This window comes from Planosporangium thailandense, from assembly GCF_011947195.1.
Lineage (GTDB): Bacteria > Actinomycetota > Actinomycetes > Mycobacteriales > Micromonosporaceae > Planosporangium > Planosporangium thailandense.
On sequence record NZ_JAATVY010000016.1, the window covers coordinates 113,737 to 156,370 of the forward strand.

Genomic DNA, 42,634 nt, shown 5'->3' on the forward strand with positions numbered 1-42,634 from the left:
CGCACTCCGGAGTCGCGTACTCCGGGTGCGAGCCGACATCAAGGTAAAGCCGCGCGCCGTTGCGCAGGAACACGTTGCTCGAACGGCCCCACGACACGACCCGGCGGAATAGGTAACGCGCCACCTCATCCGGGGACAGCCGCCGCTGCCCGCGGTAGGTACAGGTGACCCCGTACTCGGTCTCCAGTCCGAAGATGCGCCGGTCCATGGAAAGACATTAGCCGCCGAGGACGCATTCCTGCCCTACCGATCCGGGGTGGATCGGTCTGTTTTCTCGCGCGTACGGTCATCACCCGGAAACGGACGGCTGACGGCCGCCGGTGCCCGCTGCTCAGCGCCCGGCGGTGATCTCCGGCTCGGACAGCCCAAAGGCCGCGCGGACCAGCCCCAACGCCTGCTCCGGGTCGAGCCCCAGCCGACGCGTCTCCTCGGCGTAGCGGGCCGCCAGCCGCTCGGCCTCGGCGGGCACCCCGCTGGCGCGGTGGGTGACGAAGGTCCCGTGGCGGCCTCGCGTCTCGACCAGGCCGGCTGCCTCGAGCTCGCGGTACGTACGCGCGACCGTGTTGACCGCCAGGCCCAGGTCGCCGGCGAGCTGCCGGACGGTGGGCAGCCGGGTGCCCGCAGCCAGGCGGCCCTCACGGGCCAACGCCGCGATCTGCGAGCGGACCTGCTCGTACGGTGGCACCGGCGACGCCGGGTCAATCTGGATCTTCATGGCGCCCCCGCTTCCCGACCAGCGCTCCGGCAGCGGCGCAGGATCAGGCCTCGCCGCCGGCGGTCGGGTCGACCCCGCCCGGCGACTTGTCGGCCGGCGACGAGCCCGGTCCGGCGACCTCCGGCGCGCCGGCGGCCTCCCCCGTGGCCGGCTCCTCCGCGGCCGCCTCGCCCTCGCCCTCGCCCTCCTGGGCGGTGAGCAGCCCGGTGAGCGCCGCGCCCGTGATGCGCCGGAAGGTACGCCCGGTGCGCCGACGGTCGAGCACCGCCACCTCGAGCTGGCCGGCCTCCAACCGGCGCGGCTGGCCACCCTCCCCACCGACGCTGCCCAGCGACCGGACGGCCAGGCGCAGCGCGTCCTGCAGCGACATGTCGGGCCGGTGGCTACCCCGCAGAACCTCGGAGATGGCCTCCGCCTGGCCGCCCATCGCGATCGTGCCCGTGTCCGACTCGTCGTACACCGAGCCGTCGTAGGTCAGCCGGTACAGCTCGTCTCGCTCCGGCCGGGCGCCGACCTCGGCGACGCAGATCTCGACCTCGAACGGCTTGGACTGCTCGGTGAAGATCGCGCCGAGCGTCTGGGCGTACGCGTTGGCCAGCGCCCGGGCGGTCACGTCCCGGCGGTCGTACGAGTATCCGCGCAGGTCCGCGTGGCGGATGCCGGCGGCGCGCAGGTTTTCGAACTCGTTGAACCGGCCGACGGCGGCGAACCCGATCCGGTCGTAGATCTCACTCACCTTGTGCAGCGCCGTCGACAGGTTCTCGGCGACGAAGAGCACCCCGCCCTCGTAGGTGAGTACGACGACGCTGCGACCGCGGGCGATGCCCTTACGGGCGTACTCCGAGCGGTCCCGCATGATCTGCTCGGGCGAGGCGTAGAACTGCATGGCCACGGCGGCTTGCGTCTCCTTTACGGCGTCGTCGACTTACGCAGACTGGGTGGGTGGCGTCAGCCGCCCGGGTTCTCCATCCGGCCGCGCACCACTTCCTCGGCCACGGCGGCGGCCTCGTCATCGGTCAGCCGCCGCGAGCCCTCGGCGGTGGCGGTCATCACGACCGGGAAGATCCGGCGGGTCAGGTCCGGACCACCGGTCGCGGTGTCCTCGTCGGCGGCGTCGTAGAGCGCCTCCATCGCCAACCGGACCCCCTCGTCAAGGCTGACGCCGTCGCGGTACCGCTTCTTGAGCGCCGACTTGGCGAACAGCGAGCCCGAGCCGATGGCGTCGAAGCCCTTCTCCTCGTAGACCCCGCCGGCGATGTCGAAACTGAAGATACGCCCGGCGTGCGCCGGGTCCTCGGCGTCCACGTCGAAGCCGGCGAACAGCGGGATCACGGCGAGCCCCTGGAGCGCGGCGCCCAGGTTGTTGCGGATCATGGTCGCCAACCGGTTGGCCTTGCCGTGCAGCGAGAGCATCGCGCCCTCGATCTTCTCGTAGTGCTCCAGCTCCACCTGGAACAGTCGCATGAGCTCGATGCCGACGCCGGCGGTGCCCGCGATGCCGACCAGCGAGTACGCGTCGGCGGCGAAGACCTTCTCGATGTCGCGGCTGGCGATCAGATTGCCCATCGTGGCCCGGCGGTCGCCGGCCATCACCACCCCGTCGGCGGTCGTCAGCGCGACGATCGTCGTGGCGTGCGGCGACACGTCGGCGGACGCGCCGACCGGCAACGGGCGCCGTCCGGGCAGCAGGTCAGGTGCGGCGAGGCTCAGGAACTCGGTGAAGGACGAGGTGCCCGGCGTGGTGAACACAGCCGGTAGCCGCCCGGATGGATCAAAACCCGCTGCCACGTGGTTCCTTTCAGGTATCTGATCGCCTCGCTCAGCCGCTGGACGTCGTCCTCGAACTGACCCAGGCCGCCGTTGCAGTTGGAACAGAGAATGCCACGTACGTTACCGAACACATGATCGTGGTCAACATGCTTGGGGTCGGGGCTGCCGCAGATTGCGCAGACGCCGCCCTGCTCGGCCAGAAGGCGCTCAAACTCCTTCTGGCCGATGCGGTAGCGACGCCTCAGGTGGTACTCGCAGGTGCTGCCGTACAGGCGTTCCGACAGCGACGGCGAAGCGATCCGTCCCTGTCGTCAAGGGGCATAGGCATATCCGGTTTTACCGGTTAGCCTCATTCGCCCCCTTTCTGCACGTAGCCTCGGACAAATTCTTCTGCGTTCTCTTCGAGCACGGAGTCGATCTCGTCGAGCAGATCGTCCACGTCCTCGGTCAGCTGCTCGTTGCGCTCGGTCACTTCGGCACTGGCCTCAGGGGCCGGCGCCTCGTCGATCTCTTCGTCGCGGCGGGAACGGCTCGACTGCGACCGTCCGCCGGGTTCACGAGTTGCCATGGGGGCCTCCTCTGGGACACTGCCGGTGCGTGCTGTGCGTGTCAACGTACCGCGATCCTCCGACGTTACCCGGAGGTGATCGCCTCAAGCAGATCCTTCGCGCTTGCGCAGCGGTCGAACAGTGCGCCCACGTGCTTTCTGGTTCCGCGCTCCGGCTCCATCATCGGAACCCGCACCAGGGACTCCCGGCCCACGTCGAAGATCACCGAGTCCCAGCTCGCGGCGACGACCTCGGAGGCGTACTGCGCCAGACAGCGGCCGCGGAAGTAGGCGCGGGTATCGTCCGGTGGCTCGACCATCGCGCGGCGCACCTCGTCGTCGGCGAACAGCGTCTTCATCGCGCCCCGGGCGACCAGGCGGTGGTAGAGACCCTTCTCCGGCCGCACGTCCGAGTACTGCAGGTCGACCAGTTGCAGCTTGTGCGACGCCCACCCGAGGGACTCGCGTTCGCGGTAGCCCTCCAGCAGCCGCAGCTTCGCCACCCAGTCCAGCTCGTCGGCGCACAGGCCGGGATCGCGACCGAGACGGTCGAGGACGCTCTCCCAGCGGTTCAGCACGTCGAAGGTGATCTCCTCGGCGCTGTCGTCGCCCCGGCGCGCCTCCGCGAACGCGCGGGCCCGCTCGTAGAACGCCCACTGGATGTCCAGCGCGGACAACCGCCGCCCGTCGCGCATGCGGATGAGGTGCTTGAGCGACGGGTCGTGGCTGACGGCCTTGAGCTCGGTCACGGGATCGGCGATGCCGAGGTCGCCGGGGAGAGCCTTCTCCTCGATCATGGCCAGCACCAGGGACGTGGTGCCGACCTTCAGGTAGGTGGAGATCTCCGAGACGTTGGCGTCGCCGATGATGACGTGCAGCCGCCGGTACTTGTCGGCATCCGAGTGCGGCTCGTCCCGGGTGTTGATGATCGGTCGCTTGAGCGTCGTCTCGAGCCCCACCTCGACTTCGAAGAAGTCCGCGCGCTGAGAGATCTGGAAGCCGGGGGTGGAGCCGTCCTGGCCGATGCCGACCCGACCCGCACCGCAGACAATTTGGCGGGTGACGAAAAACGGCGTCAAATGAACGACGATGTCGGCGAACGGCGTCGAACGGCGCATCAGGTAGTTCTCGTGGGCACCGTAGCTGGCGCCCTTGTTGTCGGTGTTGTTCTTGTACAGGTGGATGGGGTGCGATCCCGGGATCGTCGCCGCCCGCCGGGACGCCTCGGCCATCACCCGCTCCCCCGCCTTGTCCCACAGCACCAGGTCGCGGGGGTTGGTCACCTCGGGCGTCGAGTACTCCGGGTGGGCGTGGTCGACGTAGAGCCGTGCGCCGTTGGTCAGTATCACGTTGGCCAGGCCCAGGTCCTCGTCGGCGAGCGCCTCGGCGGGGTCGTAGAGGGCGCCGGAGTAGCTGAAGCCGCGGGCGTCCCGCAGCGGCGACTCCTCCTCGTAGTCCCACCGGGCGCGCCCGCCCCGGGTCAACTCGGGCCGGGCGCCGTAGGCGTTGACGACCTGTGACGAGGTGACCATCGGGTTGGCACCGGGCTGCCCCGGCACCGACACGCCGTACTCGACCTCGGTGCCTATTACCCGCCGGACGCTCATGCCACCGCCTCGCTACGCCCGCTGATTCGCTCGCTACGCCCGCTCATGCCGCCGCCTCGCTCCGCTCAGCGGCGCCATGAGGCTCATCCGCCCTGCGCCCGCTGATTCGCTCGCTACGCCCGCTCATGCCCGCTCCCTCGCATCACCCGGGCGCAAGCGTGCGCACCCGGGTCGCCGCCCTTGAGCCCCTGCAACGAGCCTACGGCGCGGCGCTGTGAATCGGTGACCGGACGTGGCGGGCGTTACCGCGGCCGCGCGCGGCCACCTCCCCGCCGGAAACCATGATCGCCTGACGACTTCGGGGCGCCCGCCGGTCGCGGGCGCCCCGAAGTTTCGACCCCTACAGGTACTGGCCGGTGTTGCTGGCGGTCTCGATCGACCGGCCGGACTCGGCGCCCTTTCCGCCGGAGACGAGCGTGCGGATGTAGACGATCCGCTCGCCCTTCTTGCCGGAGATGCGGGCCCAGTCGTCGGGGTTGGTCGTGTTGGGCAGATCCTCGTTCTCCCGGAACTCGTCGACGCAGGCGTCCAGCAGGTGCTGCAGGCGCAGCCCCTTCTGCCCGTTGGCCAGGAAGTCCTTGATGGCCATCTTCTTGCCGCGGTCGACGATGTTCTGGATCATCGCGCCCGAGTTGAAGTCCTTGAAGTACAGGACCTCCTTGTCACCGTTGGCGTAGGTGACCTCGAGGAACCGGTTCTCCTCGCTCTCGGCGTACATCCGCATGACCGTGGCGTCGATCATCGCCGCCACCGTCGCCTCGCTGGAGTGCCCGTGCTCGCCCAGGTCGTCCTCGTGCAGCGGCAGGTCGGTCAGGATGTACTTGCTGAAGATGTCCTTGGCCGCCTCAGCGTCCGGACGCTCAATCTTGATCTTCACGTCGAGCCGTCCGGGGCGCAGGATCGCCGGGTCGATCATGTCTTCCCGGTTGGAGGCGCCGATGACGATGACGTTCTCCAGGCCCTCGACCCCGTCGATCTCGCTGAGCAGCTGCGGGACGATCGTGTTTTCCACGTCCGAGGAGACGCCGGAGCCGCGGGTGCGGAACACCGAGTCCATCTCGTCGAAGAACACGATGACCGGCGTGCCCTCGCTGGCCTTCTCCCGGGCCCGCTGGAAGATCAGCCGGATGTGCCGCTCGGTCTCACCCACGTACTTGTTGAGCAGCTCCGGACCCTTGATGTTGAGGAAGTAGCTGGCGCGCTTCTCCTCACCGCGCTTCTCGGCGATCTGCTTGGCCAGCGAGTTGGCCACCGCCTTGGCGATCAGGGTCTTGCCACAGCCGGGCGGGCCGTAGAGCAGGACACCCTTCGGCGGGCGCAGCTGGTGCTCACGGAACAGGTCGGAGTGCAGGAACGGCAGCTCCACGGCGTCGCGGATCTGCTCGATCTGCCGACCGAGGCCACCGATGTCGGCGTAGTCGACGTCGGGCACCTCCTCCAGCACCAGCTCCTCGACCTCGCTCTTGGGGATCCGCTCGTACGCGTACGCCGAACGCGGTTCGATCATGAGCGAGTCGCCCGCGCGGAGCGGGGCGTCGAGCAGCGTCTCGGCGAGGAACACGATGCGCTCCTCGTCGGCGTGAGAGATCACGAGGGCGCGGTCGCCACCCTCGAGAACCTCCTTGAGCATGACGACCTCGCCGCTGCGCTCGAAGCCGAACGCGTCGACGATGTTGAGGGCATCGTTGAGCAGCACCTCCTGGCCCCGTCGAAGGTCATCGACGTCGAGCGCGGGAGATACGGCGACACGCAGCTTCCGCCCGCCGGTGAAGACATCCACGGTGCCGTCGTCGTGCTTGCCGAGGAAGATGCCGTACCCGCTCGGCGGCTGCGCCAGGCGGTCGACCTCCTCCTTGAGCGTGATGATCTGCGCACGCGCTTCCTTGAGCGTCGCGACCAGGCGCTCGTTGTTCTCCGTGATACGGGCGATCTGAGCCTGAGCCGCCGCCAGCCGCTCTTCGAGCTGACGCACGTGTCGCGGACTCTCGGTCAGCTTGCGCCGCAGCAGTGCGATCTCTTCCTGCAGGAACGCGACCTGGTTGGAGAGATCGCGGGCGTCCTTCTCCCACCGTGCGGCGCGCGTCTCCGCGTCGTCGCTGCGTGCCACGTCCCACCTCCCCGGGGCTTTGAACGTCGTGCTCTAACACTAACTGCTGATCGCCCAAGAAGCCCCGTACCAAACGCCACGACGTGATCTGTTACCGATCCGGGGGGCGCGCGCTGCATGGTCGATGTCCCGTCGGGTACCGTCGCCGATGAGGCGCGTCCGGGAGGAACCACATGGCTGTCGACACTGATGAATTGCTGGTCTGGGTCGACCAGAAGCTCTGCACCGGCGACGGGCTGTGCGTCCAGTACGCCCCCGAGGTCTTCGAGTTCGACGTCGACGGCCTGGCCTATGTCAAAGACGACTCCGGCGAGCTGCAGCTCGCGGAGGGCGCCCGGGTCGACGTGCCCGCGCACCTGCGCCTGGACGTCATCGACGCCGCCAAGGAGTGCCCGGGCGAGTGCATTCACGTGCAGCGGGCCAGCGACGGCGCGCCGGTCGCCGGCCCGGACGCCGAGGACTGACCGACGGGCGGCCGCTCAGTGCATCGGTCGGCCGCTCAGAGCATCGGCCGGCCGACCAGCGAGGCCACCAGGCGGGCGAACTCCTCCAACCGCGCAATCTGACCCGCGCCGCCGTCGTCGAGGGTCTTGCCGAACCGCAGCGCGTCGTGGCGCATCGTCAACGCCGGGTCGTCCGCGGCCGCCGCGCCGCTCCCTTCGTCCAGTGATGTAAGCAACAGGTACACGTCGATACTGTCCACTCGGACGACCCCGGCCGGCGTACGGGTCAGTCGTCGCCGGCAGCCCACCTCGGTGACCGCGGACAGCGCGACGACACGCACCGACGAGGTCATGGAGCCGGGCGGGCCGTCGCCGGGCGGCACGTCCTCGCCGTGCCAGAGCACCAGCCGGGTGCCGTCGCAGACGACGACCTCCTGCCACACCCCGTTGACGTCGTTGACGAACCGCTCCAGCGTGAACCCCAGCACGCTGGAGCCGCGCAGCACGCCCGACAGCGAGTCGAGGGCGATCTCGGGATCGCGCAGGTAGGCCCGCGCCGCCGAGTCCAGATCCTGGTATGGCGACCAGTCCGGAAAGACCGCAGGAATCTCGCTGCCGAAGCCGGGCAGCGTCATGTCACCTCCAGGCCGTCGGGGTCCGGGGCGGGACCGCCGGCCGTAGCTCCGTCCGCATCGCCCGTGCCGAGGCCGGAGTTGACCGCGCCGCGGCGCAGCGCGTACGCCTCGGCGCCCTTGCTGGGCTTACGGCGCCGGGGCGGGGCGACCACACCGGGGGCCAGGCGACGGCTGCTCACCAGAAACGCCGTGTGGGCGATCATACGGTGGTCCGGGCGCACGGCAAGACCCTCGACGTGCCAGTCGCGCACCAGGCTCTCCCACGCCCTCGGCTCGGTGAACCCGCCCCGCTCGCGCAGCGCCTCGACCAGTTCCGACAACTGGGGGGTGGTCGCCACGTACCCGATGAACACCCCGCCCGGCACGAGCGCGCGGTCGACCACGTCGAGCACCTCCCACGGGGTCAGCATGTCGAGGATTATCCGGTCGAACCCGGTCTCGTCACAGCCCGCCACGTCACCGACCCGCAGCGTCCAGTTGGGCGGCACCGCTCCGAAGAACGCGTCGACGTTGCGCCGCGCGACGTCGGCGAACTCCGGGCGGAGCTCGTACGAGGTGACCTGCCCGGTCGGCCCGACCGCGCGGAGCAGGGAGCAGGTCAGCGAACCGGAGCCGGCGCCGGCCTCGAGCACCCTGGCGCCCGGGAAAATGTCACCCATCGCGACGATCTGCGCCGCATCCTTGGGGTAGATGACCTGCGCGCCGCGCGGCATCGACAGCACGTAGTCGGCCAGCAGGGGCCGCAGCGCCAGGTACGCGGTGCCGCCGCTGGAGGTCACCACGCTGCCCTCCGGACGCCCGATCAGGTCGTCGTGCTCGAGCCCGCCGCGGTGGGTGTGGAACGTCTTGCCGGGCTGCAGCACGAGGGTGTGCATGCGGCCCTTGGGATCGGTGAGCTGCACCCGGTCGCCGGGTTGGAAGGGACCCCGCCGCACCCGGGGCAGTTCACCCCTGCCGTCGCCGCCGACGCTCGCGGAGTCGGGCGTGGTCGGGGTGTTGGGCTGCGGAACGGTCACCGTACGGTCTCCTTGGCGATGAGCGGATCCGCGGCGTCGCCGCCACGGAGAATTCCCACCACATCCTCGCCCGAGGCCGCTCCAGCCTCGCGGTGAGGGTGGCCGGCGGCCGGGCCCACCGGCCACCCGGCTGACGGCACACACGCCCCACGGCACTTCCGGGCGGTTTCGTCACACGGCTCGCCTAACCTGTCCCGCATGACGGTCGAAATGGTCAGGGATCCCGCAGAGCCGACAGGACCCGAGGTGGTGAGCCCGCCGGCGGGCGACGCGCCACGGCCGCCGTCGCTGTCGCCCTCGCGCGCGGCCGACTTCAAGACCTGCCCGCTGCTGTTCCGCTTCCGCACCATCGACCGACTCCCCGAGCAGCCGACCCCGGACCAGGTGCGGGGCACGCTGGTGCACGCGGTCCTGGAGCACCTGTTCGACCTGCCGGCCGCCGACCGCACCCCGGAACGCGCCGCCGAACTGGTCTCGCCACAGTGGGAGCGGCTGCTGGCCGAGCAGGCGGATCTGGCCGACCTGTTCGCACCGGACGCGGACCTCACCCCCGCGGAGTTCCTCGCCTCGGCGACCGACCTGCTGAGCGGATACTTCGCGATGGAGGATCCACGGCGGCTGGAGCCCGCCCAGCGCGAGACGCTCATCGAGTCGGTGATCGGCGACGGGCTGCTCATCCGGGGCTACGTCGACCGGCTGGACGTCTCCCCGGCCGGAGACATGCGGGTGGTCGACTACAAGACCGGCGGCGCGCCGCGTGAGGCGTTCGAGGCGCGCGCGCTGTTCCAGTTGAAGTTCTACGCGCTCGTGCTGTGGCGCATCCACGGCGTCGTGCCGCGCGTGCTGCGCCTGCTCTACCTGCGCGACACCGAGGTGTGCGACTACAGCCCGGACGCCGACGAACTGTTGCGCTTCGAGCGCAACCTGCTGGCGCTGTGGCAGGCGATCGAGCGCGCCACCCAGACCGGCGACTTCCGCCCCAAGCCCAGCCGGCTGTGCGGCTGGTGCGCCCACCAGGCGCACTGCCCGGAGTACGGCGGCACTCCCCCGCCGTACCCGGGGACGGCCGACCGGCCGGGCGCGCTCCTGCCGGCCGGCGAGGAGGTCCCCGGCGCGGAGTGATGCCGTTCGCGTCGCCGGAGCCGTCGCAGCCCCGCCCGGCCACGTGGCCAAGGCACCGCTCCACGGCCGCAGCCTCCGCCTGTCCGCCATCGACACCCGTGTCGCCGTCCCCGGGCCGAAAAGGCCTCGCGTACGGCTGCGACGGCGGCTACCGTAATCCCCGTACACCGTACGTCGTACGCGGGTGACGGGTATCCGCCGCAAGCGGGGCCCCGTTCGCCTACTCCCTCTACCGTCGTTGCCGAATCAACGGGGACCTTCGAAAGGACTTGATGTGACCACGGCACTCCCGACAGCGGTCGACGTCGCCGCCCGCGCGGTGGATGTGTGGAAGGTATACGGCAGTGGCGAGGCCCAGGTCGTCGCGCTGCACGGGGTCAGTGTGGAGCTCGAACGCGGTCGATTCACCGCGATCATGGGACCGTCGGGGTCGGGCAAGTCGACCCTGATGCACTGCCTCGCGGGGTTGGACACGGTGACGCGGGGCGAGGTCTTCGTGGGCGACACCCGGGTGTCCGGGCTGGGTGACCGGGCGCTCACCGACCTGCGCCGGGACAAGGTCGGCTTCATCTTCCAGCAGTTCAACCTGCTGCCCACGCTCACCGCGGAGGAGAACATCCTGCTGCCGCTGTCGATCGCCGGACGCAAGCCCGACCGGCAGTGGTTCGACACCGTGGTCGACACGGTCGGCCTGCGCGACCGGCTGCGTCACCGCCCGACCCAACTGTCCGGCGGACAGCAGCAGCGCGTCGCCTGCGCCCGGGCGCTGGTGGCCCGGCCGGAGGTCATCTTCGCCGACGAACCCACCGGCAACCTCGACTCCCGTTCGGGCGCCGAGGTGCTGAGCTTCCTGCGCAGCTCGGTGCGCGAGTACGGGCAGACCATCGTCATGGTCACCCACGACGCGGGCGCCGCCTCGTACGCCGACCGCGTCATCTTCCTGGCCGACGGCCGGATCGTCGACGAGCTGCGCGAACCGACCTCCGAGGCGGTGCTCGAACGGCTCAAGCGCCTCGACGTCACCTCGGCCGAGGCGGCCGCGGCCGGCTCCGGGGCCGTGTGATGCTGCGCGCCACACTCAAGAGTCTGCTGTCGCGCAAGCTGCGCCTGCTGTTGAGCGGCCTGGCGGTGGTGTTGGCGGTGATGTTCGTGTCCGGCGCGTTCGTGCTGTCGGACACGCTCGGCCGCACCTTCGACTCGCTGTTCACCAACGTGTACTCGTACACCGACATCCAGGTCACGGCCAAGCCGAAGGTCACCGGCCCCGGCCAGGACGGCGCGCCGGCCAACATCCCGGCCGACATGGTGTCCAGGGTCGCCGCGGATCCCGGGGTGGCGAAGGCCACCGGCGCCGTGCTCGCCGAAGGCGCCCGGGCGGTCGGGCACAACGGCAAGAAGCTCGGCGGCGCCCCCGGCGCGCCCCGGTACGGCGCCAGCTGGCACGGCGAAGATCAGCTCATCTCATTGCGGGAGGGCCGCGGGCCGCGTGCCGACGACGAGGTCGCCATCGACGCGGGCGTCGCGACGCTCGGCAACTTCCGGGTCGGCGATCAGATCGGCGTGCTCACCCTCGAACCCAAGAAGACGTTCACGGTGGTGGGCGTCTTCGGGTACGCCGGAGGCCGGGACTCCATCGGCGGCGAGCAGACGGTCGCGTTCACCGAGCCGGTCGCCCAGCGCCTCATGCTCGGCGCGCCGAACGTGTACAACGTCATCGACGTCACGGTCACCGACAAGAAGGACCTGACGAAGGTACGCGACGCGCTGCGCGCCGACCTGGGCCCGGCCTACCAGGTGGACACCGGTGCCGACCTGGCCAAGAAGCAGGCCGACCAGGTCAAGAAGGCGCTGTCGTTCGTCACGTACGTCCTGCTGGGCTTCGCGGCCGTGGCGCTGCTGGTCGGGGTGTTCCTGATCCTCAACACCTTCTCGATCATCGTCGCCCAGCGGACCCAGGAGCTGGCGCTGCTGCGCGCGATGGGCGCCAGCCGGGGCCAGGTGATCCGCTCGGTCCTGCTCGAGGCCTCGCTGATCGGGGTGGTCTCCTGGCTGGTCGGGCTCGCGCTGGGCGTCGGCATCGGCGCCGCCGGGGCGTTCGCGTTGGCGAAGCTCAGCGGCGGACTGACGGCCGCCGGGGTCGGCGTTCCGCCGGCCGCCTGGATCGTGTCGTTCGTCGTCGGTATCGGTGTGACGATCGCCGCCGCGCTGATGCCGGCGGTTCAGGCCGCACGCGTGCCACCCATCGCGGCGATGCGTCAGGCCAGCGCCAGCGACCGGCCGCTGACCCGGTTGACGGTGGCCGGCGGGGTCCTGCTGGCCGGCGGCGGTTCGGCGCTGGTCTTCGGCCTGTCCGGCAAGGCGCACGGAAACACGATCGGGTGGGTGGTCGGCGGGGTCTTCGCCACCTTCATCGCGGTCGCCCTGCTGACGCCGCTGCTCGGCCGGCCGGTGGTGTCGCTGCTGGGCCGCCTGTTCGCCTGGTCGGTGCCGGGCCAGCTGGGGCGGCGCAACTCGGCGCGCAACCCGCGGCGGACGGCCATCACCGCCGCCGCCATGATGATCAGCATCGCGCTGGTCACCGGCATCAGCACCATCTTCGCGTCGGTGAGTGACAGCATCACCAAGCTCGTCAACGAGCAGATCCAGGCCGACCTGATAATCGCCGGGCAGCAGACAGGGCCGATCCCGCCGGCGATCGACCCGGCCGCGCTGCGGCAGGTGCGTGGGCTGCCCACTGTGGACTCGGTGGCCGCCGAGGCCTACGACATGGGGATGGCCGACGGCCGGCAGTTGTTCGTCGGCGCCTTCGACGACCAGGCGGCCGCCGCGCGCATCCTCAAGCTCAAGGCCAAGGACGGCCGGCTCGACCGGCTCGGCGCCGGTGAGATCCTCGTCGACGACGCAACGGCGAGCAAGCGGCACTGGACGGTCGGCGCCAGCGTCTCCGTCCAACTGTCGCGCGGCGACGCCCGCACGTTCCGGGTAGTTGGCATCTTCACCGGCAACGCCAACCCGGGCGGCGGCGGCATCCTGGTCCCCTGGCGGGACGCCGCCTCGGGCTTCCGGGCGGCGACCCCCACGCAGGCGTTCATCAAGCTGCGGTCGGGTGCGAACGTCACGGCGACCAAGGGGCAGATCGACCGGATCCTGCGGGACAGCCCGGAGGTCAACGTCGTCACCCGCAGTGAGTGGATCGGTGACGCGACGAAGGTCTTCGACATCGTCCTGACGATCGTGCAGGTGCTGCTCGGGGTGGCCATGGTGATCGCGGTGCTGGGCATCGTCAACACGCTGGTGCTGTCGGTGCTGGAGCGCACCCGCGAGCTGGGCATGCTGCGGGCGATCGGGCTGCGTCGCGGCCAGACGATGCGGATGATCACTGTCGAGTCGGTGGTGATCTCGCTGTTCGGTTCGCTGCTCGGGATCGTGGTGGGTGCCGCCCTGGGCGCGGCGGTCGTCCACGCGCTCAAGGACAAGGGGATCACCGAGCTGTCGTTGCCGTGGGGCCTGATGGTGGCCTACCTCGTGGCCGGCGCCCTGGTCGGCGTGGCCGCCGCCGTCATCCCGGCCATCCGGGCGGCCCGGCTCAACGTGCTCGCCGCGATCGGGTACGAGTAGACCACCGTCCGGTGGGCAGGGGTCGTTCCACCCCGAGCGGGTGCGACGCCCCCTGCCCGCCGACCCCGAGCGTCCATGCCCTGGTGAACGCCGGCGGGCTCAGGGATGTCCCGGACAGACCCTGCCGGTTTTCCCTGAGCCGGAAACCGGTGACGAACTCCGTCGCGGGGTGGACGTGTCCAGCCGTCGATGCGCCGATCATCGTCATCAGGACCACGACGGAGACCGGACGGAGGAACGGTGACACTCATGAACGGCGTGCACACCGAGAACGCGGTGCGGAAGGACGAGACGGCGGTCCGCGCCGTCGACGTGTGGAAGGTGTACGGCGACGGCGAGGTCCGGGTGGCGGCACTGCGCGGCGTCAACCTGGAGCTGACCCGCGGAGCGCTCACCGTCATCATGGGGCCGGCGGGCTCGGGTAAGTCGACCCTGCTGCACTGCCTGGCCGGTCTGGATCCGGTCACCGGCGGCGACGTGTACATCGACGACACACCGGTCACCGCGCTGTGCGACCGAAGCCGGGTCCGACTGCGGCGCGACCGGGTCGGCTTCGTGTTCCAGCAGTCCAACCTGCTGACCGCGCTGACCGTGGAGGAGAACATCCTCCTGCCGCTGTCCATCATCGGTCGCGCGCCCGACCGGCGGTGGTTCGACGCCGTCGTCGACACCGCCGGCGTGCGCGACCTGCTGCGTCACCGCCCGGGGCAGCTGTCGGGCGGACAGCAGCAGCGGGTGGCCTGTGCCCGGGCCCTCCTACCCCGGCCACGGGTGATCTTCGCCGACGAGCCCACCGGCGATCTGGACGCCCGGTCCGGCGCGGAGGTTCTGGGCTTCCTGCGCAACGCGGCGCGGGACTTCGGGCAGACGGTGGTGATCGTGAGCCGGCACGCCGACGTCGCCCGCTACGCCGACCGGGTCCTCTTCCTCTCCGACGGGCAACTGGTCAGCGAGCTCGCGGCGCCCACCACCGCCGCCGTCCTCGGCACGATGAGGGTCTGCGAACCGGCGGGAGCGGTCGGCTGACCCGCTTGGGACGGAGACCGACCTATCGTGCGCGCGTACCTGACCGTGCGGGGCCGCGAGCTGCGCGAGCCCGTCGAGCGACACTGGACCGACGCCGAGGAACGGCTGGCCGCCGTACCGTGCCAGGTGCGAGTACGGCGGCTCAGGCGACGGCGCGCCGCGCGACCAGGCTCCGCAGGGTCACCGCATCGGTCGCCGTGAGGCTGTCGATCGTGACGACGCCGTCCATCGGGATGAGCGCCACCTCGCACGGCACCGCGACCACGAGACAGCCGGCCGCCTTGGCGCTCGCCACACCGGTCGGTGAGTCCTCGATCGCGACGCACCGCGCCGCCTGCGCTCCGAGCTTGGCGGCGGCCGTCAGGTACGGCTCGGGGTGCGGTTTGGCGTTGCCCACCTCGTCGCCGCAGACCACGACATCGAAGTTGTGCGCGCCGATGGTCTCCAGCGCGACGTCCACCAGCCGTCGGCGCGTCGCGGTGACCAGGGCGGTGGGTATTCCCGCCGCCCTGACGTCGGCGAGCAGTTCACGGGCGCCGGGCCGCCAGATCAGCCCCTCGGCGAACAGTTTGCACACCCGGTCCTCCAGCCAGGTGACGCTCGCCTCGACGTCCCGCCATGGCTGCGCGATGTCGATGTGGAGGATGTCCATCGACTCCGACATGCTGGTGCCGACCATCCGGGTACGGGCCGCGACGGACAGCTCTCCCCCGTACCTGTGGGCAAGCTCCCGTAGACCGACGTCCCATACCTTCTCGCTGTCGACGAGGGTGCCGTCCATGTCGAACAGCACCGCCTCTAGTTGCGACACACCCACTCCACGCTCTCGGTGACGCATCAAACCTACGGTCGTGAGCGCGGTCACAGCTGGGTGCGGTTCACTCCTGGTCCCGTACATCGATGCACGTCGTCTCGGTTGTTATTCTCGGCGCGTGCCGAGTGACCCCGTCCGCTACCGCTCGGAAGACGAAGACAGCGCCCGTTGGCTGGGCTTCCCGTTCCGCCCGGGCGACATCGTGATCAGTACGCGGTCCAAGAGTGGCACCACGTGGATGCAGATGATCTGTGCGCTGCTGGTCTTCGGCAGCCCGGACCTGCCGGCGCCGCTGGCGGAGCTGTCACCGTGGCTCGACTGGCTCATCACGCCGCGCGACGAGGTGTTCGCCCGGCTCACCGCCCAGCAGCATCGACGATTCATCAAGACCCATACCCCACTCGACGGCATACCGCTCGACGCGCGGGCCACGTACATCGTGGTCGCCAGGCACCCGCTCGACATGGCCGTGTCGCTGTACCACCAGGGCGACAACCTCGACCACGAGCGGATCCGCCAGCTCACCGGTCAGCCCGAGCCGGCCGCGCCCACTCGCCCGCGCCAGCCCCTGCACGAGTGGCTGGCGTCGTGGATCGACCGGGACGTGGATCCTCGACAGGAGCTGGACTCCCTGCCGGGGGTCATGTGGCACCTGTCCGACGCCTGGGCTCGCCGCGGCGCGGAGAACGTCGTACTCGTGCACTATGACGACCTGTCCGCCGACCTCGAGGGCGAGATGCGGCGGCTCGCGGCACGACTGGGGATCACCGTGCCCGCGACGGCTTGGCCGGACCTGGTCCGGGCCGCGTCGTTCGAGCAGATGCGGGCCCGCGCCGACCAACTGGCGCCCGATCCGTCCGGGGTGATGAGAAGCACCCGGGCCTTCTTCCGCCAGGGCAGATCCGGCTCGGGCCGCGCGCTGTTGACCGCGGCGGAGCTCGCCAGGTACCGCACACGCGCGGCCCGGCTGGCCGCCCCCGAGATGCTCGCCTGGCTGCACCGCGACGACCAGCCGACAGACACGAACTAAAGCCGCAGGTGCTGGCCGCCGATCGGTCGGCTGGATCCGCCGGTCGGCGTCAACTCCCCGACCAGCGGGTCTATCCAACCGGCGGCCGGTCAACCTGCTCGGGTGAGGTCTCCGGCACGCGACTGTGAAAGCATGTGCTGCCTGGGACAAGAAAGGTCGGCCTGTTGCAGCTCGCCCACGCCGTTGAGCGCCACGAAGATGAGGTAACCGTCGTCTTCGCTGGCGAGGCCGTCCTCGGCACCGCCCGGGAATTTCGAGACGCGCTCTTCGACGCCGTGGCGGAGCGCCCGGTACGGGTCGTCGTTGACCTGCGCGGCCTGATCTTCATCGATTCGACCTGTGTGGGTGCTCTCGTCGCCGCCCGCCAGGCCGCGATCAACCAGGGCCGGCGGCTGGTCGTGACGCATCCGCGCGGTCAGGTACTCAAGGTCCTGCGCACCGCCGGCGTCCTGGGATCGCTAACCGGCGACCGGCCGGCGGACGGCGGTCCGGCCGCCGACTGGCTCACCGCCTAGCAGCGCCGCAGCGGACCGTCCGCCGGGCGGCGGATGGACGGTCCCGGTCACAGAGCGAGGCGGCTCGACGGGTTGCGGCTGCCGGTACTGATCCGCGCTGTCACACGAGGACCCGATCGCCGTCGTCGACCACCATCTCGGCCTGCTAGGGCCCGGCAGCCCGCCCGTGTGATCGGTGTTCCGTCGGAACCTCGGCGCGCGGTCGACGCCGCCCGATCACGCGGGATCGTGTCGCGCCATCTGGGCGTCGCGTAGCTCGGCGTGCATCTCCCAGGGCGCCTGCGGCAGGACGTGTCCGGTCTCCAGCAGCGACTTGAGGTTGGCCATCACGGCGGGCCACCCGGCCGAAACCGCGTGCAGCGCATCGCCGTCGGCCAGGTTCTCGTGGGTGACGGTCAGCCGGACGATGGCTCGGTACGGTTCGATGTGGAAGGTCACCCTCGTCGGGCCGCCGGCCGGCTCGGCGCCCGGCTCGTCGAACGTGATGACCAGCCGCGTCGGGGGCGTCGACTCGAGCACCGTGCCGATGACGTCGGCGATGCCGGAGCCGTCGACGCGCCGGTGTTCCCACCGGGACCCGACCTGCCAGTCGGAGACGTTGCTGTGGCCCCAGTACTCGGCGGTGAGGTCGGCATCGGTCAACGCGTGCCAGACCCGCTCGGGGGTGCTCTGGATGTAGGTGACGTAGACGAACGAGGGCTTGTCTGCGGCCATGTCCGATTCCTCTGCGTGTCGCTTGACGGCGTCGAGTGTGCGTAGACGGTGCTGTTCGAACGGTGCGATCCAGCGTTGCTGGATGTCGTGGATCGGCACCGGGTTGAGGTAATGCAGCTTCTCCCGGCCGCGCCGCACCGTGCTGATGAGGTTGGCCTCCTCCAGCACGGCGAGATGCTGAGTGACCGACTGACGCGCCATGTCCAGCTGCCCGCACAGCCGCCCCAGGGTCTGGCCGTTCTCGTGGCGGAGACTGTCGAGCAGGCGGCGGCGGGTCGGATCAGCGAGCGCCTTGAACACCTTGTCCACCTCGCCGGTCACGGGCTCATTATGCAGGTAATTACCTGCATGATGTCAAGCAGGTGGACTGGCGGTCAGGCCGGCAGGCGGGCCGGCAGTTGGCAGCTGGCGAGCGTTCCGGCCACGCTTGGAGTTCGAGCGGCGCGCCGTCAGCCACGGACGCCGTACCGCGCCGGGGCTCGGCGCCCCTGCCCGAGAGGAGCGACACCGGACGTGGACCTGCCCGATGACCTGCTCGCCCTGCTGCACCAGCCCAGTACGTGTTTTCTCGCCACGGTGATGGCCGACGGCTCGCCCCACCTCACCCAGACCTGGGCGGACACCGACGGGCGGCACATTCTCATCAACAGCGTGCAGGGCTTTCAGAAGATCAAGAACATTGAGCGCGACCCCCGGGTGGCCCTGACCATCTCCGATCCCCGCAGCCCCGCGCGCTACTACGCCATCCGGGGCTGGGTCGTGAATGTCACCACCGACGGCGCGCGAGACCACATCGAGCAGCTCTCCCAGCGCTACCTCGGCGCACCGTACCCCTGGTTCGGCGGCCGCGACCAGACGCGCCTGCTCCTCACCATCGAAGCTCAGAAGATCACCTTTACCGGATAGCCGGGACACGCACCGCCGCCTCTCGTGCGCGCCTCCCGTCAGGAGAAGGGCCTCGGGTACGAATGACCCGCCGGTACCCTGCGGGCGGCTATGCTGCCGGACATGCCGATGATCCACGTCGAGATGTATCCCGGCCGCACGCCGGAGCAGAAGGCCGACCTGGTCCGCGAGGTGACCGATGCGTTCGTGCGTACCTGCGGCGGGAACCCCGACGGAGTCTGGGTGGTGATCCAGGAGGTACCCGGCGAGCACTGGGGCGTCGGCGGCCAGCTCGCCTCCGGCAGCGGTAGTACTCCGCGCCACGACTGACGAGACGACAGGGCGACGTCCGCTCGCGCCGCGCCGGCTACGCCAGGTCGGCGGGGTTGGTGTTGGCGCCGCACAGTACGACCACGACTCGTTCACCGGGCTGCGGCCGGTAGACGCCGGTGGTCAGCGCCGCGAGCGCCGCGGCGGTGCCGTGCTCCACGGCGATGCGGCGGTGCTCCCACAGCGCCTTGCGGGCAGCGATGATGTCCTCGTCGCGGACCAGGACGGAGTGCACGCCGGTGCGGACGGCGACGGCGTACGCGATGTCGCCGATGCGCCGCGCGCCGAGGGAGTCGGCGGCGATGCCGCTCACGGCCACGTCGACCGGGCCGCCGTGCGCGAGCGCGGCGTGCAGGGTGGGGATCGCCTCAGGCTCCACCGCGACGACCCGGGCGATCCCTTCGACCGCGGCCGCGACGCCGGCCATGAGCCCGCCGCCGCCGACGGCGAGCACGATGGTGTCCACGTTCTCCCCACCCAACTGGCTGAGGATCTCCAGGCCGAGGGTACCGGCGCCGGCGGCGATCTCGGGCTGGTCGTAGGCGTGGCAGTACACCGCACCGGTGTCGGCGGCGTGCTTGACGGCGGCCTCGTACGCTTCGGCGTACTCCTCGCCGTGCGACACCACGCGGGCACCGAGGGCGCGCAGCATGGCCACCTTCACCGGCGGCGCGTTGGTCGGCAGGTACACGGTCGCGGGTACGCCGAGTGTGGCGGCGGCGTAGGCGTTGGCCAGGCCGGCGTTGCCGCCGGAGGCGACCACGATCCCGACCGCGGGGTCGAGGTCCCCTAGTTCGCGGGCGGTGAGGATGCGGTTGAACGCACCGCGGGCCTTGAAGCTGCCGGTGTGCTGCATGAACTCGCACTTGAGCCAGACCTGGCCGGGGAACGAGCCGGCTTCGACCTCGGCGAGCGGGGTGCGGCGCACGTGGCCGGAGATTCGCGGTACGGCGGTGTCGACGTCGTCGCGTGTGATCATGTTCGGCGTCCTTCCGAGCGGTGGATCACGACCGGGACCAGACACCGCGCCGGGCGAATGGCACCGATCGCATTGTCCCGGGTGAGCACGGGCTGTCGCGGCACCGCCCCGGCGGCCGGCCCGTTCTCGACGCGACAACACAATCCCGGGCTGCGCGTGTTCGTTCAACCCGGCGCCCGAAACCCGCCAGGACGAGGCTGGCCGATCGGGCAGCGGTCGCCGCGTTCGAAGAGGCTTACGTGTACAGCGTGCCGTCGACGACGAAGCACAGCTCGTTGCCCCACGGATCGGTGACGTAGAAGGAGCGCTCCCCCCAGGGTCGTTCGATCATGTCTCCCGCCGGCTGTCCGTGCACATCGAACGGTGCCAGCGCATCGAGTTCCTTCGCGCGGGCGTGGACTCCGGCAAGGTCATCGACGGCGAAGTAGATCGATTTCGGTCCGGGGGTGGGCTTCATGCCTCCGCTGGTGACGTCGAGTATCTCGAGGATGACGCCACCGCAGTTGAAGTAGTGGCGCGAGCCCGGGTGTCGCTGCCCCGGTAGGCCGAGCAGCGTCGAGTAGAAGGCGGTCGCGTCTTCCAGGTTTGCGACCTCGGCGGTGATGCGGAAGATTCTGGGGCCCGTCGTGCTCACTTCGCTGGTCCGTCCCTTCGTCGTCGGTTGCCTGGCTCGCTCTCGGGTGACTCCGGGGACGCCTGCTCGGCCAGCGCTGTGGTCGACCTCGGTCCGGAAGGGCACCAGCGCTGTTCGGGGCCGACCGGTTCGAGGTACTGCAGCCAGCCGTTCACCACGCGCTTCAGGTGTGCCCGATTGAGGCGGTAGGTGCTGCTGCGACCCTGCCGTCGCACCTCTACGAGGCCGGCTTCCTCGAGCACTTTCAGGTGGCGGCTGGTCGTCGGCCAGCTGTGCTGGAAGCGGGCGGCGAGGTAACCAGAGGGCAGCTCGCCGCGCTGGGCGAGCAGAAGCAGCACGTGGCGTCGCGCCTCATGCGCCAGCGCCACGAACACGCGGTCAGCCTCCTCGACCGAGGGTGCCGGATGCTCGGTGTCCGCAGGACTCACCCGACGATTATTAGTGCACATGCTAATAGTTAGCAAGTAGGCTAATAGCCTGGTACTCGCCGCGCATGACATGGGCGGCGTGGCGGCGTCGCGCGAAAAATTTCCATCGAGAACCTGTCGAAATCGCGTGCCCCCGTTCGACGCATGGGTGACGGCTGGCCAACGCGTCCCGGATCGACCGGACCCCAGCCCGACGCGACAAGGGAGAAGCAATGCGGTTTCTGATGATGCACCGACTCGACGAGCGTGCTCCGGAGGCGTGGAACCCCAGCCAGGAGTTCATGGCGAAGATGGGCGCGTTCATCCAGGAAGCGATCGACAAGGGCATCCTGATCACCGCCGAGGGCGTCCATCCGTCCGAGAAGGGTGCGCTGGTCCGCAAGGCCCGAGGCGCGGGGATCACCGCGACCGACGGACCGTTCACCGAGGCCAAGGAGGTCATCGGGGGCTTCGCGCTGATCAACGCGATGGACCGAGCGGAAGCCGTCGCGTTCGCCCAGCGGTATGCCGCCCTGTTCGAGGAGGTCGAGGTCGAGGTGCGCCAGGTCGTCGAGTTCGACGACCTGGCGAGCCCTGCCTGACCCGACGCCGGATCCGGCCACCGGTCGGGGGTGGGGTGGTCAGCTCGTCCCGGCGGGCGAGACCATCCCACCACCGGCATCACGGCACCTGCACCGGCGGCTGGCAGCGGTCACAGCCGTGCTGGCCGCCACCGTCGGTGTGCTGCTGTTCAGCTCCCAGCTCAGCGCCTCACTTGGCGTTGAAGTAGCTCGCCTCCGGGTGGTGCACGATGATCGCGTCGGTGGCCTGCTCGGGCATGAGCTGGAACTCCTCGCTCAGCGTCACCCCGATCCGCGCCGGCTGCAGCAGGTCAACGATCTTCGCGCGGTCCTCGAGCTCCGGGCAGGCGCTGTACCCGAGCGCGTACCGGCAGCCCCGGTAGTCGGTACGCAGCAGCCCGTCGAGGTCGGCCGGGTCGTCGTCGGCGACCCGGCGGCCGTCGGGAAGGACCAGCTCCTCGCGTACCCGCTTGTGCCAGTACTCCGCGAGCGCCTCGGTGAGCTGCACCGACAACCCGTGCACTTCCAGGTAGTCGCGGTAGGCGTGCTCGGCGAACAGCTTCGCGGTGTACTCGCTGATCGGCTGCCCGACCGTGACGAGCTGGAAACCGACCACGTCCGGACCGTCGGAGCGGCTCCGGAAAAAGTCGGCGAGGCAGAGCCGACGGTCGCGGCGCTGGCGCGGGAAGGTGAACCGGGCCCGCTCAGAGTGTCCGTTCTCGTCCAGCACGACCAGGTCGTTGCCTTCCGAGTACGCCGGGAAGTACCCGTAGACGACGGCGGCTTCCAGCGTCTTGTCGGTGGCGAGCCGGTCGAGCCAGTGCCGCAGTCGCGGCCGGCCCTCGGTCTCGACCAGCTCCTCGTAGGACGGTCCGGTGCCGCCCCGGGCACCGCGCAGGCCCCACTGGCCCATGAAGGTGGCCCGCTCGTCGAGCAGCGCGGCATAGTCGGCGAGCGGGATACCGCGCACGACCCGGGTGCCGAAGAACGGCGCCGTCGGTACGGGCGCGTCGGCGGCGACGTCCGACCGTACCGAGGTGTCGTCCACGTCGGGCAGCTCTTCGCGTACCGATGCGGTCTGCTGACGCCGGGCCCGACGGGCGGCGAGCGCGGCTTCGCGCTCGGCGTCCACGACGGCCGCGCCGCCCCGCTTGGCGGTCATCACCCGGTCCATCAGGGACAGCCCCTCGAAGGCGTCGCGGGCGTAATGGACGTCACCCTGGTACAGCTCGCGCAGGTCGTCCTCGACGTACGCGCGGGTGAGCGCCGCGCCGCCGAGCAGCACCGGCCACCGGTCGGCGACGCCGCGGGTGTTCATCTCCTCCAGGTTGTCCTTCATGACGACCGTGGACTTGACCAGCAGCCCGGACATGCCGATGGCGTCGGCGTCGTGGGTATCGGCGGCCTCGAGGATCGCCGTGATCGGCTGCTTGATGCCGAGGTTGACCACCTCGTAGCCGTTGTTGGACAGGATGATGTCGACGAGGTTCTTGCCGATGTCGTGCACGTCGCCCTTGACGGTGGCGAGCACGATCCGGCCCTTGCCGCCGGCGTCGGACTTCTCCATGTGCGGCTCGAGGTAGGCGACGGCGGACTTCATGACCTCGGCCGACTGCAGCACGAACGGCAGCTGCATCTGGCCGGAGCCGAACAGGTCACCGACGACCTTCATGCCGTCGAGCAGGATGTCATTGATGATCGACAGTGCGGGCCGGTCGGCCAGCGCGGCGTCCAGGTCGGCCTCCAGGCCGGTCCGCTCGCCGTCGATGATGCGGCGCTTGAGCCGTTCGTCGAGCGGCAGGCCGGCGAGCTCCTGGGCGCGGGACGCGCGGGCGCTGGCCACGTCGACGCCCTCGAACAGTTCGATGAACCGCTGCAGCGGGTCGTAGCCGTCGCGGCGCCGGTCGTAGACCAGGTCGAGCGCGACCTCGCGCTGCTCGTCCGGGATGCGGGCCATCGGAAGGATCTTGGAGGCGTGCACGATGGCGCTCGTCAGACCGGCCTGCGCGCACTCGTGCAGGAAGACCGAGTTGAGCACCTGCCGGGCGGCCGGGTTGAGGCCGAAGGAGACGTTGGAGATACCGAGGGTGAAGTTGACTCCCGGGTACAACCGCGAGATCTCGCGGATCGCCTCGATGGTCTCGAGGGCGTCGCGGCGGGTCTCCTCCTGGCCGGTGGCGATCGGGAAGGTGAGGCAGTCGACCAGGATGTCGGGCAGCTTCAGGCCCCAGCGGCCGGTCAGGTCGTCGATGAGCCGGGAGGCGACGCGTACCTTCCACTCGGCGGTCCGGGCCTGGCCCTCCTCGTCGATGGTCAGCGCCACCACCGCAGCGCCGTGCTCGCGCACGATCGGCATGACCCGCGCGTACCGGGAGCCGGGGCCGTCGCCGTCCTCGTAGTTGACGGAGTTGACCACGCAGCGCCCGCCGAGCATCTCCAGGCCCGCCTCGATCACATTGGGCTCGGTCGAGTCGAGCATGATCGGCAGCGTGGAGGCGGTGGCGAAGCGGCCGGCGAGCTCGCGCATGTCGCCCGCGCCGTCCCGGCCGACGTAGTCGATGCACAGGTCGAGCAGGTGCGACCCGTCGCGGGCCTGCTGGCGGGCGATCTCGATGCAGGCCTGCCAGTCCCCGGCGAGCATCGCCTCCCGGAAGGCCTTGGAGCCGTTGGCGTTGGTCCGCTCGCCGACCATGAGGACGCTCGCGTCCTGCGCGAACGGCACGTGGTGGTAGATGCTCGCCACGCCAGGCTCCGGCTGTGGCTCACGCGGCGTCGGCCGCTTGCCGGCCAACCGGGCGACCACGGCCGCGATGTGCTCCGGGGTCGTGCCGCAGCAGCCGCCGACCAGCGACACGCCGTACTCGGTGACGAACCGGTCGAGCGCCTCGGCGAGTTCGTCGGGGGTCAGCGGGTACACCGCGCCCTCGCTGGTCAGCTCGGGCAGACCGGCGTTGGGCATGACCGACAGCGGCACCGTGGCGTGCTTGGACAGGTAGCGGAGGTGCTCGCTCATCTCGGCGGGGCCGGTGGCGCAGTTGAGCCCGATCAGGTCGATGCCGAGCGGTTCGAGCGCGGTCAGCGCGGCGCCGATCTCGCTGCCGAGCAGCATCGTGCCGGTGGTCTCGACGGTGACGTGGCAGATCACCGGCACGGTCACGCCGGCCGCGGCCATGGCCCGCTTGGCGCCGACGACGGCGGCCTTGGTCTGGAGCAGGTCCTGGCAGGTCTCGACGAGGACGGCGTCGACGCCGCCGGCGAGCAGGCCGGCGACATTGTCGGCGTAGGCGTCGCGCAGCCGGGCGTACGGCGCGTGGCCGAGCGTGGGCAGCTTGGTGCCCGGGCCGACCGAGCCGAGGACGAAACGCGGCCGGTCAGGCGTCGACCAGGCGTCCGCGGCCTGCCGCGCCAGCCGTGCGCCCGCCTCGGACAGCTCGCGGACGCGGTCCTCGATCCCGTATTCGCCGAGATTGCCCAGGTTTGCGCCGAACGTGTTCGTTTCTACGCAGTCCGCGCCGGCCGCCAGATAGGCCTCGTGCACGCTGCGGACCACGTCGGGACGGGTTACATTGAGGACCTCGTTACAGCCCTCGTGGCCGTCGAAGTCGTCGAGCGAGAGATCCGCGGCCTGCAGCATCGTGCCCATCGCACCGTCAGCGATGAGCACTCGCTCGGACAGGGCGCTGAGCAGTGGGATCGACACGTCCTAGAGGCTAGCCGGAAAGGGTGGGTACCTCCCACCCGGCTTCCCGCGATGCGGTCAGCGTTACATCACGTGCCGAAAACGGCTTGCGACACGACGGGCGGCGCGGCCGGGACGCCGATCCCGACATGGACACGTAGGCTTGGGAGTGTGACCGAGTTCGACGGCCTTCCAGTATTGCGCTCACCTGTCGCCATCGCCGCGTTCGAAGGGTGGAACGACGCGGCGGACGCCTCCACCGCCGCGGTGGAGCACTTAGAGCAGATGTGGGACGCCCGTCCGGTGGCCGAAATGGACCCCGAAGATTTCTACGACTTCCAGGTCAACCGCCCGATCGTTTCCCTCGCCGACGGCGAGACCCGGCGCATCGAGTGGCCGACCACGCGGTTCTCGGTGGCCACGCCCCCCGGCACCGAGCGCGACGTCGTGCTGATCCGCGGCATCGAGCCCAGCATGCGCTGGCGGACCTTCTGCGATTCGCTGTTGGAGATCTGTCACAGCCTGGAGGTCAACCAGATCGTGCTGCTCGGCGCGCTACTGGCTGACGTGCCCTACACCCGGCCGCTGCCGGTGACCGGCAGCGCGTCCGACCGCGCCCTCATCGAACGCCACAACCTGACCCCCAACCGGTACGAGGGGCCGACCGGCATCGTCGGCATCCTGCAGGAGGCCTGCACCCGCGCTGACATCCCGGCGATGTCGTTCTGGGTGCACGTCCCCCACTACGCCAACAACCCGCCCTGCCCCAAGGCGACCCTCTCGCTGCTGCACCGCGTCGAGGACGTCCTCGACCTGCCGGTGCCCGTGGCCGACCTGGGCGAGGAGTCGGCCGAATGGGAGGAGCGCCTGCGGGCCGCCGCCGAGCAGGACGCCGAGCTCGCGGAGTACGTGCGGGAGCTGGAGGAGCGCTCCGGCGACGCCGGCCTGCAGCCGTTGAGCGGCGACGAGATCGCCCAGGAGTTCGAGAGGTACCTGCGCCGGCGCGGCGGCCAGGCCGGCCCGTCCGCGACGGGGCCGACCTGGTGACACCGCCGGTCGGGGCCTAGGGCTTGTAGGTGCTCAGGAAGCGGGCGATCCGGCCGATCGCGTCCTCGAGATCGGCCACCCGCGGCAGCGTGACGATCCGGAAGTGGTCCGGGCTGCCCCAGTTGAACCCGGTCCCCTGCACCACGAGCACGCGCTCGGCCACCAGCAGGTCCATGACGAACTTCTCGTCGTCGACGATCGGGTACATCGCCGGGTCCAGCCGCGGGAACGCGTACAGCGCGCCGGTCGGCTTGACGCAGCTCACCCCCGGGATCTCGTTGAGCAGCTTCCAGGTGGTGTCGCGCTGTTCGACCAGGCGTCCGCCGGGCAGCACCAGGTCGTTGACGCTCTGGTAGCCGCCGAGTGCTGTCTGCACCGCGAACTGGGTCGGCATGTTGGGACACAGGCGCATGTTGGCCAGGACGTCCAGGCCTTCGATGTAGCTCTCCGCGTGCTGCTTCGCGCCGGAGATGACCATCCATCCGGTGCGGAACCCGGCGACCCGGTACGCCTTGGACAGCCCGTTGAACGTCACGCAGACCAGGTCGGGGGCGAGCGTCGCGGTCGACGTGTGGGTGGCGCCGTCGTAGAGGATCTTGTCGTAGATCTCGTCGGAGAAGATGACCAGGTTGTGCCGGCGGGCGATCTCCACGAGGCTCTCGAGCACCTCCGTCGAGTACACCGCGCCGGTGGGGTTGTTGGGGTTGATGATGACGATCGCGCGGGTACGGTCGGTGACCCGCGACTCCACGTCTGCGGGGTCGGGAAGCCAACCCGACTGCTCGTCGCACACGTAGTGCACCGGCTTCCCGCCGGACAGGCTCACCGCCGCCGTCCACAGTGGGTAGTCGGGCGCCGGCAACAGCACCTCGTCGCCGTTGTCGAGCAGACCCTGCATCGCCATGACGATCAGCTCGGACACACCGTTGCCCAGGTACACGTCCTCGATGTCGACGCCGCCCAGGCCCTTCTGCTGGTAGTACTGCACGATCGCGCGCCGGGCCGACAGCAGCCCCTTGGAGTCGCCGTACCCGTGGGCGTTGGGCAGGTTGAGCATGACGTCCTGGAGGATCTCCTCCGGCGCTTCGAAGCCGAACGGCGCGGGGTTGCCGATGTTGAGCTTGAGGATGCGCTGACCCTCGGCCTCCATCTGCTTCGCCCGGCGCAGAACCGGACCACGGATCTCATAACAGACGTTTGCGAGCTTGGCCGACTGAGTCACCTGCATGCCAAAACCTTAGAGACTCCCCTCCAGCTACGTGCCGGTAGGTGGCGTTGCGAACTGCTTTGTGCGCCGCGCCACACACGCTACGCCGTCCTAGGATGCTAGGTTGAGAGCATGAGCATCAACCCCGGCGCGGCCGAGTTCCCGCACCGGCAGATCGCCGCCGAACTGCGCGCCCGCATCCACCGCGGCGAGTGGGCGCCCGGCGAGCGGCTGCCCTCCATCCCCGCCCTCGCAGCCGGTTACGGCGTTGCCAAGCAGACCGTTCAGCGCACCATCGACCAGCTCCGGGTCGAGGGGCTGCTCATCACCAAGCCGGGCTCCGGCACGTACGTGCGAGGGACCAAGCGCCGGCTCAACCGGCTGTCGCGGGGCCGGTACGGGCTCCAGCGCGGCTACCACGCCGACCTGGCCGCCCGCTACCGCCAACAGCTCGTGTTCGTCGGCCGGGCCCCGGCGCCCGCCGAGGTCGCCGAGGCGTTCGGCCTGGCTCCCGGCGCCGAGCTGCTCGCCCGCCGCCACCTCGTACGCACCGGCGAGGCGCCGGTGGAGATCGGCGCGTCCTGGCTACGGCCGTCGGACACGGCCGGCACCTCGCTGGAGCGGCCGGAAACCTTCGGCCGGCCGCTCTACCAGGAGGTCGAGGAGGTGACCGGCCGCCGGTACACGACCGCGACCGACCACCTCAGCGCTCGCCTGCCGACCCGCGAGGAGGCGGAGCTGCTGCAGATCCGCCCGGACACGCCGGTGCTGGTCCTGCTCCACGTGGCGTTCGACGCCGACCACCGGCCGATCGAGGTCGCGCAGGCGACCTGGCCGGGGCCGATGACGACGCTGACCGAGGAGTACCGGGTGCCGGCGGCGCGCCCTGGGCTGCCCGACGACGGCCCGGACCTCGCGCTCGGCTAAGCCTCCCGTGATCGTGAAGGGTTCGTGGGGTTATAGGCCCGCAAGCCCTTCAGGATCAGGCGAAAGTTCTACAGCAGGACGCCGAGCAGCGCGTCCACGGTCGCCCGTACCAGCGCCGGTGCCTCGGCGTCGGCGCCCTCCCCCGCGAGGGCCGCGTCGGCCCACGCGTCGACCACGGCCAGGGCCCCGGGCGCGTCGAGATCGTCGGTCAGCCGCTCGCGTACGCCGGCCAGCACCGCCGCGCCCGACGGCCCCGCGGGCACCGCGACCGCCTCGCGCCAGCGCGCCAGCCGCTGCTGCGCGGCCTTGAGCACGTCGTCGGTCCACTGCCGGTCGGTGCGGTAGTGATCGGCGAGCAGCCCGAGCCGGACCGCCATCGGGTCCACGTGGTCGGCCCGCAGCCGCGAGACGAAGACCAGGTTGCCGCGGCTCTTGGACATCTTCTCGCCGTCCAGGCCGATCATCCCGGCGTGTACGTAGTGCCGGGCGAACGGCGCGACGCCGGTGAGCACCTCCGCGTGCGCCGCCGAACACTCGTGGTGCGGGAAGAGCAGGTCGTTGCCGCCGCCCTGCACGTCGAGGGTGTCTCCGAGGATATCCATGGCGATGACCGCGCACTCGATGTGCCAGCCCGGGCGGCCCGGCCCCAGGTCCCCGCCGGGCCAGGAGGGCTCGCCGTCGCGGGAGCCGCGCCACAGGAGCGGGTCGAGCGGGTCACGCTTGCCGGGACGCTCCGGGTCTCCCCCGCGTTCGGCGGACAGCCGCAGCATCTCCGGGCGGGACAGGTTCGACTCGTACCCGAACCTCGGCGCGGCGCTGATGTCGAAGTACACGTCGCCGGTGCCGTCGTCGAGCCGGTACGCCGCGCCCCGGTCGAGCAGGTCGACGACCCGGGCGGCGATGCGCGGGATCGACTCGACCGCGCCGACGTAGCGCTCCGGCGGAAGGATCCGCAGCGCCTCCATGTCCTCGCGGAACAGCGCGGTCTCCCGCATGGCGAGCACGACCCAGTCCTCCCCGTCGCGGGCGGCACGCTCCAGCAGCGGGTCGTCGATGTCGGTGACGTTCTGCACGTACCGGACGGGCAGCCCGGCGTCGCGCCACGCCCGGTTCACCAGGTCAAAGGTGATCATGGTGGCCGCGTGGCCGAGGTGGGTGGCGTCGTACGGCGTGATGCCGCAGACGTACATCGTGGCTGGCCGGCGCTCGTCAGCGGCCGCCGTCGGCGCGACCTCGCGCCGGGCCGAGTCGAACAGGGCAAGCGTGGTACCGCTGCCGGGCAGCGACGGGATGACGGGTGCCGACCATGACTCCATGGCGGTCTAGGGTAGTGCCGGCGGGTAGCGGCCACGCCGTGGGTTCGATCAAAGCGACGGCCGGCTCACACCGTTGATCAGATCGGCGGCCACGGGATCGACGGCCAGTCCTCACTCGGTTGCGGAAAGCGACGAGTGGCGAGCAGCCGGTCGATCCGCATCGCGAGCGTGCCGATCTCCATCTCCGTCAGGTGCTCGGCGAGGGTCGGCCCCAGCCGGCCGGTCAGCTCGACCCGCAGCTTCTCCAGCAGTTCGACGCCGTCGGCCGGCAACGGCTCGTCGACCCAGCCCCACAGCACCGTGCGCAGCTTGTCCTCGGCGTGGAAGGTCACGCCGTGGTCGACGCCGTACACCCGGCCGTCGACGGTGACGATGATGTGGCCGCCCTTGCGGTCGGCGTTGTTGACGACCGCGTCGAAGATCGCCATCCGGGCCAGCCGCGCGTCGTCGGCGTGCGCGAGGGCGTACGGTCGCCCCCGCTCGTCGCGCGCGGCCACGACGCTGCGCCAGTCGGGCGGCACCTGCCGGGCGGGCACGAACCCGAGCAGCGGCGCGTCCTGGCGCTCCTCGTCGATCCACAGCTGGCACATGCCGGGGCCGAGCGGGCCGTCGCGCAGCACGGTCGGCGGCACCACGTCGAAGCCCGCGACCGCCGATAGCTGGTAGGCCGCCACCTCCCGGTCGGCCAGGGTGCCGTCCGGAAAGTCCCACAGCGGCCGCTCGCCGTCGACCGGCTTGTACACGCAGCGCGCCGTCACCCCGTCGGCGGTGATGACGGCCCGCAGCGTGGCGTTCGACGCGTCGACCAGCCGTCCTTCCAGCTCCAGCTCGCCGTGGCGGAGCAGGGCGAGGGCGTCGTCCTCCGCCAGCGCGGGCGACACCGGGCCGGCCGTGACGTCGGCCTCGTCGGTCGGATCCGCTGTCACCGCGGATTACCGCCGGTAACCGTTGTGCCGGGGGCAGAGATGGCCGCTGGCGTCGAGGGGCTGGCCGCACAGCGGGCACGGCGGGCGGCCGGAGGCGACCACCTTGCGGGCCCGGTCGATGAACGCGCGGGCGGCCTGCGGCGTCAGCCGCACCCGCAGCCGGTCGCGGTCCGCGGTCAGCTCCTCCTCGTCGTCCTCCTCTTCCTCGCCCTCGATCTCACCCTCACCCACCGCGATCGCCTCGATCACGACGGTCGCCGTGTCGACGTCGAAGGCCAGCCCGAGGGTGCCGACCCGGAACTCCTCGTCAAGGGGGGTCTCGAGGGGGTCGTTGTCGGCGGGCGTCAGGTCCGCCGGTGGCAGCTCCACTCCGAAGCGCCGGTGCGCCTCGACGAGCAGTTCGTCGAGCTTCTCGGCCAGCAGGGCAACCTGCACCTTCTCCAGCGCCACGGTGACCAGCCGGCCGCCGCCGCGGGCCTGCAGGAAGAACGTCCGCTCCCCCGGCTCACCCACGGTCCCGGCCACGAACCGCTCCGGCGGTTCGAACGCGTACACCTGGTGGCTCATATGGAAGACCCTATCCGCCCGGACGGCGCGTGTCGCGTCGGTCCATGCCCCTGAAGAGCGCATCCTCGGCCACTCCCGCGCCGCCGCCGACCTCGGCGTCGGAGTCGCGCGCCGAGCGCCGCCGCCGCGCCTTCCCGCGCGGCACGAGTGTGGAAAGGGGCAGGCCGGTGTCGTTGAGCCTGACCACGAACGGCCGCAGGGGGGTGTAGTTGATCACTGTGAGGGAGGCCGGCTCGATCACGATCCGCTGGAACATGTCCAGATGTACCCCGAGGGCGTCGGCGACGATGGCTTTGATCACATCGCCGTGGCTGCAGGCCAGCCACAGTGCGTTCGGCCCGTGCTCGGCACCGATACGGGCGTCCCACTCCCGGACGGCCGCCACGGCGCGCGCCGACATCGCCGGGAGTGGCTCGCCGGCGGGGAAGGCCGCCGCGGACGGGTGCTGCTGGACCACCTTCCACAGCGGGTCCTTGGCGAGTGTCTTCAGCGACCGGCCCTCCCAGTCGCCGTACCCGCACTCGATCAGGCGCTCGTCGACCTGCGGCCGCGCATCCGGCAGGGCCAGCGCCAGGGTCTCCCGGCAGCGAGGCAGCGGGCTGGTCACCGTGGCGGCCAGCGGGACGCCGGCCAGCCGTTCCCCGGCCGCCTTGGCCTGTAACTGTCCGGTGCTGTCGAGCGCCACCGGCTGGTGGCCGGCCAGGGTGCCGTCGGCGTTGGAGGTGGTCCGGCCGTGCCGGAGCAGGATGACGGTGGTCACGGTCGCAGCCTACGTGCCGCGCCGGCACGCTTCATGATCATGCTGACCGATGTGGCTACGACCGCACAAAAGCTGTGGCTACGACCGCCCAAAAGCAGTGATCCGCCGCACCCGGGCGGGTACGGCGGATCACACGATCGGGTGACCTGCGCTCAGGTGGCGGCGATCAACCCCGAGGCCAGCAGACCGATGACCGCCAGGCCCGCGGCGACCCGGTACCCGACGAACGACACCAACGAGTGGTTGGCCACGAACTTCAGCAGCCAGGCGATCGAGGCGTACCCGACGAGGAAGCTGACCACGATGCCGACGCCCGTGGACGCCCAGCCGACCGTCGCCGACACCTGCTTGGCCTGGCTGACCGCCTCCAGCCCGCCGGCGGCGGTGAGGGCGGGGATGCCGAGGAAGAACGACAGCCGGGTCGCGGCCACGCGGTCGACGCCGCGCAGCAGACCGGCGCTGATCGTGGCGCCGGAGCGGGACACGCCGGGCACCAGCGCCGCGCACTGGGCCAGCCCGATCAGAGCCGCGTCCTTGACCCCCAGGTCCGCCTCGCCGCGCTTTTTCGTGGCGCGGTACTCGGCGAACACCATCACCACCGACCACGCGATGAGCGCGTTGGCGACCACCCAGAGGCTACGCAACGGCCCCTCGATCAGCGGCTTGGCCAGCAGCCCGACGACCGCGACGGGGATGGTGCCCACGATCACGTTCATCGCCATCCGCCAGTCCTGGGACTGACGGGCCTCGGCGCTCGTGACCCCGCGAACGAAGCCGAGGACGAGGCGCACGATGTCGCGCCAGAAGTAGATGATCGCCGCGGCGATCGCGCCGACCTGGATGATCGCCGTGTACGCCGTCACGCCCGCGTCGTCGACGCGCAGGCCCAACAGCTTCTCCACGACGGTGAGATGCCCGGTCGACGAGACCGGCAGGAACTCGGTGAGACCCTCGACGATGCCGAGCAGAATCGCCTGCCAGATGTGCACGTTCGGCCTACTCCCCTACTCCGGATTTGGCGTACGCCTCGCTGATCTGACGCAGGGCGCGGACCCCGTCGTCGGCGTCACCGACGAACAGTACCGTTGAGAGCGTGGTCACGCCGGCTTCGGCATACGCCTTCATCCGTTCGGCGATGCGGTCCACCGGCCCCAGCAGCGAGGTGCGGTCGATGAACTCCATCGGGACCGCGGCCGCCGCCTCCTGGTACTTCTTGGCCAGGTACAGGTCCTGCACCTCGCGGGCGGCGTCGCCGTAGCCCATCCGGGTGGCGAGCTGGTTGTAGAAGTTCTGGTTGCGGCTGCCCATACCGCCGACGTACAGCGCGGCGTAGCTGCGCACGAGCTCGGCGCACATGGTGACGTCGTCACCGATGACGACCGGGACGTTGGCCACCACGTCGAAGCCGGTCAGGTCCTTGCCCACCTTGGCCCGGCCGGCGGCGAGGTGGGCGTGCTGCTCGTCGGCGAACTCCGGGGAGTAGAAGACCGCGAGCCACCCGTCGGCGATCTCACCGGCGAGCTCGAGGTTCTTCGGCCCGACGGCGGCGAGGTAGATGGGGACGTACTCGCGGGCCGGGTGCAGGGTCAGCCGCAGCGCCTTGCCCGGCCCGCCGGGCAGCGGCAGCTCGTAGTGCCGGCCGTGGTACTCGACCTTCTCGCGGGCGAGGGCCATCTTGACGATGTCGACGTACTCGCGGGTCCGCTCGAGGGGTTTGGCGAAGCGCACCCCGTGCCAGCCCTCCGACACCTGCGGGCCGGACACGCCCAGGCCGAGCCGGAACCGTCCACCTGAGACGGTGTCGAGCGTCGCCGCCGTCATTGCGGTCATCGCCGGCGTACGGGCCGGGATCTGCAGGATCGCGCTGCCCAGCTCGATCCGGCTGGTCTGGCCGGCGAACCAGGCCAGCATCGTCGGGGCGTCCGAGCCGTACGCCTCGGCGACCCAGGCCACCGCGTAGCCCAGCCGGTCGGCCTCCTGGACGAGCGCCAGATGGTCGGCCGGAGTGGACCAGGCCGTCTGATAGCCGATGTTGAGTCCCAGACGCATCGATTCTCCCCACTGCGAGCCGGCCAGAAACCCGCGCCACGCATACGGGTGAACGCGGGTTACGCCAGAGTAGCGGTGCGCGGCAGCGGGGCGTCGCAGCGCCCTTCCACGCGCCCGCGCCGTATCGTGTCTGACCATGCAACAACGACCGCTCGGCCGGAGCGGGCTGACGGTTTCCCGGCTGGCCCTCGGCACGATGACCTGGGGCCGGGACACCGATACCGACGACGCCGCCGGGCAGTTGAAGACGTTCCGGGACGCCGGCGGCAACCTCGTGGACACCGCCGACGTGTACGGCGACGGCGACGCCGAGTCGGTCATCGGCAGCCTGCTCGGCCACCTCATACCCCGCGACGAGCTGATCATCGCGTCGAAGGCCGGGCTGCGGCCGGGGATGACGCGCCGCCGGGACGGCTCCCGCGCGCACCTGCTGCGCGCGCTGGACGCCACCCTCACCCGGCTCGGCACCGACCACCTCGACCTGTGGCAGGTGCACGGCTACGACCCGGACACCCCGATCGACGAGACGCTCGCCGCGCTGGACACGGCCGTGGCCACCGGGCGGGTGCGGTACGCCGGGATCTCCAACTTCTCCGGCTGGCAGACCGCGCAGGCCGCCACCTGGCAGCAGGCCTGGCCCGGCCGGACCCCGCTGGTCAGCGCGCAGGTCGAGTACTCGTTGCTGGAGCGCGGCGTGGAGCGGGAGGTGCTGCCGGCGTGCCAGGCGCTCGGCCTCGGCGTGCTCCCCTGGTCGCCGCTCGGGCGCGGCGTGCTCACCGGCAAGTACCGCTCCGGCGTGCCCGCCGATTCGCGGGCCGCGTCCCCGCACTTCGAGCCGTTCGTCGCCCCGTACCTCGACGCGCGCTGCACCGGCATCGTGGAGGCGGTCGTCACCGCCGCCAGCGGCCTCGGGGTCTCCCCCCTGGAGGTGGCCCTCGCCTGGGTACGCGACCGGCCCGGCGTCGTCGCCCCGGTGCTCGGCGCCCGGTCGGTCGGGCAGCTGCTCGGCGCGCTGCAGTCGGAGACGGTGGAGCTGCCGCCGGAGATCCGCGCCGCGCTCGACGACGTGTCCGCGGTGCCGTCCGGCTACCCGGAGCGCCAAACCTGACCGGCGAAGCTGGTCAAAGCGGCGTACGTGGGGGCAGGATCGGAAACCATGGACTACGAGTACGTGCCGTTGCGGTTGCCATCGAATGTCGACCGGCTGACCGCAACGGCGCAGTTGACGATTCAGGCCGAGTACGCGGGCTGGGAGCTGGCCCGGGTGCGGCTGTACGCCGACGGCACCAGGCAGGTGATGCTGCGCCGCAGGGTCAGCGCCCAGCCTCAGCCCGGACTGTCGTACTGATCACCGCAGCCGGTCACCGGCCGGTGTCGTCGCCCCGGTCGCCGGAGTCCTCGTCGGGCTCGACGTAGGTGTGCTCGTCGAGCCGGTCGACGAGCCGGTCGCCGGCGCCGAGCGCGAACGGGCCGGTGCCGTCGTGGTCCTCGAAGGCCTCCGGGTCCAGCCCGGCGTCGACCTCCGCGACCACGACTACCCCGTTGAGCGACTCCAGCTCGGGAATGTCCAGCGCGCCCAGCGAGCCGTCGCCGGCCTGCATGAGCTCGAGCATCGCCTCGCCGACGGACTCGACGGGCGCGAACGGCTCGTCCTCGGCGCGTGGGCTCGCGCGCCGCGCGGCGTCCGCCAGGCTCAGCAGCGCGCTGATGCTGGGGACCCGGTAGTCGCGACGCTGGCGGACCGACACCACCCGCGGGTGCGGATCGTCAGCGGGCCCGGCGCCCCGGGCGAACTGCTTCTCGGCCTCGTCCGCGTCGATGAGGTCGACGTCCCACGGCGTCACCTCGCCGTACGCGTCGAGCAGCTTCTCGTCGTAGTCGAACGAGGCGTTGTTGAGCTCGACGTACGCGCGCCACACCTGGTCGTCGTCGGTGCGCCCGTCGGCGGCCTTGACCGCCGCCAGATGGGCCCGAGCGGCGGAGATCACGCGCTCCAGCGCGGCGTCCAGCTCCGCGTGCCGGTCGGTCATGGTCGACTCCCTGTCTCAGGTGGTGGGTTTCGGATCGTCAGCTCGCGGCCAGGAACCGGTCGAGCACGCGCACGCCGAACTGTAGTCCGTCCACGGGCACGCGCTCGTCGATGCCGTGAAACAGCGCGCCGAAGTTCAGATCCGCCGGCAGCCGCAGCGGAGCGAAGCCGAAGCACCGGATGCCCAGCTTGATGAAGGCCTTCGCGTCGGTGCCCGCGGACAGCATGTAGGGCACCGCCCGCGCCGCCGGGTCCTCCGCGCGCAGCGCGGCGCCCATCGCCTCGACCAGCGGGCCGTCGAACGTCGTCTCCCAGGGAATCTGGCGCTCGATGTACTCGATGTCGATGTCCGGGCCGACCACCGCCCGCAGCTGCTCGGCGAAGATCTCCTCCTGGCCGGGCAGGGTACGGCAGTCGACGGTCGCGACGGCCCGGCCCGGGATCACGTTCTCCTTGTACCCGGCGTCGAGCCGGGTCGGGTTGGCGATGTTGCGCACCGTCGCACCGATGATCGTGGCGATCGGGCCGAGCTTGGCGATGGCCGCCTCAGGGTCGTCGAGGTCCAGCTCGATGTCCAGCGCCTCGGCGACCTCGCTCAGAAACGTCCGTACCGTGTCGGTGACGGCGATCGGGAAGCGGTGACGACCGAGCCGCGCCACGGCCTCGCTCAACGCGGTGATCGCGTTGTCGTCGTTGACCATCGAGCCGTGGCCGGGCCGGCCGCGCGCGATCAGACGAAGCCACTCCATGCCCTTCTCGGCCGTTTCGACCAGGTAGAGCCGCAGGTTGTCGTCGACGGTGTAGGAGAAGCCGCCGACCTCACCGATCGCCTCGGTACAGCCCTCGAACAGCTCCGGGTGGTTGTCGACCAGGTAGTGCGCGCCGTAGCGGCCACCCGCTTCCTCGTCGGCGAGGAACGCCAGTACGAGGTCGCGGGGCGGCACCCGGCCCTCACGCCGCCACTGCCGCACGACGGCGAGGGTCATGGCGTCGAAGTCCTTCATGTCGATCGCGCCACGGCCCCACACGTAGCCGTCCTTGATCTCGCCCGACAACGGGTGGACCGACCATTCGCTGGCGTCCGCCGGTACGACGTCGAGGTGACCGTGCACCAGCAGCGCGCCCCGACCCGGGTCGGCGCCCTCGTAGCGGGCCACCACGTTGGTCCGCCCCGTCGCGCTCTCGCGGATCTCCGGCTCGAGGCCCACCTCGGCCAGCTTGGCCGCCACGTACTCGGCGGCGACCCGCTCCCCGGCGCAGGTGGTGGTGTCGCCGGTGTTGGTGGTGTCGATGCGCAGGAGGTCCCGGCAGATCTCGACCACCTCGTCGACGGCACGAACAGGGCTACCGGCCGCGGCCGGGGCGTCTGGTGAGGTCATACCCCCTTTCTTACCAGGGGGCTGACAGCTCGGACGCGCCTGGCGGCGGCCGGGGCCGGTTCCGCGTGCGGTTGTTACCAGTCGAACCCGGCCGCGTACGAGACCTGGGCCAGGACCGCCTGTCCGGTGGCGTTCGGGTGGAAGTAGTCCCAGGTGGACACCTGGGACAGCGCGAACGGGTAGCCGAAGACGGCGTTGTGGTCGAAGGCACAGTTCGGCCCGTACGCGGCGCACGCCTCGGCCAGCTGGGTGTTGAAGTCGATAACACGTTGGCGTACCCGGTCCCGCCGAGCGGCGTCGGCGGCCGCGGTCGAAGTCGGGTTGGCCAACAGCGACTGGCAGATCCCGAACGTCGACCACGCCGTACGGGCGGCCGCGTTGTCCTTGCCGACAGACCACAGGCGCTTGACGTCAGGGACACTGATGAGCAGCACTTTCGCGTCGGGCAGGCCGGCTTTGAGCGTGCCCAGCGCCCGATCGACTGAGCCACGGAACGCGCTGACCGACGTCATCGTCGACTCAGAACTGGTACAGGCGTCGTTGGCACCGATGAGCATGGTGACGTACTGCACGTGCTGGGCCACCGCCGTGCCCGCCTGTCCGGGCATGTCGGCGGCCTTGGCGCCGCTCTTGGCGTCGTTGTAGTTGTGGCCGCCGATCGCGGCGTTCTTGGCGCGGATACGCAGGTAGTGACTGTTGATGCCGCTGTCGTCGCCGGTGCTGTACGAGCGCGACGGGCAGTCGACGTACCAGCCGCAGGCGTTGAAGCCGCGGGTGATGGAGTCGCCCATGCTCGCCATTGAACTGGGCGGGGGTCCGACCGCCGCGAGGGCGGGAGTGGTGGAGACGACTGCGGTGGCCAGGCCCAACGTGAGGGCGAGCAGGCCGGGGCGAACGAGGCTCATGATGGACCTCACTCCGTGCAACGAAAGGGTTACCGAGGGGTAACGTCCATTAGCGCACGGAGAGTGGCCAATTGACATACGCGGAATTGGCGATTAGCGAAAAGGGTTTTACAGATTTCGTACTTTCTGTGACGGCCTTTCCGGACCCCCACGACGCCGCCGTCATGTCTCGATGTCGGCCGTACCCAGCCGCGGCTGTTTGCCCTTCACCCGGCCCGGGTATCGATCACGTACGTCATCGAGACCGAAGGAGACCAGGCCATGCCCGCGCCACTGCCCCCGCTACCGCCCGCGTTCGCGGTCAGCGACAGTGACGTACGTCCCGGCGGGCGGAGCATGGTCGACATCCTGGTCGACGACCATCACGAGATTTCGGAGCTGTGCGCCCGGCTACGGGAGTCGCCAGCGGACTCCCCGGCAACGGGCCAGCTCGCCGAGGTCCTGGTCGCGACGCTGTCGCGGCATCTGTCGGCAGAGGAACAGTATCTGTACCCCACCGTGCGGGCGGCGCTCCCGGACGGCGCCCACCTCGTCGACCAGGAACTGGACGAGGACAGGGAGATGCTCCACACACTCCAACAACTGCGCCGCATGACCCCCGACGACCCGGAGTACGTCGGAGTCGTCGATGCCGTCACGCGGCTCGCACGCCACCACACCCAGCGGGCCTCACTCGAGATCTTTCCGCGGCTGCGCGCGGTGTGCGACGAGAACGAACTGATCCGGCTCGGTAACCGGGTGGAGATCGCGTACGAGGCGGCACCCACCCGACCACACCCAGCCACCCCAGTCACTCCCCCGGCCAACAAAGTGGTCGACCCGGCCGTCGGCGTCGTCGACAAGATCCTCGATGCCGTCGCCGGCCGGACGACCAGGCCGGAGGACCTTTAGATCGACGTTTGCCATTCGGAGGGAAGGGAAAACAAAGGTCATGGCTCTTCTTCTATGGATCCTCGCCGTGGTACTGGTCGTTTCCGGCATCGTGGCGCTGCTGCGCTCGCAGGTGCTGTGGGGCATCGTGCTGATCATCGTCGGCCTGCTGGTCGGGCCGGGGGGCGTCAGCATCTTCGGTCATTGATCGCCGGACTCCCACCCCTGACACTCGATCCGGTGGGCCGGGAAGCGTCTCGCACCGCTTCCCGGCCCACCGGCGTGTCGGGCGGGGTTTTCCGGTGGGTCCGGCGGGGTTCTCGGCGGAGGGCGACACGCCGACCCCGTGCCGTGTCGCATGATCGACGGCGGGGGTGTACAGTCATTCTCCGTGCCGCGGGGCAGGCGGCGAGGCTTCTACGCCTCGTCTGCTCCCCGAAGGCGCAGCAGGTCCGAGTGGCGGAATGGCAGACGCGCTAGCTTGAGGTGCTAGTGCCCGCATAGGGCGTGGGGGTTCAAGTCCCCCCTCGGACACTTGATCTTGACGGCGTAGGCCCTTGGCCTACGCCGTTCGTGTATTCGGGCGGCAGGTCAACCGCAGCACGAGCTGCCGGTACACCTCGACCTTGTCAGCCGGATCCGCCTCTGCGAGCGCGATCATGACGTCCCGAGGCTGTCTACGGGTTCGGCGCCCGCTTTGGCAACGCACTGCGGCCTGACTCTCAAGTAGACGCCGTCAGCCTGCGCAAGCCGATCGGCGGCGCAGCGCTGTGTGCGGTGTGTGCCGTGACGGCGGCCGCTGGCCCACTGCTGGTCCGCCACGACGAGCTGGCCTCGGCGGCCGTCGGGCTGGGCACTGATTCGAGGCCTCGCCAGCCGTACGGACGCAACGTTCAAGGAATCAAGTGGGGTTTGGTGATGGCGACCAGTCGAGCGGTTTGCGGTCGGCGAACAGCTCACCGGTCGGTGGTCGAGCAGTGGCCGTCCGCGTATCACCCCTCCCAACACCCGAATCGCGAAATGTCACTGGAGTACTAGAGACGCTACGTACGCCCCACAACCAAAGTTGCCATGGACGAGACCCAAGTAGCAGTTTGGTCCGCGCATGTCGCGGGGACGGACTGTGTCTAGCCTGTACGTCCGTATTCACACCAGGTTGCGCATAGCGGCAGGAGGTGAACCTGACACTGCGGTGAGCGGAGATGGCCGCGCGTACCGAGATCGGAGGTGGACGCGATGCCCGGCCCCTACATCCATATGAGTGCGGCTCGACACGCGGCACGCGCGCTCGACGACGGTTTCCACATCGTCGGAAGCGACCGAATAGACCCGGAGTGGTCCGGACCGGAGGCGAGCGAACTGGCGGATCTCCTACGAGAACATCCGAATTTCGCCGCGCTGGGGGCGATCGGACCCGACCTGTTCTTCTTTCTGGCGGACTTTAGGGACCAGATAGTCGGCGGCGTGCGTTTCCCAGTGTCGAGCGTGCTGGTGACAGTTCTCAACTTCGTCGAAAGCGTCTACAGCGCCTTGGACCCGTACATCACCAAATATGAGAAGTACCTGGGTCCGATCTCTGAAGACACGGCCGAAGAGCTCAGCCGACTCACCGGCGGCCTGTCCGAAAGCGTAGGCAATATTTCCGGCGAGCTGTCTGCGATCCTCACCAACGCGCTGGCCGATTTCGTGACCCAGCAAGGAGATATCCTGGAGTTTTTCTCCCTCGGCCTCAACCACGGCTACGACGAGCAAGCCTACTTCTGGTCGGACATGCTGCACTATCGGCAGACCGGCGCCTTCGCCCAGGCCTTGTGGCGCAATGCCGTGTCCAACGAATCCGACGAGCACAAGGCCTACGCGCTCGGCTACCTCAGTCATGTGGCCGCCGACACGGTGGCGCACGCGTTCGTCAACCAGGTCGCCGGCGGGCCGTTCCGGGTGCACTGGCAACGCCATCACCTGGTGGAGAACCACGCCGACGCGCACTGGTACCTGAACGACGACGACTCGGCGGCTCCGCGCAACACGCCCGGGTACGACGAGCTGACCGAGTCGGCGCTGTACTTCGACATCGCCTTCGGCGAAGGCCGCGATGAGGGCGCCCCCGTAGCGCGGCCATCATTTCCTGTCGGCGACACCCTGCGGGACAATTACGTGCGCCGCAGAACGCTGGACATCGATTCGAAGCTAAGTCCCGATCTAGCGGATCTCCTAATCAAGACGATAACGGACATCTACTACGCGCCGGGGGTGCCACATCCGGCGATCTTGCGAGGAAACGACGGACGTCCCGACACAGAACTCGTACAGAATACGTACGATTTACTGTTCCGATTCCTCAAGCTCACCACTGTGGACGGATTCAAGCACGAGCCTCCGCCGCCGCCGGAGTGGTTTCCCAACCTCGACTTCCCGACACCCAGCGACCCGGCCGGCGACCAGCCACCCGGACCTGACGACGGGGGCGACTTCTGGGACGACCTACTCGACTTCGTACTCTCGGTCATCAACGCGCTTGGCTATGTCGTGCAGGTCGCCATCTACCTCGCGACGCTGCCCTGGGCGATCATCGCTGACGTCGTCACCTACCCGTTGCGAACGGGTCTGTACTACGCGCTCGAACTGCCGTTGTTCTATCTTCTCAAGTACTTCCGGGCAGTCCTGGTACGCACCGGATACCTGATGCCGACGCAGGACGAAATCGATCAGTCACTGATAAGAGTGGGCAACCGGCTGCGCGTTGGGTGGCAAGATCTGCTGACCGACGCCGGTGACATCTTCGGTGGCCTCCTCGATCCGGGGCCGAACGAAGATACGACGACTCCGGCCCGCGATCTCAAGTACCCCTACGAGCACGAGACTGATGAGTTCCGCCATCCATGGCAGTACCCGGACGGGGCCAAGACGGCCACCGAGACATGTCCCGCGACAGCCGGTCCACACGGCGAGGAGGCCGGTCCGAGGGCGCTCTTCCGCGGCATCACGCCATCGGCGGACATCCGGGACCGTCTTGAGACAGCGACAGCACCGACACCCACGGCCCAGACGGTATCGACAGCCACGGCTGACGTAATCGACTGCGACATCACGCCGACGAACAACCTCGGCGACCTTATCACCATGACCACCTACACGATGTGGCTCGCGACCCGCTTCCCGGACGGCGGCGAAGGCGGGGGCCCGGTCCCTCTCACCGACTGGAACCTCGACGCGGACCGCGGTTACGGCTATCACTGCTGGGACTGGAACCGGCTTCCGGCCAATCCCGACCCAAACCACGACCCCCAGGACCCCGAGGGCAATCGGTTCCGGGAGCCGTGCACCTGGCCTTCCCAGGAGGACGACGGACACCGCTACCACTCCGGTACGCCCTTGGAGATTCACTGGGCCGGTCCGGGCCTGCCGGATCCGGGCTGCGTGAAGCCGGAGTGCGTTGAGAAGTGTCCGCCTCCGGTTCCTCCGGTTCCTCCCGTTGGTT

At 70.0% G+C, this 42,634-nt stretch carries 43 protein-coding genes and 1 tRNA gene (1 of these 44 cut by a window edge); 18 read left to right on the forward strand and 26 right to left on the reverse strand.

Annotation, left to right across the window (positions count from 1 at the left end; genetic code table 11):
- From pafA to arc, 8 genes are all read right to left on the reverse strand, one after another.
- Positions 1-208, reverse strand: the start of a protein-coding gene (gene pafA / locus HC031_RS21020; protein WP_167927084.1) for a Pup--protein ligase. Its footprint begins 1,151 nt before the window's first position; the window shows 208 of its 1,359 coding nt (coding positions 1-208); it begins with the start codon at positions 206-208; its stop codon lies beyond the left edge, outside the window.
- Positions 209-331: 123 nt separating this feature from the next.
- Positions 332-715 (reverse strand): GntR family transcriptional regulator, encoded by a 384-nt coding sequence (locus HC031_RS21025; protein WP_167927085.1) that lies wholly within the window; start codon positions 713-715, stop codon positions 332-334.
- 43 nt (positions 716-758) lie between these two features.
- Positions 759-1,607, reverse strand: coding sequence for a proteasome subunit alpha (prcA, locus tag HC031_RS21030; RefSeq protein WP_167927086.1), 849 nt, complete (start codon positions 1,605-1,607; stop codon positions 759-761).
- 56 nt (positions 1,608-1,663) lie between these two features.
- Positions 1,664-2,503: a proteasome subunit beta gene (prcB, locus tag HC031_RS21035; RefSeq protein WP_167927087.1), complete on the reverse strand. Its 840-nt coding sequence runs from the start codon at positions 2,501-2,503 to the stop codon at positions 1,664-1,666.
- Positions 2,422-2,784, reverse strand: a complete 363-nt coding sequence (locus HC031_RS21040; RefSeq protein ID WP_167927129.1) for an endonuclease domain-containing protein — start codon at positions 2,782-2,784, stop codon at positions 2,422-2,424. Before HC031_RS21040 ends, prcB begins: the two co-directional genes overlap by 82 nt.
- A 50-nt stretch (positions 2,785-2,834) precedes the next feature.
- Positions 2,835-3,053: a ubiquitin-like protein Pup gene (locus HC031_RS21045; RefSeq protein WP_167927088.1), complete on the reverse strand. Its 219-nt coding sequence runs from the start codon at positions 3,051-3,053 to the stop codon at positions 2,835-2,837.
- 65 nt (positions 3,054-3,118) lie between these two features.
- Positions 3,119-4,639, reverse strand: a complete 1,521-nt coding sequence (gene dop, locus HC031_RS21050) for a depupylase/deamidase Dop (protein ID WP_167927089.1) — start codon at positions 4,637-4,639, stop codon at positions 3,119-3,121.
- Positions 4,640-4,979: 340 nt separating this feature from the next.
- Positions 4,980-6,746, reverse strand: a complete 1,767-nt coding sequence (gene arc / locus HC031_RS21055; protein WP_167927090.1) for a proteasome ATPase — start codon at positions 6,744-6,746, stop codon at positions 4,980-4,982.
- Positions 6,747-6,919: 173 nt separating this feature from the next.
- Here arc and HC031_RS21060 point away from each other — a divergent pair, with 173 nt between their 5' ends.
- Complete coding sequence (locus HC031_RS21060; RefSeq protein WP_167927091.1) at positions 6,920-7,210, forward strand: ferredoxin; 291 nt, start codon at positions 6,920-6,922, stop codon at positions 7,208-7,210.
- A 35-nt stretch (positions 7,211-7,245) separates the two neighbouring features.
- Here HC031_RS21060 and HC031_RS21065 read toward each other — a convergent pair whose 3' ends face one another.
- Complete coding sequence (locus HC031_RS21065; RefSeq protein ID WP_167927092.1) at positions 7,246-7,824, reverse strand: hypothetical protein; 579 nt, start codon at positions 7,822-7,824, stop codon at positions 7,246-7,248.
- Positions 7,821-8,768, reverse strand: a complete 948-nt coding sequence (locus HC031_RS21070; RefSeq protein WP_167927130.1) for a tRNA (adenine-N1)-methyltransferase — start codon at positions 8,766-8,768, stop codon at positions 7,821-7,823. Before HC031_RS21070 ends, HC031_RS21065 begins: the two co-directional genes overlap by 4 nt.
- A 282-nt stretch (positions 8,769-9,050) precedes the next feature.
- Between HC031_RS21070 and HC031_RS21075 the strand changes: the two genes are divergently transcribed.
- The 4 genes from HC031_RS21075 (at position 9,051) to HC031_RS21090 (ending at position 14,606) form a co-directional block, all read left to right on the forward strand.
- Positions 9,051-9,962 carry a RecB family exonuclease gene (locus tag HC031_RS21075; RefSeq protein ID WP_167927131.1) on the forward strand — a complete coding sequence of 304 codons (912 nt, stop codon included), beginning with the start codon at positions 9,051-9,053 and terminating at the stop codon, positions 9,960-9,962.
- 274 nt (positions 9,963-10,236) lie between these two features.
- On the forward strand, positions 10,237-11,025 hold the full coding sequence (locus HC031_RS21080; protein ID WP_167927093.1) for an ATP-binding cassette domain-containing protein: 789 nt from the start codon (positions 10,237-10,239) through the stop codon (positions 11,023-11,025).
- Positions 11,025-13,580, forward strand: coding sequence for an ABC transporter permease (locus tag HC031_RS21085; RefSeq protein ID WP_167927094.1), 2,556 nt, complete (start codon positions 11,025-11,027; stop codon positions 13,578-13,580). The genes HC031_RS21080 and HC031_RS21085 overlap by 1 nt, the downstream gene beginning before the upstream one ends.
- 249 nt (positions 13,581-13,829) lie before the next feature.
- The gene (locus HC031_RS21090) at positions 13,830-14,606 is read left to right on the forward strand and encodes an ABC transporter ATP-binding protein (protein ID WP_167927132.1); all 777 of its coding nucleotides are present in this window, start codon (positions 13,830-13,832) and stop codon (positions 14,604-14,606) included.
- Between the two features lie 142 nt (positions 14,607-14,748).
- On the opposite strand, the gene HC031_RS21095 is transcribed toward HC031_RS21090, so the two are convergent.
- Positions 14,749-15,399 carry an HAD-IA family hydrolase gene (locus HC031_RS21095; RefSeq protein WP_167927133.1) on the reverse strand — a complete coding sequence of 217 codons (651 nt, stop codon included), beginning with the start codon at positions 15,397-15,399 and terminating at the stop codon, positions 14,749-14,751.
- 139 nt (positions 15,400-15,538) lie between these two features.
- On the opposite strand from HC031_RS21095, the gene HC031_RS21100 reads away from it, so the two are divergent.
- Positions 15,539-16,450, forward strand: a complete 912-nt coding sequence (locus HC031_RS21100) for a sulfotransferase domain-containing protein (RefSeq protein WP_167927095.1) — start codon at positions 15,539-15,541, stop codon at positions 16,448-16,450.
- 164 nt (positions 16,451-16,614) lie between these two features.
- On the forward strand, positions 16,615-16,965 hold the full coding sequence (locus tag HC031_RS21105; RefSeq protein WP_167927096.1) for an STAS domain-containing protein: 351 nt from the start codon (positions 16,615-16,617) through the stop codon (positions 16,963-16,965).
- Between the two features lie 216 nt (positions 16,966-17,181).
- On the opposite strand, the gene HC031_RS21110 is transcribed toward HC031_RS21105, so the two are convergent.
- On the reverse strand, positions 17,182-18,000 hold the full coding sequence (locus HC031_RS21110) for an ArsR/SmtB family transcription factor (RefSeq protein ID WP_338090763.1): 819 nt from the start codon (positions 17,998-18,000) through the stop codon (positions 17,182-17,184).
- Positions 18,001-18,192: 192 nt separating this feature from the next.
- Here HC031_RS21110 and HC031_RS21115 point away from each other — a divergent pair, with 192 nt between their 5' ends.
- Positions 18,193-18,585, forward strand: coding sequence for a TIGR03618 family F420-dependent PPOX class oxidoreductase (locus tag HC031_RS21115; RefSeq protein WP_167927097.1), 393 nt, complete (start codon positions 18,193-18,195; stop codon positions 18,583-18,585).
- 102 nt (positions 18,586-18,687) lie between these two features.
- Positions 18,688-18,894, forward strand: coding sequence for a 2-hydroxymuconate tautomerase (locus HC031_RS21120; RefSeq protein ID WP_167927098.1), 207 nt, complete (start codon positions 18,688-18,690; stop codon positions 18,892-18,894).
- A gap of 37 nt (positions 18,895-18,931) precedes the next feature.
- Here the strand turns inward: HC031_RS21120 and HC031_RS21125 are convergent, their stop codons facing one another.
- From HC031_RS21125 to HC031_RS21135, 3 genes are all read right to left on the reverse strand, one after another.
- Positions 18,932-19,873 (reverse strand): threonine/serine dehydratase, encoded by a 942-nt coding sequence (locus HC031_RS21125; RefSeq protein WP_167927099.1) that lies wholly within the window; start codon positions 19,871-19,873, stop codon positions 18,932-18,934.
- Between the two features lie 235 nt (positions 19,874-20,108).
- The gene (locus tag HC031_RS33995) at positions 20,109-20,507 is read right to left on the reverse strand and encodes a VOC family protein (protein WP_167927100.1); all 399 of its coding nucleotides are present in this window, start codon (positions 20,505-20,507) and stop codon (positions 20,109-20,111) included.
- Positions 20,504-20,935 (reverse strand): metalloregulator ArsR/SmtB family transcription factor, encoded by a 432-nt coding sequence (locus tag HC031_RS21135; RefSeq protein WP_167927101.1) that lies wholly within the window; start codon positions 20,933-20,935, stop codon positions 20,504-20,506. The genes HC031_RS33995 and HC031_RS21135 overlap by 4 nt, the downstream gene beginning before the upstream one ends.
- 212 nt (positions 20,936-21,147) lie before the next feature.
- On the opposite strand from HC031_RS21135, the gene HC031_RS21140 reads away from it, so the two are divergent.
- On the forward strand, positions 21,148-21,516 hold the full coding sequence (locus tag HC031_RS21140) for a YciI family protein (protein ID WP_205863019.1): 369 nt from the start codon (positions 21,148-21,150) through the stop codon (positions 21,514-21,516).
- Positions 21,517-21,685: 169 nt separating this feature from the next.
- Here the strand turns inward: HC031_RS21140 and metH are convergent, their stop codons facing one another.
- Positions 21,686-25,183, reverse strand: coding sequence for a methionine synthase (gene metH / locus HC031_RS21145; protein ID WP_167927136.1), 3,498 nt, complete (start codon positions 25,181-25,183; stop codon positions 21,686-21,688).
- A 162-nt stretch (positions 25,184-25,345) separates the two neighbouring features.
- Between metH and HC031_RS21150 the strand changes: the two genes are divergently transcribed.
- Positions 25,346-26,221 carry a PAC2 family protein gene (locus HC031_RS21150; protein WP_167927102.1) on the forward strand — a complete coding sequence of 292 codons (876 nt, stop codon included), beginning with the start codon at positions 25,346-25,348 and terminating at the stop codon, positions 26,219-26,221.
- 16 nt (positions 26,222-26,237) lie between these two features.
- Here HC031_RS21150 and HC031_RS21155 read toward each other — a convergent pair whose 3' ends face one another.
- Entirely contained in the window at positions 26,238-27,449 is a 1,212-nt protein-coding gene (locus tag HC031_RS21155; RefSeq protein ID WP_167927103.1) for a pyridoxal phosphate-dependent aminotransferase, read from the reverse strand.
- Positions 27,450-27,560: 111 nt separating this feature from the next.
- Here HC031_RS21155 and HC031_RS21160 point away from each other — a divergent pair, with 111 nt between their 5' ends.
- Positions 27,561-28,355, forward strand: a complete 795-nt coding sequence (locus HC031_RS21160) for a GntR family transcriptional regulator (RefSeq protein WP_167927104.1) — start codon at positions 27,561-27,563, stop codon at positions 28,353-28,355.
- Positions 28,356-28,423: 68 nt separating this feature from the next.
- Here HC031_RS21160 and mshC read toward each other — a convergent pair whose 3' ends face one another.
- The 6 genes from mshC to HC031_RS21190 all read right to left on the reverse strand — a co-directional run bounded on the left by mshC (position 28,424) and on the right by HC031_RS21190 (position 33,973).
- Positions 28,424-29,671, reverse strand: a complete 1,248-nt coding sequence (gene mshC, locus HC031_RS21165) for a cysteine--1-D-myo-inosityl 2-amino-2-deoxy-alpha-D-glucopyranoside ligase (RefSeq protein ID WP_167927105.1) — start codon at positions 29,669-29,671, stop codon at positions 28,424-28,426.
- A 77-nt stretch (positions 29,672-29,748) separates the two neighbouring features.
- Positions 29,749-30,552: an SCO1664 family protein gene (locus HC031_RS21170; RefSeq protein ID WP_167927137.1), complete on the reverse strand. Its 804-nt coding sequence runs from the start codon at positions 30,550-30,552 to the stop codon at positions 29,749-29,751.
- A gap of 51 nt (positions 30,553-30,603) precedes the next feature.
- Positions 30,604-31,164: a DUF3090 domain-containing protein gene (locus tag HC031_RS21175; RefSeq protein WP_167927106.1), complete on the reverse strand. Its 561-nt coding sequence runs from the start codon at positions 31,162-31,164 to the stop codon at positions 30,604-30,606.
- Between the two features lie 10 nt (positions 31,165-31,174).
- Positions 31,175-31,924: an MSMEG_4193 family putative phosphomutase gene (locus tag HC031_RS21180; RefSeq protein WP_167927107.1), complete on the reverse strand. Its 750-nt coding sequence runs from the start codon at positions 31,922-31,924 to the stop codon at positions 31,175-31,177.
- A 152-nt stretch (positions 31,925-32,076) separates the two neighbouring features.
- Positions 32,077-32,913, reverse strand: a complete 837-nt coding sequence (locus HC031_RS21185; RefSeq protein WP_167927108.1) for an undecaprenyl-diphosphate phosphatase — start codon at positions 32,911-32,913, stop codon at positions 32,077-32,079.
- A 7-nt stretch (positions 32,914-32,920) separates the two neighbouring features.
- The gene (locus HC031_RS21190; protein ID WP_167927109.1) at positions 32,921-33,973 is read right to left on the reverse strand and encodes an LLM class F420-dependent oxidoreductase; all 1,053 of its coding nucleotides are present in this window, start codon (positions 33,971-33,973) and stop codon (positions 32,921-32,923) included.
- A gap of 136 nt (positions 33,974-34,109) precedes the next feature.
- Here HC031_RS21190 and HC031_RS21195 point away from each other — a divergent pair, with 136 nt between their 5' ends.
- Positions 34,110-35,081 (forward strand): aldo/keto reductase, encoded by a 972-nt coding sequence (locus HC031_RS21195; protein ID WP_167927110.1) that lies wholly within the window; start codon positions 34,110-34,112, stop codon positions 35,079-35,081.
- 48 nt (positions 35,082-35,129) lie between these two features.
- Positions 35,130-35,321: a DUF5703 family protein gene (locus HC031_RS21200; protein WP_167927111.1), complete on the forward strand. Its 192-nt coding sequence runs from the start codon at positions 35,130-35,132 to the stop codon at positions 35,319-35,321.
- A 13-nt stretch (positions 35,322-35,334) separates the two neighbouring features.
- Here HC031_RS21200 and HC031_RS21205 read toward each other — a convergent pair whose 3' ends face one another.
- From HC031_RS21205 to HC031_RS21215, 3 genes are all read right to left on the reverse strand, one after another.
- The gene (locus HC031_RS21205) at positions 35,335-36,003 is read right to left on the reverse strand and encodes a hypothetical protein (protein WP_167927112.1); all 669 of its coding nucleotides are present in this window, start codon (positions 36,001-36,003) and stop codon (positions 35,335-35,337) included.
- 37 nt (positions 36,004-36,040) lie between these two features.
- Entirely contained in the window at positions 36,041-37,381 is a 1,341-nt protein-coding gene (locus tag HC031_RS21210) for a M20/M25/M40 family metallo-hydrolase (protein WP_167927113.1), read from the reverse strand.
- A gap of 74 nt (positions 37,382-37,455) precedes the next feature.
- On the reverse strand, positions 37,456-38,286 hold the full coding sequence (locus HC031_RS21215) for an SGNH/GDSL hydrolase family protein (RefSeq protein ID WP_167927114.1): 831 nt from the start codon (positions 38,284-38,286) through the stop codon (positions 37,456-37,458).
- A gap of 261 nt (positions 38,287-38,547) precedes the next feature.
- Between HC031_RS21215 and HC031_RS21220 the strand changes: the two genes are divergently transcribed.
- From HC031_RS21220 to HC031_RS21235, 4 genes are all read left to right on the forward strand, one after another.
- Positions 38,548-39,177 (forward strand): hemerythrin domain-containing protein, encoded by a 630-nt coding sequence (locus HC031_RS21220; protein ID WP_167927115.1) that lies wholly within the window; start codon positions 38,548-38,550, stop codon positions 39,175-39,177.
- Between the two features lie 40 nt (positions 39,178-39,217).
- Complete coding sequence (locus HC031_RS21225) at positions 39,218-39,364, forward strand: GPGG-motif small membrane protein (protein WP_167927116.1); 147 nt, start codon at positions 39,218-39,220, stop codon at positions 39,362-39,364.
- Between the two features lie 242 nt (positions 39,365-39,606).
- Positions 39,607-39,690: transfer RNA gene (locus HC031_RS21230), tRNA-Leu, on the forward strand.
- A 702-nt stretch (positions 39,691-40,392) separates the two neighbouring features.
- The coding region (locus HC031_RS21235; RefSeq protein WP_167927117.1) for a zinc dependent phospholipase C family protein at positions 40,393-42,634 on the forward strand (2,242 nt) is incomplete at its 3' end.

Bases quoted from the DNA above. Each gene is read 5' to 3' on its own strand.
- HC031_RS21210 (WP_167927113.1), bottom strand. From the start codon at position 37,381: ATGACCTCACCAGACGCCCCGGCCGCGGCCGGTAGCCCTGTTCGTGCC.
- HC031_RS21085 (WP_167927094.1), top strand. From the start codon at position 11,025: ATGCTGCGCGCCACACTCAAGAGTCTGCTGTCGCGCAAGCTGCGCCTG.
- HC031_RS21155 (WP_167927103.1), bottom strand. From the start codon at position 27,449: ATGCAGGTGACTCAGTCGGCCAAGCTCGCAAACGTCTGTTATGAGATC.
- HC031_RS21090 (WP_167927132.1), top strand. From the start codon at position 13,830: ATGAACGGCGTGCACACCGAGAACGCGGTGCGGAAGGACGAGACGGCG.
- dop (WP_167927089.1), bottom strand. From the start codon at position 4,639: ATGAGCGTCCGGCGGGTAATAGGCACCGAGGTCGAGTACGGCGTGTCG.
- HC031_RS21175 (WP_167927106.1), bottom strand. From the start codon at position 31,164: ATGAGCCACCAGGTGTACGCGTTCGAACCGCCGGAGCGGTTCGTGGCC.
- HC031_RS21220 (WP_167927115.1), top strand. From the start codon at position 38,548: ATGCCCGCGCCACTGCCCCCGCTACCGCCCGCGTTCGCGGTCAGCGAC.
- HC031_RS21195 (WP_167927110.1), top strand. From the start codon at position 34,110: ATGCAACAACGACCGCTCGGCCGGAGCGGGCTGACGGTTTCCCGGCTG.
- HC031_RS21140 (WP_205863019.1), top strand. From the start codon at position 21,148: ATGCGGTTTCTGATGATGCACCGACTCGACGAGCGTGCTCCGGAGGCG.
- HC031_RS21125 (WP_167927099.1), bottom strand. From the start codon at position 19,873: ATGATCACACGCGACGACGTCGACACCGCCGTACCGCGAATCTCCGGC.
- HC031_RS21045 (WP_167927088.1), bottom strand. From the start codon at position 3,053: ATGGCAACTCGTGAACCCGGCGGACGGTCGCAGTCGAGCCGTTCCCGC.
- HC031_RS21075 (WP_167927131.1), top strand. From the start codon at position 9,051: ATGGTCAGGGATCCCGCAGAGCCGACAGGACCCGAGGTGGTGAGCCCG.
- HC031_RS21025 (WP_167927085.1), bottom strand. From the start codon at position 715: ATGAAGATCCAGATTGACCCGGCGTCGCCGGTGCCACCGTACGAGCAG.
- HC031_RS21120 (WP_167927098.1), top strand. From the start codon at position 18,688: ATGCCGATGATCCACGTCGAGATGTATCCCGGCCGCACGCCGGAGCAG.
- HC031_RS21205 (WP_167927112.1), bottom strand. From the start codon at position 36,003: ATGACCGACCGGCACGCGGAGCTGGACGCCGCGCTGGAGCGCGTGATC.
- HC031_RS21190 (WP_167927109.1), bottom strand. From the start codon at position 33,973: ATGCGTCTGGGACTCAACATCGGCTATCAGACGGCCTGGTCCACTCCG.
- HC031_RS21215 (WP_167927114.1), bottom strand. From the start codon at position 38,286: ATGAGCCTCGTTCGCCCCGGCCTGCTCGCCCTCACGTTGGGCCTGGCC.
- HC031_RS21200 (WP_167927111.1), top strand. From the start codon at position 35,130: ATGGACTACGAGTACGTGCCGTTGCGGTTGCCATCGAATGTCGACCGG.
- HC031_RS21060 (WP_167927091.1), top strand. From the start codon at position 6,920: ATGGCTGTCGACACTGATGAATTGCTGGTCTGGGTCGACCAGAAGCTC.
- HC031_RS21160 (WP_167927104.1), top strand. From the start codon at position 27,561: ATGAGCATCAACCCCGGCGCGGCCGAGTTCCCGCACCGGCAGATCGCC.
- HC031_RS21065 (WP_167927092.1), bottom strand. From the start codon at position 7,824: ATGACGCTGCCCGGCTTCGGCAGCGAGATTCCTGCGGTCTTTCCGGAC.
- mshC (WP_167927105.1), bottom strand. From the start codon at position 29,671: ATGGAGTCATGGTCGGCACCCGTCATCCCGTCGCTGCCCGGCAGCGGT.
- HC031_RS21225 (WP_167927116.1), top strand. From the start codon at position 39,218: ATGGCTCTTCTTCTATGGATCCTCGCCGTGGTACTGGTCGTTTCCGGC.